This window comes from Streptomyces abyssalis (assembly GCF_001751365.1).
Taxonomy (GTDB): Bacteria; Actinomycetota; Actinomycetes; order Streptomycetales; family Streptomycetaceae; genus Streptomyces; species Streptomyces abyssalis.
Window position 1 is genome coordinate 57940 of record NZ_LJGT01000041.1, and the last position, 57111, is coordinate 115050.

General features: G+C 71.0%; 50 protein-coding genes and 2 pseudogenes (2 of these 52 cut by a window edge). 26 read left to right on the plus strand and 26 right to left on the minus strand.

What is annotated here, in order from left to right:
* The 9 genes and pseudogenes from AN215_RS21075 to AN215_RS21115 all read right to left on the minus strand — a co-directional run.
* On the minus strand, nucleotides 1–264 hold the 5' end (the start) of the coding sequence (locus AN215_RS21075) for a GNAT family N-acetyltransferase (protein WP_070008821.1). Its footprint begins 900 nt before the window's first position; only the first 264 of its 1164 coding nucleotides appear in the window; it begins with the start codon at nucleotides 262–264; its stop codon lies beyond the left edge, outside the window.
* Complete coding sequence (locus AN215_RS21080) at nucleotides 261–1559, minus strand: hypothetical protein (protein ID WP_070008822.1); 1299 nt, start codon at nucleotides 1557–1559, stop codon at nucleotides 261–263. Before AN215_RS21080 ends, AN215_RS21075 begins: the two co-directional genes overlap by 4 nt.
* Nucleotides 1560–1567: 8 nt before the next feature.
* On the minus strand, nucleotides 1568–2761 hold the full coding sequence (locus AN215_RS21085; RefSeq protein ID WP_070008823.1) for a glycosyltransferase: 1194 nt from the start codon (nucleotides 2759–2761) through the stop codon (nucleotides 1568–1570).
* Nucleotides 2762–2985: 224 nt separating this feature from the next.
* A pseudogene (locus tag AN215_RS21090) lies at nucleotides 2986–3693 on the minus strand (polysaccharide deacetylase family protein); the annotation flags it as partial.
* A 109-nt stretch (nucleotides 3694–3802) separates the two neighbouring features.
* Nucleotides 3803–5773 (minus strand): murein biosynthesis integral membrane protein MurJ, encoded by a 1971-nt coding sequence (murJ, locus tag AN215_RS28815; RefSeq protein ID WP_079123297.1) that lies wholly within the window; start codon nucleotides 5771–5773, stop codon nucleotides 3803–3805.
* Nucleotides 5770–7131: an O-antigen ligase family protein gene (locus tag AN215_RS21100; protein WP_070008960.1), complete on the minus strand. Its 1362-nt coding sequence runs from the start codon at nucleotides 7129–7131 to the stop codon at nucleotides 5770–5772. The genes murJ and AN215_RS21100 overlap by 4 nt, the downstream gene beginning before the upstream one ends.
* Nucleotides 7132–7307: 176 nt before the next feature.
* Entirely contained in the window at nucleotides 7308–8888 is a 1581-nt protein-coding gene (locus AN215_RS21105) for an exopolysaccharide biosynthesis polyprenyl glycosylphosphotransferase (RefSeq protein ID WP_070031222.1), read from the minus strand.
* Entirely contained in the window at nucleotides 8885–10066 is a 1182-nt protein-coding gene (locus AN215_RS21110) for a glycosyltransferase (protein ID WP_431306313.1), read from the minus strand. Before AN215_RS21110 ends, AN215_RS21105 begins: the two co-directional genes overlap by 4 nt.
* A 61-nt stretch (nucleotides 10067–10127) precedes the next feature.
* Nucleotides 10128–11222 (minus strand): DUF3344 domain-containing protein, encoded by a 1095-nt coding sequence (locus AN215_RS21115; protein ID WP_107374442.1) that lies wholly within the window; start codon nucleotides 11220–11222, stop codon nucleotides 10128–10130.
* A 179-nt stretch (nucleotides 11223–11401) separates the two neighbouring features.
* On the opposite strand from AN215_RS21115, the gene AN215_RS21120 reads away from it, so the two are divergent.
* From AN215_RS21120 to AN215_RS21135, 4 genes are all read left to right on the plus strand, one after another.
* Entirely contained in the window at nucleotides 11402–11926 is a 525-nt protein-coding gene (locus tag AN215_RS21120; protein ID WP_070008826.1) for a GNAT family N-acetyltransferase, read from the plus strand.
* A gap of 256 nt (nucleotides 11927–12182) precedes the next feature.
* On the plus strand, nucleotides 12183–12473 hold the full coding sequence (locus AN215_RS21125) for a DUF4229 domain-containing protein (protein WP_275521464.1): 291 nt from the start codon (nucleotides 12183–12185) through the stop codon (nucleotides 12471–12473).
* Between the two features lie 309 nt (nucleotides 12474–12782).
* Nucleotides 12783–14063 carry a dicarboxylate/amino acid:cation symporter gene (locus AN215_RS21130; RefSeq protein ID WP_070008963.1) on the plus strand — a complete coding sequence of 427 codons (1281 nt, stop codon included), beginning with the start codon at nucleotides 12783–12785 and terminating at the stop codon, nucleotides 14061–14063.
* Between the two features lie 145 nt (nucleotides 14064–14208).
* Nucleotides 14209–14403, plus strand: a complete 195-nt coding sequence (locus AN215_RS21135) for a hypothetical protein (protein WP_070008827.1) — start codon at nucleotides 14209–14211, stop codon at nucleotides 14401–14403.
* 133 nt (nucleotides 14404–14536) lie between these two features.
* Here the strand turns inward: AN215_RS21135 and AN215_RS21140 are convergent, their stop codons facing one another.
* The 4 genes from AN215_RS21140 to AN215_RS21155 all read right to left on the minus strand — a co-directional run bounded on the left by AN215_RS21140 (nucleotide 14537) and on the right by AN215_RS21155 (nucleotide 18352).
* Nucleotides 14537–14983, minus strand: a complete 447-nt coding sequence (locus tag AN215_RS21140) for an SRPBCC family protein (protein WP_070008828.1) — start codon at nucleotides 14981–14983, stop codon at nucleotides 14537–14539.
* 275 nt (nucleotides 14984–15258) lie between these two features.
* Nucleotides 15259–16077, minus strand: a complete 819-nt coding sequence (locus AN215_RS21145) for an SAM-dependent methyltransferase (protein ID WP_070008829.1) — start codon at nucleotides 16075–16077, stop codon at nucleotides 15259–15261.
* A 202-nt stretch (nucleotides 16078–16279) separates the two neighbouring features.
* The gene (locus AN215_RS21150) at nucleotides 16280–17809 is read right to left on the minus strand and encodes an alpha/beta hydrolase (protein ID WP_079123299.1); all 1530 of its coding nucleotides are present in this window, start codon (nucleotides 17807–17809) and stop codon (nucleotides 16280–16282) included.
* A 195-nt stretch (nucleotides 17810–18004) separates the two neighbouring features.
* Nucleotides 18005–18352, minus strand: coding sequence for a putative quinol monooxygenase (locus tag AN215_RS21155; RefSeq protein ID WP_070008831.1), 348 nt, complete (start codon nucleotides 18350–18352; stop codon nucleotides 18005–18007).
* A 618-nt stretch (nucleotides 18353–18970) separates the two neighbouring features.
* On the opposite strand from AN215_RS21155, the gene AN215_RS21160 reads away from it, so the two are divergent.
* Nucleotides 18971–20449, plus strand: coding sequence for an MFS transporter (locus tag AN215_RS21160; protein ID WP_070008832.1), 1479 nt, complete (start codon nucleotides 18971–18973; stop codon nucleotides 20447–20449).
* A 279-nt stretch (nucleotides 20450–20728) separates the two neighbouring features.
* On the opposite strand, the gene AN215_RS21165 is transcribed toward AN215_RS21160, so the two are convergent.
* Together AN215_RS21165 and AN215_RS21170 are read right to left on the minus strand one after the other, a co-directional pair.
* A complete protein-coding gene (locus AN215_RS21165; protein WP_070008833.1) occupies nucleotides 20729–21628 on the minus strand; it encodes an MIP/aquaporin family protein in 900 nt (299 codons plus the stop codon).
* A gap of 167 nt (nucleotides 21629–21795) precedes the next feature.
* Complete coding sequence (locus tag AN215_RS21170) at nucleotides 21796–22440, minus strand: TMEM175 family protein (RefSeq protein ID WP_245694624.1); 645 nt, start codon at nucleotides 22438–22440, stop codon at nucleotides 21796–21798.
* Between the two features lie 269 nt (nucleotides 22441–22709).
* On the opposite strand from AN215_RS21170, the gene AN215_RS30485 reads away from it, so the two are divergent.
* Entirely contained in the window at nucleotides 22710–23474 is a 765-nt protein-coding gene (locus tag AN215_RS30485) for a TetR/AcrR family transcriptional regulator (RefSeq protein ID WP_245694754.1), read from the plus strand.
* Here the strand turns inward: AN215_RS30485 and AN215_RS21185 are convergent.
* Entirely contained in the window at nucleotides 23443–24462 is a 1020-nt protein-coding gene (locus AN215_RS21185) for a MaoC/PaaZ C-terminal domain-containing protein (protein WP_070031223.1), read from the minus strand. The two genes, AN215_RS30485 and AN215_RS21185, sit on opposite strands and share 32 nt — an antisense overlap.
* Before the next feature lie 5 nt (nucleotides 24463–24467).
* Entirely contained in the window at nucleotides 24468–25919 is a 1452-nt protein-coding gene (locus AN215_RS21190; RefSeq protein ID WP_070008834.1) for a 3-oxoacyl-ACP reductase, read from the minus strand.
* Between the two features lie 72 nt (nucleotides 25920–25991).
* Between AN215_RS21190 and AN215_RS21195 the strand changes: the two genes are divergently transcribed.
* The 3 genes from AN215_RS21195 (at nucleotide 25992) to AN215_RS21205 (ending at nucleotide 29912) form a co-directional block, all read left to right on the plus strand.
* Entirely contained in the window at nucleotides 25992–27296 is a 1305-nt protein-coding gene (locus AN215_RS21195) for an acetyl-CoA C-acetyltransferase (protein WP_070008835.1), read from the plus strand.
* Nucleotides 27297–27417: 121 nt separating this feature from the next.
* On the plus strand, nucleotides 27418–29349 hold the full coding sequence (locus AN215_RS21200; protein ID WP_070008836.1) for an AMP-dependent synthetase/ligase: 1932 nt from the start codon (nucleotides 27418–27420) through the stop codon (nucleotides 29347–29349).
* An 83-nt stretch (nucleotides 29350–29432) separates the two neighbouring features.
* A complete protein-coding gene (locus AN215_RS21205; RefSeq protein WP_079123301.1) occupies nucleotides 29433–29912 on the plus strand; it encodes an ASCH domain-containing protein in 480 nt (159 codons plus the stop codon).
* A gap of 62 nt (nucleotides 29913–29974) precedes the next feature.
* Here AN215_RS21205 and AN215_RS21210 read toward each other — a convergent pair whose 3' ends face one another.
* Nucleotides 29975–31183, minus strand: a complete 1209-nt coding sequence (locus tag AN215_RS21210; protein WP_079123302.1) for a lipase family protein — start codon at nucleotides 31181–31183, stop codon at nucleotides 29975–29977.
* A 317-nt stretch (nucleotides 31184–31500) separates the two neighbouring features.
* Here AN215_RS21210 and AN215_RS21215 point away from each other — a divergent pair, with 317 nt between their 5' ends.
* Entirely contained in the window at nucleotides 31501–32343 is an 843-nt protein-coding gene (locus tag AN215_RS21215) for a MerR family transcriptional regulator (RefSeq protein ID WP_070008838.1), read from the plus strand.
* Nucleotides 32344–32430: 87 nt separating this feature from the next.
* Here AN215_RS21215 and AN215_RS21220 read toward each other — a convergent pair whose 3' ends face one another.
* From AN215_RS21220 to AN215_RS21240, 5 genes are all read right to left on the minus strand, one after another.
* Nucleotides 32431–33369 carry a TauD/TfdA dioxygenase family protein gene (locus AN215_RS21220; RefSeq protein ID WP_070008839.1) on the minus strand — a complete coding sequence of 313 codons (939 nt, stop codon included), beginning with the start codon at nucleotides 33367–33369 and terminating at the stop codon, nucleotides 32431–32433.
* 329 nt (nucleotides 33370–33698) lie between these two features.
* Nucleotides 33699–34214, minus strand: a complete 516-nt coding sequence (locus tag AN215_RS21225) for a thioesterase family protein (protein ID WP_070008967.1) — start codon at nucleotides 34212–34214, stop codon at nucleotides 33699–33701.
* Nucleotides 34215–34285: 71 nt separating this feature from the next.
* Nucleotides 34286–35362, minus strand: coding sequence for a 3-hydroxyacyl-CoA dehydrogenase NAD-binding domain-containing protein (locus AN215_RS21230; protein WP_079123303.1), 1077 nt, complete (start codon nucleotides 35360–35362; stop codon nucleotides 34286–34288).
* A gap of 60 nt (nucleotides 35363–35422) precedes the next feature.
* Nucleotides 35423–36316 (minus strand): beta-keto acid cleavage family enzyme, encoded by an 894-nt coding sequence (locus AN215_RS21235; protein ID WP_070008840.1) that lies wholly within the window; start codon nucleotides 36314–36316, stop codon nucleotides 35423–35425.
* Nucleotides 36317–36392: 76 nt separating this feature from the next.
* Nucleotides 36393–37319 (minus strand): TetR/AcrR family transcriptional regulator, encoded by a 927-nt coding sequence (locus AN215_RS21240; protein ID WP_070008841.1) that lies wholly within the window; start codon nucleotides 37317–37319, stop codon nucleotides 36393–36395.
* Nucleotides 37320–37609: 290 nt separating this feature from the next.
* Here AN215_RS21240 and AN215_RS21245 point away from each other — a divergent pair, with 290 nt between their 5' ends.
* Complete coding sequence (locus tag AN215_RS21245) at nucleotides 37610–38116, plus strand: spore-associated protein A (RefSeq protein ID WP_171904253.1); 507 nt, start codon at nucleotides 37610–37612, stop codon at nucleotides 38114–38116.
* Nucleotides 38117–38324: 208 nt separating this feature from the next.
* Here the strand turns inward: AN215_RS21245 and AN215_RS21250 are convergent, their stop codons facing one another.
* Nucleotides 38325–39200, minus strand: coding sequence for a hypothetical protein (locus tag AN215_RS21250; RefSeq protein ID WP_070008842.1), 876 nt, complete (start codon nucleotides 39198–39200; stop codon nucleotides 38325–38327).
* A gap of 301 nt (nucleotides 39201–39501) precedes the next feature.
* The gene (locus tag AN215_RS21255; protein ID WP_028432886.1) at nucleotides 39502–39705 is read right to left on the minus strand and encodes a cold-shock protein; all 204 of its coding nucleotides are present in this window, start codon (nucleotides 39703–39705) and stop codon (nucleotides 39502–39504) included.
* Between the two features lie 287 nt (nucleotides 39706–39992).
* On the opposite strand from AN215_RS21255, the gene AN215_RS21260 reads away from it, so the two are divergent.
* From AN215_RS21260 to AN215_RS21280, 5 genes are all read left to right on the plus strand, one after another.
* Entirely contained in the window at nucleotides 39993–40865 is an 873-nt protein-coding gene (locus AN215_RS21260) for a menaquinone biosynthetic enzyme MqnA/MqnD family protein (RefSeq protein ID WP_070008969.1), read from the plus strand.
* Between the two features lie 96 nt (nucleotides 40866–40961).
* On the plus strand, nucleotides 40962–42158 hold the full coding sequence (gene mqnC / locus AN215_RS21265) for a cyclic dehypoxanthinyl futalosine synthase (protein WP_070008843.1): 1197 nt from the start codon (nucleotides 40962–40964) through the stop codon (nucleotides 42156–42158).
* A 109-nt stretch (nucleotides 42159–42267) separates the two neighbouring features.
* Entirely contained in the window at nucleotides 42268–43236 is a 969-nt protein-coding gene (locus tag AN215_RS21270) for an alpha/beta hydrolase (protein ID WP_070008844.1), read from the plus strand.
* Entirely contained in the window at nucleotides 43233–43925 is a 693-nt protein-coding gene (locus AN215_RS21275; RefSeq protein ID WP_070008845.1) for a demethylmenaquinone methyltransferase, read from the plus strand. Before AN215_RS21270 ends, AN215_RS21275 begins: the two co-directional genes overlap by 4 nt.
* 136 nt (nucleotides 43926–44061) lie before the next feature.
* Complete coding sequence (locus tag AN215_RS21280; protein ID WP_070008846.1) at nucleotides 44062–45345, plus strand: geranylgeranyl reductase family protein; 1284 nt, start codon at nucleotides 44062–44064, stop codon at nucleotides 45343–45345.
* 158 nt (nucleotides 45346–45503) lie between these two features.
* Here the strand turns inward: AN215_RS21280 and AN215_RS21285 are convergent, their stop codons facing one another.
* Complete coding sequence (locus AN215_RS21285) at nucleotides 45504–46277, minus strand: C40 family peptidase (RefSeq protein ID WP_070008847.1); 774 nt, start codon at nucleotides 46275–46277, stop codon at nucleotides 45504–45506.
* Nucleotides 46278–47184: 907 nt separating this feature from the next.
* Between AN215_RS21285 and AN215_RS21290 the strand changes: the two genes are divergently transcribed.
* The 10 genes and pseudogenes from AN215_RS21290 to nuoI form a co-directional block, all read left to right on the plus strand.
* Entirely contained in the window at nucleotides 47185–47544 is a 360-nt protein-coding gene (locus AN215_RS21290) for an NADH-quinone oxidoreductase subunit A (protein WP_070008848.1), read from the plus strand.
* 13 nt (nucleotides 47545–47557) lie between these two features.
* A complete protein-coding gene (locus AN215_RS21295) occupies nucleotides 47558–48112 on the plus strand; it encodes a NuoB/complex I 20 kDa subunit family protein (protein ID WP_028437888.1) in 555 nt (184 codons plus the stop codon).
* Nucleotides 48109–48234 (plus strand): hypothetical protein, encoded by a 126-nt coding sequence (locus AN215_RS30685; RefSeq protein WP_275521468.1) that lies wholly within the window; start codon nucleotides 48109–48111, stop codon nucleotides 48232–48234. The genes AN215_RS21295 and AN215_RS30685 overlap by 4 nt, the downstream gene beginning before the upstream one ends.
* 62 nt (nucleotides 48235–48296) lie before the next feature.
* Complete coding sequence (locus AN215_RS21300; protein WP_070008970.1) at nucleotides 48297–49004, plus strand: NADH-quinone oxidoreductase subunit C; 708 nt, start codon at nucleotides 48297–48299, stop codon at nucleotides 49002–49004.
* Nucleotides 49004–50335, plus strand: a complete 1332-nt coding sequence (locus AN215_RS21305) for an NADH-quinone oxidoreductase subunit D (protein WP_070008849.1) — start codon at nucleotides 49004–49006, stop codon at nucleotides 50333–50335. The genes AN215_RS21300 and AN215_RS21305 overlap by 1 nt, the downstream gene beginning before the upstream one ends.
* Complete coding sequence (gene nuoE / locus AN215_RS21310; RefSeq protein WP_070008850.1) at nucleotides 50332–51228, plus strand: NADH-quinone oxidoreductase subunit NuoE; 897 nt, start codon at nucleotides 50332–50334, stop codon at nucleotides 51226–51228. Before AN215_RS21305 ends, nuoE begins: the two co-directional genes overlap by 4 nt.
* Nucleotides 51228–52577 (plus strand): NADH-quinone oxidoreductase subunit NuoF, encoded by a 1350-nt coding sequence (nuoF, locus tag AN215_RS21315; RefSeq protein ID WP_070008851.1) that lies wholly within the window; start codon nucleotides 51228–51230, stop codon nucleotides 52575–52577. Before nuoE ends, nuoF begins: the two co-directional genes overlap by 1 nt.
* Nucleotides 52574–55105, plus strand: a complete 2532-nt coding sequence (locus AN215_RS21320; protein WP_070031224.1) for an NADH-quinone oxidoreductase subunit G — start codon at nucleotides 52574–52576, stop codon at nucleotides 55103–55105. Before nuoF ends, AN215_RS21320 begins: the two co-directional genes overlap by 4 nt.
* A gap of 298 nt (nucleotides 55106–55403) precedes the next feature.
* Nucleotides 55404–56834 carry an NADH-quinone oxidoreductase subunit NuoH gene (gene nuoH, locus AN215_RS21325; protein ID WP_070008852.1) on the plus strand — a complete coding sequence of 477 codons (1431 nt, stop codon included), beginning with the start codon at nucleotides 55404–55406 and terminating at the stop codon, nucleotides 56832–56834.
* Between the two features lie 73 nt (nucleotides 56835–56907).
* A pseudogene (gene nuoI / locus AN215_RS21330) lies at nucleotides 56908–57111 on the plus strand (NADH-quinone oxidoreductase subunit NuoI) (its annotated part continues 348 nt past the right edge of the window); the annotation flags it as partial.

Below are 57111 nucleotides of genomic sequence, written 5' to 3' on the forward strand. Positions count from 1 at the left end.
ATCGGTGATGCCGCGGCCGAGGGCGACCAGCGTGGGGAGGGGCCGGTGGACGAGCATCATCGGCGCGGCGGCGACGAGGCGGCCCTCACGGCGTACGAGCACGACGCGGAGCCGGCCCGCCGTCCCGTACGACTGGGACCAGGAGTGCAGCCAGGCGTGGGACTGGAACGCGGTGGCCCCTGGGCTGCGGCTGCTCAGCTCGTCCCATTCGCGGGCCAGACCGCCGAACTGCGACGGGTCGCGGCAGACCGTGGCCGTGGTCATCGCTCGCGCTCCGTCCCGGAGGCGCCGCTCATGGCCTGTTCCGGACCGGTGCCGGTGCCGGTGCCGGTGGCCGTGGGGGTGGCGGTGGCGGCGCGGCGGCGGGACCGCGGGAGTACGAGCATCACCAGACCGCCGAGGAGCCCGCCGGCGCACGCCCCGACCGAGACGGCGACGGTCCGGGAGGGAGAGACCGGAGTCGGGGGCGCCACGGCCTCGGAGAGGACGGTCAGCCGCGCGCCCGTGCGTTTCACCGACGTCTTGGCCGTGTGGGTCAGAGCCTTCGCGACTGCGTCGGCGTTCTTCGCAGCCTGCGAGGCGCTGGACGAGGTCGCGGTGATCTGGACCATCGGGGCGTCGGGTGAGGTGCTCGCCTGGATGCCGTCGCGGATGGTGCCGCGCCGCAGGTTCGCCCGCTTCTCCGCGTCCGCGAGGATCATCGGGTCCGTGGCGATCTTGCCGTACGCCTGCGCGTAACCGAGGGCGCCTGCCGCCTCGGCCCGGCCGGAGGGGGAGACGACGACGTAACTGATGGCGGCGTACTGAGGGGGCGTCACCTCGGAGTAGGCCGCTCCTGCCCCGCCGCCCAGGAGCAGGCACAGGGGCAGCGGCCACCAGACAGGGACGCGGCGCAGCGACGCCTTGAGGTGCGCGGCGAACGAGGTCCTGGGCTCCGTTGTACGGGGCGGGCGCTCCGGGTCCGGGCGCGGGCGTGGGTCGGCACCCGTGCGGGGCGCGGCAGGGGTGCCGTTGCCCTTTCCGGGAACGGCGTTCGCCCGCAGGGGGGTCGTCCTCGTGAGGACGGTGGTCTTGCCGCCGCCCGGCCCGGAGGCGCCGGAGGTCTTCGGCGCTCCGGTGGTCGCCGGCTTCGCGGCGCCGCTGAGGGAGGTGCCGGGCTCGGCCGCCGGCTTCGCCGCCCTGACGTTGGCCGCTCCGTCCCCGGCGGTTCCAGCCGTGGCGGCCGCCCCGCTCCGGGCCTGCTGCGCCTCGGCGGTCGTCTCCGTCGTCTCCGCGGGCGCCGTACCGGTCTTGGGGTCTGTCCGGGCGTCTGCGTTGGCGTCTGTCTTGGTGCCGGCCGTGCCGGTCGCATCACGCGCCGCGCCGGTTGCCTCGGTCTTCACCGCTTCCGTCCTCGTCGTCGCGCCGGGCCCGGTGGTGCTCGCCGTCGCCCCGGGGGACGCCGAGCCGCGGCGGTCGCCGCCGGAGTTCGCCGAGCGGGCTTCGCGGCGGGACTGTTTCGTGCGCGCCGAGCCGCCCGCGTTGGGGGACTTGGCCGATCCCTTGGCGGTATTGCGCATGCCAGGACTCACCTCGATGTCAGGGGTAGGGACGTCGGCGCCGGTACGGGAGTCGCCGCGGACGGCGCCGTTGCGGGAAGTTGCGGTGCGCCCGTCGCGGCGTGGTAGACGGCCATCAGCCGCTCCGCGCTGCGGGCGATGTCGTAGCGGTCCACGACTGCCGGTACGGGCAGTCGTACGGGCCCGGCCTTCTGGTACTCGCAGAGAAGCGCGGTGAGTTCGGGCACGCCCGTGCCGATCCGCCGCGCGCCCGGGGCCTGTTCCGACGGCAGGTCGTCGATCGCGGGGCACGTCACGTGCAGTGCGGGCAGACCCGCCGCGAGGGCTTCGAGCACGGCGAGTCCGAACGCCTCGTCGGACGACGGCGAAACGAAGACGTCCATCGCCGACAGCAGATCCGGGACCTGCCACGAACCGCCCCCGGACGGGGCGACCGTCCCGTCGCACTCCCCGAGCATGTGGATGCGGTCGAGTGCGCCGAGCGCTGAGGCGATGCCGTGGAGCGTGTCGCGTTCGGGTCCGTCGCCTGCCAGCAGCAGCCGCGCGTCCGGCAGTACGGCGACGGCCCGTACGAGCGTCTCGAAGTGCTTGCCCGGCACCAGTCGCCCCACCCCGCCCACCACGAAGGTGTCCTCGGGGATGCCGAGCCGCCGGCGTGTGGCGGCGCGCGCCGCGGGGTCGAAGCGGAAGCGGCGGGCGTCGATGCCGTTGGGCACGGTGTGCAACCGCGCCGCGGGTACGCCCCAGCGCCGCAGGCGCTTCGCGACGGTGTCGGAGACGGCGACCGTGGCGGAACCGAGGCGTTCGGAGGCCAGATACAGCGCGCGGACTCCCAGGGTGAGCGGCCTGCCCTCGATCGAGTCGTCGCCGAGGGAGTGCTCCGTGGCGACGACGGCGCGTACGCCCGCGAGCCGTGCCGCGAGCCGGCCGTAGAGGCAGGCCCGGTAGAGGTGGGTGTGGACCAGGTCGTAACGGCCCTCGCGGAGCAGATGGACCAGCAGCGGCATGACCGTCGCGTCGAGGTTGCCGCTCATGCCCAGGTGCGTCACCCGGTGACCGTCGGCGAGGATGCCTTCGGCCACGGAGCCGGGTGCGGTGAGGGTGAACACGTCGCAACGGGCGGGCAGATGGCGGAGCATCAGTCTCAGCTGCTGTTCGGCGCCGCCCACTCCGAGTCCTGTGATGATGTGCGCGACCTTCATCGACTGCCGCCCGTTTCGCTCCCGACGGCGTCGCCCTCGTTCCTCCCCGCCGCCGGACGCGTGCCCGCGGGCGCCGCTTCCGTCGTGTCCACCGGCCCGACGGCGTCGCCCTCGTTCCTCCCCGCCGCCGGACGCGTGCCCGCGGGCGCCGCTTCCGTCGTGTCCACCGGCTCGCCCGTGTCCGCCGGCCCCGTCATGTCCACCGGCTCCGGCGGCGCCGCGGGGAGGGGCTTGCGGCGGACCGGGTTCAGCAGCCGCTTCAGGAAGAGCCGCGGCGAGGTGTCGGACGCGTCGATGTGCACCCTCGGCAGCGCGTGCATGCCGGTGAGCGCGCCCGGGTCGATGGCGCAGGCATAGCCGTAGCCGGCGCTGCGTACGGCCTCGATGGCGCGCGAGTCGACCGTTCCGTACGGGTAGCAGAAGCCGTCCGGTGCGGTGCCGGTGATGTCGGCCAGGAGGGTGCGGCTGTCCTTCGTCTCCCGTCGGAGGGTGGGGTCGTCGGCCGTCGTCAGGTCGGTGTGCATCAGGCCGTGCGAGCCGATCTCCATGCCTTCCGCCGCCGCGGCGCGGATGCCGTCGGCGGTCAGCAGCGGTTTGCGCGGGCCGAGTTCGTCCCAGGCGTTGTCGCCGCCGAGCCGGCCGGGCAGCACGAAGACGGTGGCCGTGCAGCCGTGCCGGTGCAGCAGCGGCAGCGCGCTGTCGGTGAAGTCGGCGTACCCGTCGTCGAAGGTCAGCCCGACCAGTCCGGCGCCCCTCCCGGCGGCCCGCGCCCGCATCAGCTCGCCGACGCTCACGCCGGACAGGCCCCGGTCCCGCAGCCAGCGCAGCTGCCGGTCGAGGCGGTACGGGGAGACCGTGATCCGGTACGGGTCGTCGGTGCAGCCGGAGACCGAGTGGTACATCAGCACCCAGGGAGGCCGTCGCCGCCGCATGCTCGCGCGAGCGGTGGCCGGGGCGGTCACCGCCTCGCGCGCGGACGCCGGTACGGGCACGCGTCGCTGGGGCGAGGGCAGCGGCAGAGCGGGGATGCGGGCACGGAACTCAGCGGACATGAGAGAACCTTCGTTTGACGGTGGCGAACAGCTGCGGCAGCTCCGGGGCCCGTACGAGAAGGGCCACGGACGCGAAGACGACCAGCACGGTCACGCCGCCGGCGGCGGCACCCGCCAGCGGATCGGCGAGGGCACGGGCCACGCCCCAGCCCGCCGCGGTGGCGGCCACGGCGGCCAGCAGCAGCCGGACCAGTCCGGCCGCGACGCGGCCGACGTCGATCGCGACCACCCGTGCACCGAGGCCGTACAGCAGGAGCAGTGCGGCGGTGAGGATCCCGGCGGCGTTGGCCGCTGCGATGCCGTGAACACCCCACGGGTGCACGGCGACCGCGCCCGCGGCCACGGTGATGAGCAGTCCCACGGCCATCGCCCCGGCCGGATACCAGGTGGGCCGTGCGTCGGCGAAGAACGGACGCGCCAGAGCGCCGACCAGGCTGTGTCCGATCAGCCCGCAGCTGTAGACCCGCATCACCGACGCCGTTGCGGCGGTGTCGCGGGCGTCGAACGCGCCGCGCTGGAAGAGGAGCTGGATGAGCTGAGGTGCGCATGCCGTGACGTACGCGGCACCCAGCAGCACGACGATGCCGACCAGCGCCAGGTCGCGTTCCACACGCAGGCGTGCGCGCTGCTTGTCGCCGTCGGCCAGGGCCCGCGCGACGACGGGGAAGGTGACGGTGCACACCATCAGCGAGAGCACCATCGGCATCTGCGCGACCTTCTGCGCGTAGTTGAGGTGCGAGATGGCACCCGCCGGCAGCGGTGCGGCCAGGTAGCGCTCGACGAGCACCTGGGACTGACGGCTGACCGCGTAGGTCACCACCGGCGCCAGCATCCCGAGGCCGAGCAGCGCGATGCGTCCGCTGTACGGGGTCCGTTCCTGGGCCCGGGTCTCGGCCGGGGCCGGGACGTCCGCCGTGGCCGTGGCATGCGGCGTCGCTCCCGTCCCGTCCGGACCCGCCGGAACCTTCGCGGGGCTCTGAACGGCGGCTCTCGTGGAGCGTTTCGCCGCAGCCTTCGCCGCCGCCTTCGCGGCGGACTCCGCCCTGCGCGCGGCCCTTGCCGACCTGTGCTGCTGACGCCACGCCAACTGCCGTACGAACGAGGGGAGCTGGACGAGCACCATCAGCCCGCCGCCCACCGCGACGCCCAGAGCGGCCGCCCGCACACCCCACACGGTGTGCCCCGCGTACATCACCGCGATGATCCCGGTGTTGTACGCGACGTAGATCGACGCCGGCGCGACGAAGCGCCGGTGTGCGCGCAACGCGGCGCTGAAGTAGCCGGCCAGCCCGAACGTCACCACGGTCAGCGACGTGAGGCGCATGCAGTCGACGGCCGTACGCGTGTCCCGCAGCCCCGGTGCCAGCATCTGCACCATGAGCGGCGCGGCGAACAGCATCAGCGCGGCGGTCGCGGTGAGCGCCAGCAGCAGCCGGGGCAGGGTCCGCTGCACCAGGCCCCACACCGGGTCGCGCGGGTGGAGCCCGCCGGGCTCCGCGTCCGCGTCCAGCAGCACTCCGCCGTCCCCGGTGTCCGGGCGGGCCGCCGCCCGGCGGGACAGGGCGAGGCTGAAGGCCGGGACGAGGATCAGCGCCATCGCGTCCTCGATGAGCAGCGTCGAGGCCAGTTCGGGGACGGTCCATGCGATGAGAAAGGCGTCGGTGCCGGCGTCGGCGCCGAAGAGGCCGGCGATCGCCTGGTCGCGCAGCAGGCCGAAGACCGAGCCGGCCGCCGTGAGCGCCGCCGTGATGACGGCGGCGCGGGCGAGGAACCTGCCGAGTACGGGAGGGGCGCCGGACCCGCCCGCACCGGGTCCCCCCGCATCCGGGCCCCCCGCACCCGGAATCCCCGCATCCGGGCCGCTTGTGCCGGTCCCGCTCGTGCCGGCGCTCCCGCCGCCGGTCGCCGTGGACGTCGGGGCGTCAGGGGTCGTGGTGCGGGAGGCGTGCGTGTCCGTCATCGGGCGGGTGCCTCTTCCGCCTGGCTTCCCCCGTCGGCTTGTCCTCCCCGCTCCGCTGGGAGTGACCCCCAGAGAGGTGCGGGAGCGAGAGCCCACCAGGTGACCACGCCCAGCACGACCCCGGTCAGCACCGTCGAGGGCCCCCCGATGTCGGCGTACAGGAAGTCGACGGCCAGCCAGATGAGCAGCCCGGCGGCGGCCAGGCCGCAGTCCGCGGCGCCGGGCGCGTCCGTCGCTCCGCCGGAGAGATGTGCGGTACGTGCCGAGTGCAGGCGCCGCAGTCCGAGGACGAGAAGGGCGCCCCCGCAGCCGAGGAGCGCGACGGCGCCGATCAGGCCCTGTTCGCTGAGTACGAGCAGATACATGTTGTGCGGCGAGAGCAGCGGTTCCTTCGAGAACTGCGTGCCCGCCCCCGCTGTGTCGCTGCCGGACGAGAGCCCCAGTGAGGCGTGTCCGTCGCGGTAGGCGGGGAAGTTCTTGGGGCCGACGCCCGTCATGGGCGCGTCCTGCCACATCGCGGTGGCCGCCGACCAGAGGCTGTACCGGTCGGTGACGGAGCGGTCCGGCGCCGAGCTGATGTCGGCGATGCTGGTCAGACGCTCCTCGACCATCGCCGAACCGATACCGAGGCCGCCGACCAGCACCATCGAGGCCGCGGCCAGCGCGAGCAGTACGAGAACGGCCCTCCGTACCCCCGCCAGCACCAGCACCGCTGTGCCGGCGGCGGCCGTGGCGATCCACGCGCCGCGGCTGTAGGAGACGACGAGCGGCGGCAGCAGCGCGGCCGCGCAGCAGATCGCCGCGATGCGCTGCCGCCGGGAGATGTCGCCGGGACCCGCCATGGAGAGCGCGAAGGCCGCCACCAGACCGAGCGAGACCACGGTGGACATCCCCATCACGTCCAGCGGCCCGAAGGTCCCCACCGCACGGACGTCCTGCCCCATGTACGAGGCACCGGTGCCGGTGAGGTTCTGCACGACGCCGACCGTTCCCTGCACCAGCGCCAGCAGGATCACGGACCAGCACAGCGCGCGGAAGTCCCGTGTGCCGCGCAGCAGTAGCAGCAGCGCCCCCGGGACCAGCACGAAGATCTGCAGATACCGGACGAACCCCGGAAGGCTCGCCCAGGGATCGGCGGACGCGGCGGTCGCCACCGCGAAGGCGACGGCCGGTGCCCCGAGCACCGCCGCCGCCGCGGGTTTCAGCCGACCGCCGCGTCCGCGCAGCAGCCTCACCAGGCACCACACCACCAGCACCAGGGAGGCCGCGTCTGCGGGAGTGATCTTTCCGGAAACGGTCACATCGCCGGTCTGCACCGGTGCGCACAGGACGAGCACGGTGGCCAGCGCCGGCACCATCGGCGCCCAGTGCCGCCAGAACGCCGGACTCGTCAGCGGCCCGCGGGGCCGTGCCCCGCTGCCGCCGTCCGTGCGTGCCCTGCCTCCGCCGGCGCCCCGGTCTCCACCGGGAGCGCTCCGGCCGCCGTCGCCGCGTGGCGGGCGGCGGCTCTCCGGCAGTGCGACCGTCACCCCGATCACCGTCCTTCGAGGCGGAAGAACGAGGTCACGGTGCGGAACATGATCCGTACGTCCTGCCAGAGCGACCACGTCTCGATGTAGTGGTTGTCGAAGCGCGCCCGGTCCTCGATGGAGGTGTTGCCGCGCAGCCCGTGCACCTGGGCGAGACCCGTGATGCCGACGGGGGAGCGGTGCCGCTCGGCGTAGCCCGGCAGTTCCTGGCTGAACTGCTGCACGAAGTACGGGCGTTCGGGGCGGGGTCCGACGAGGCTCATGTCGCCGCGCAGCACGTTCCACAGCTGCGGCAGCTCGTCCAGGGAGGTGCGGCGCAGCAGCCGGCCGACGGCGCTCATGCGGTCGTCGCCCGCGACGCTCCACAGCGTCGCCGACTCCTGCTCGTCCGCGGGCCGCAGCGTGCGGAACTTCAGCAGCGTGAACGGGCCGCCTCCGAGCCCCACGCGCTCCTGCCGGAAGATCACCCCGGGCCCGTCCGACATCCTCACGGCCAGCGCACAGGCCGCCAGCAGCGGCGCCGCGAGAACCAGTGCCGGTACGACCAGCACCAGGTCGAGCAGCCGCTTGCGCCAGCTCCAGCCGGAACCCGGGCACTCCAGGGAGAGCCGTCTGCACGAGAAGCCCCACACGTGCGACGGGCCCCCCTCGTGCGTCCCGTGCACGCCCACGGCACATCCGGGCCGTACCAGCCAGCCGGCCACGCCGCGTTCGCCCAGGTCCTGTGCCAGCAGGGCGTTCCGGGTCTCTTCCCAGGGAGAGTTCAGGAAGACCACGTCCCGGACGGTGTTCTGGATGACCGCCCGCGTCACGTCCGCGGGCACCGCGATCACGGGAAGCGGCGCGTCGTCCCCGCTGCCGCTCTCGCCGTCGTGGCCGGCCTCCTCGGGTTCGCTGACGAGGTCGACGAACCCCACCGGCCGCAGCCCGTAGCGCGGATGTTCGGCGAAGACCCCGGCGACCGTACGGGCCAGCCGGCCACTCCCGATGATGAGCGCGGGACGCGGCCGGCGCCGTGCCCGCACGCGCCGGAAGCCGTGCACCAGCGCGCGTGCCGTGCCGCCGAGCGTGGCGTGTGCGGCGACCGCGGTCAGCAGGATCATCCAGCTCAGGGCGGCGGGACGGTCGAACGCCGCGAGCAGCGCGGCCGCCACGCACCAGGTGACCGCGGCGCGGGCCGCCAGCGCGGGCAGCTCGTCGAGCGCGTACGTCCGCAGACCGGGCCGGTACAGGCCGGCCTGGGTGTTGAGCGCCAGAGTGCCGCAGACGACCGGCCCGAGCAGCAGGGCGTCCGTCTCCGCGCCGATGCCCGCTCCGACGGCCGCTCCGACGGCCGCGACGACGGAGGCCGAGACACCCACGTCGGCGCAGACGAGCGCCGCGGCGCCACGGTGCCGCAGGCGCAGCAGGTTCCGGCGTCTGCGGAAGCCGCCCACGGGCCGCGGGACGGGGCCCCGGTCGACGGCGCGCTGCGGGGTCCGTACGGCGACGCTCCCGTCCCCTGGCGGAGCCGCCGAGCCGTCGGCGGCCGGCCGGGTCGCCACACGTGCGCCGCGGGACCGCTCCTCGGTGCTGTCCGTCGTCATCGTGCCGCCCGCTCACTGCCCGCGGGGGCCTGAGCCGGGGCGTCGAGCAGTTCGCGGTACAGGGAGAGCACCGCTGCCGCGCTGCGCCTTACGTCGAAGTCCGCCCGTACGTGCTTGCGTGCGGCCTCGCCCATGAACTCCCGCAGCTCCGGCTCGCGCAGCAGATGCGTCACCGATTCCGCGAGGGCGTCCGGATCTCCGGGCGGTACCAGGCACGTCTCGTGCTGCTGCGGCGGCAGGCTCTCCCGGGCGCCGCCCACGTCCGTCACGACGACGGGACGCCCGCAGGCCATCGCCTCCAGAGGGGTCAGGGCCATGCCCTCCCACCGGGACGGCAGTACGACCAGATCGGCCGCCGCGTACCAGCGGTTCACCTCGTCACTCGCGCCGGCGAACAGCACCCGCCCGGGCGCGTGCCCGCTCAGCGCGCTCAGTGCGGGCCGGTCGGGCCCGTCGCCGACGAGCGCGAGCCAGGCGTCCGGCACCGCCGCGGCGATGCGGGACCATGCGCTCAGCAGGGTGCGCTGGCCCTTCTGCCGGCACAGCCGCCCGACGCACACCACGAGGGGCGCGTCTGCCGGTACCCCGCTCAGCTGCGGCAACAGGGCACGGGCGGCGGCCCGTCCGCCCGGCTCGGCCTCCGGCACTCCGTTGTGCACGACGGCCCAGCGGGCCACGACGCCCGCCTGCTCTCCCGTACGGCGCTCGGCCTCGCTGACGCACAGCACCCGGTCCGTCCAGCGCGCGGCGCGTCGCTCCCAGGCGCGGGCGAGCCGTGCCGTGCGGCCTTCGACGGCCTCGAACGACCATGCGTGCGGCTGGTACACGGTGGGGACCCGGCCGCGCAGCGCCAGCCGGGCGGCGAGCCCGGCCTTGGCGCTGTGCGCGTGCACGACGTCGGGGTCCACGTGCCGGATCAGCCGGAGCGCCTGCCGGGTCTCGGACGCGACGCGGGGCCCGAGTTCCCGTGCGGCCGCCCAGCGTTCCACCTCCGCACCCGCCGCCGCCGCCTGCCGGGAGAGGCTTCCGCCCTCCGGGCAGGCGACGACGGCGCGTACGCCTTCCTGCGTCTGGGCCCCGACCAGATCGGTCACGACCCTCGCCACCCCGCCTTCGACCGGTTGTGCCAGATGAAGGACCGTCAGCCGGTCTCTTCGCTCTCTGCGCTGGGAAAGCACCCGAACGTCTCCTCAAACGTCACTACCGGACAGGCTTCTTTGCGGAATGGAAATGCGGATCTCAGCGCCGGGCGTCGACCTGTGCGTAGAGCGCACCGAGCAGGTAGTCGTCGTCGCCGGGCGCGAAGCGGAAGAGGAGACGGTTGCCTCCGGCACGCAACGCCTGCTGTGCGTCGAAGACATCGGAGTCGTATCCGAGCGTGTTGCTGTGCGCGGGGACGCGTCCGGCCACTTCGCGTCCGCGGTCGGTGATCGTTGAATTGAACGTGTCGTTCTGCGGGTTCGCCGTATTCGAGAGCGGCGTTCCCGCGCGCTTGTTCGCGGCCACCGTGAAGGGCCCGTCGCCGTCACCGCGGTCGCCGTCGTAGCCGACGACCCCGACGGAACCCTTTGCACCCGCCGGGAAATTCATGGAGCGCGTCGCCACGGGCAGCCCGCCGGAATTGCGTTCCGACGCCGCGAATCCGTCCCACACGCTCAGATGACGCAGCGGGGAATTCTTGTTCTCGTACGCCACGACCAGCGTCCAGCCGCCCCAAGCACCGGCCCGGGACTTGCCCATCGCGACATTCAGCTGCGCCACCGTGTACGTGCCGGGGCCGCTGTCGCGCACCAAGGGCGTGACGTTCGCGGAGGCCTGGTAGGCGTCCGCCCCGTCCGCGCGGCGGTGCGTGCGCACCGTGTCGGCCTTCACCGCCCGGTACGAGCCGCGGGGTTCGGCCATCAGCACACGGCCGTTGTCCTTGGCGGGCTTGACCTCGCCGACGCGGAGGTTGCCGCCCCAGTACAGGCGCGCGTAGCTGACCTTGGCGTTCTTGGGCAGACGCAGGGCGGCCCGGGTCGAGTTGTACGTGTTGGGGTCGCGGTCGACATCGGAGTAGAACATCTCGTAGTCGCTGTTCCGGCCGTCCCCGCCCTTCTGCGCCGAGCTGCACGGAGCCGCATCGCCGACCGGCTTGCGGCATGTGATCGACGAGTTCGCGGCGCTGGCGATTCCGCCGTGACGCGTCGCGCTGTAGCGCTCTTTGAGGGCCTGGCCCTTGCGCGGTTCGGGGTTCGCCGCGGATGTCGCCGGCGGCGAGAGCGACACCGTCGCTGCCGCGCACACCACAGCGCAGCACAGGCCGCGCACCGCTGATTTCCTCTTGTCCACCATGGATGACTCCGTCTCCCGTCACGAAACAGAGCGACCTTTACAAAGGCGATCATTGAAATTCGGGCGGCGCGCCGGTCATCTTTACCTTTTCACTGACTAGCGGACACTTGATCGTGCCGATGGAGCCGAACAGGGCACCGGGGAAGGCCGGATGGTTGCCTTCGGCTAAGGTCGGCCGTATGCCGCTCACGTTCGAACTGGACCCGTCCGTCACTTCTCAACTGCGCGACGAACTGTGCGTGTTGTGGGCGGACGTGACCAACGCGGAAGGTGCCGTCGGATTCGTGCCGCCGGTGACGCCGGAAGCGGTACGTCCGGACCTCCTGGCCCACCTCGCCGCCGTCGACGACGGGCGTACGCGGATGCTCGTGGGACGCGACGCGGACGGCACGGTCGTCGCCACCGCGTTCCTGGTCCTCAACACACACCGGCTCAAGCGTCACTGGTGCTCGGTCTACACGGTGATGATCCATCCCTCGCTCCAGGGCAAGGGCCACGGACGGGACCTGATGTCGGCGATCGAGAAGGCGGCGCGGGGGATGGAGGGCATCACCGCGCTGCGGCTCACCTGCCGGGGCGGGCTGGGCCTGGAGCGGTTCTACGCCGGCTGCGGGTACCGCGAGGTCGGACGCCTCCCAGGCGCGATCAAGGTCGCGGACGGCGATCTGCGGGACGACGTCACGCTCTGGCTCGCCCTCAGCTAGTGCCGGGAGGGGCACCAGGTCCGGGAGGGGCCGCGCGCGGCCGGGCCGTTCGGGACCCCGGAGAGGCGCACGTCACAGGCGGAGCACAGGTCACGGACGGGGGCCGGAGTGATCGTCCGCGGCGCTGTGTTTGACTGGATGACGGGCCGGCCGCCGCCCGGTGCCGCCGGACACGGCCCGTGCCCCGCGCCCCACGTCACGGCGCCGCACGACGGGCGCGGCGCCCGTATCACCCGAGAAGTCCGGAGAAGGTCTCGTGAGCAGCAAGTCGCACGCAACGCTCCGCTACACCGCCATGCGGGCCGGCGTCTTCGCCGGCTGCCTCGTCCTCGTCGCGGTGCTCGCGTACACCGGGATCATCCCGGAGGGCATCGGCAGGTCCAACCCGCTGTGGGTCGTGCTGCTGGCGCTCGTCGTCTCGGCGCCGCTCAGCTTCGTACTGCTGCGCAGGCAGCGGGAGGCCATGTCGGAGCAGATCGTCGACGGAGTGGACCGCGCCAAGGAGCGGCTCTCCGCGAACCAGAGCCAGGAGGACGGCGTCGCGTAGAGGCGCTTCGCGCGCCCCGCCCGCTCGCCCGCTCGGCCCCTCCGACAGCCCCGCCGATCCGTTATCACGTTTGTCACACTCTCCTCATGTTCCGCCGGGAATGACCGGTGCCCGGCGGGGCGTTGTCGGTGCTCGTAACCCCCGGACGGAATTCCGTTTCCGGGGTGCCGCAGTCCACAGCCGAGCGGGAGTCCGACAGTGCCCTCGTCCCAAGAGTTCCCCGATTCCGCGGATTCCCCTGCCGGTGTCCCGGCCCGTGATTCCGGCCCGGTTCAGTCCCCGGCCCCGGCCGGGACGCCGCGAGGGCGGATACCCAGGATCCCGTTCTGGGCGCAGATCCTGCTCGGGCTCGTCCTCGGCGTACTGCTGGGGTGGGTGGCGCGCAACGGCGACATCTCCTGGCTCGGTACGGCGCTGACGAGGACCGGCGAGATATTCGTCCAGCTTCTGAAGCTCGCCGTCGCACCGCTAGTCTTCTTCGCGATCATGGTCTCGATCACGAACCTGCGCAACGTTCACAACGCGGCGCGGCTGGCGACCAGGACCCTCCTGTGGTTCATGGCCACATCGCTGATCGCCGTGGCGATCGGCCTGTTCATCGGCCTGATCACGAACCCCGGTTCGGGCACCGGGATTTCGGCCGGGGACGCGGCCGAGCCGGAGGAATCGGTCTCGTGGCTGGACTTCCTCACCGGGATCGTCCCGACCGACATCATCACGCCGTTCACCGAACTGCAGGTGCTGCAGATCGTGTTCATGGCCGCTGTCGTGGGCGTCGCCGCGCTCAAGCTGGGCGAGAAGGCCGCTCCGCTGCTCGCGGTGGGCGAGGCCGTGCTGGCCCTGCTGCAGAAGGCCCTGTGGTGGATCATCCGGCTGGCCCCGATCGGAACGATCGGCCTGATCGGCACCGCGATCAAGGACTACGGCTGGGATCTCATCGGCGAGTACGCGACGTTCACCGCCGACGTCTACATCGGCTGCGCCGTGGTGCTGTTCGGCGTCTACCCGCTGCTGCTGGCCACCGTCGCGAAGGTCAACCCGCTGCAGTTCTTCCGCGGTGCGTGGCCGGCGATCCAACTGGCCTTCGTCTCCCGCTCGTCCGTGGGCACCATGCCCCTGACCCAGAAGGTCACCGAACGGCTGGGCGTCCCGCGGGAGTACGCGGCCTTCGCGGTGCCGTTCGGTTCGACGACGAAGATGGACGGCTGCGCCTCGGTCTACCCGGCGATCGCGGCCGTCTTCATCGGCGAGTTCTACGGCGTGAGCCTGGGCCTGCGCGAGTATCTGCTGATCGTCTTCGTCTCGGTCATCGGCTCCGCCGCCACCGCGGGCCTCACGGGCGCCACGGTCATGCTGACCCTGACTCTGTCGACGCTGGGGCTGCCGCTGGCGGGCGTCGGCCTGCTGCTGGCGATCGACCCCGTCCTGGACATGGTCAGGACGGCGACGAACGTGGCCGGGCAGGCGGTCATCCCGGTGCTGGTCTCGGCGCGGGAGAGGATTCTCGACCGCGACAAGTACGACCGCGCCCGCAGCATCGACGTGGACACCTTCGACCCGGAGCCGCAGCCGACCGCCGCGGCTGTGTAGTCACCGCTTCGACTGCAGGGTGGAGGGGTAAGCCGTGACCACTCCGGACCGGGGAGTCAATGGCCTTGGCCTGCCCGGTGCGCGCGAGCCTCATCGCCGCGCGGCCGGCACCCCGCCCGGACCCACGAGCCACCTAGGAGGCCCAGTGACCGCCGATGGCGATGCCGACCGCCGTGAGCGATATGCGATGGCGCTGTACGCGACACTCGGGTTCTCCGCCGAGCGTCACCCCTGGGCGGGCCTGGCCGCTGCCCGGCGGGAGGTCTGGTACAAGCGGGCCGACGCTGCCATGGCCCTGGCGGACGAGGAGATCGCGGAAGCGGTTCGCGCTTCGGAGTGAGCCTCCGCAGCGTTCCCGGTCGCCGTTCCCCGGGCAGTCCGGAGGGCCGTCCGCCCAGGACTCCGGCCGCCGTCCGGGGTGGGCGTACCCGTGAACTTCCGTGCACGTGGCTACGGTTACGCCTCTCCGGTCCTCAACCGGCGGACTCGACCGCGGTCTTGATGCGCTTGCCGAAATCGTCCGCCTCCTTGCGGGCCGCCTTCAGCGCGGCGCCGACGATCAGCTTGCCGGGCCCGTGTCCCGTCAAGGTGTTGAACAACCGCACCCGCGTCCTGCCGTCGCCGGCGGGTTCGAGGTCGTAACCGCCCTGCCCCGTGACCAGGTTCTTCGACGTCTCCGTCCATCGGATGGTGCGGGGCGCGTCGAATTCGGTGATCCGGAACTCCCTGCGGGTCTTGATCCCGGCGTCCTTGACCGTGCTTCGATAAACGGTGCCGACGCCCGCCGGACCGCCGGTCGTTTTCGCGATCTCCAGGACCCGGGGACTGAACCTCGGGTCGTTCTCACCATCCGCGAGGAAGGCGAAGACCTCCTCGATCGGGCGGTCGACCTCCGTGATCACATCGAACTGTCCTGCCATGACATCTCCGCTCCATCGAGTCTCGGAAAGGGGCTGCGGGAGAGCCGGCTCTTCCGTCGCGCCAGGGTTCCTCGCCGCCGGCCGGCACCTGCCCGGAAAGGCTAGCCGCGGGGTGTGACACCGGCCCGAGGATCGTGGCGGCACCGGGTGTGACACCGGCCCGAGGGTCCTGGCGGCAGCCGGACCGGGAGGCGGCTCAACTGTCCGGCACGCCGACTCCCCTGGTCTTCCCGGAGGCCGGGGCGGGCGACCGCGCACCTGGTCGTCGGCCGGCCTCACGGCTTGCGTGCAAGGCCTCCCACGATGAGCCGCTCCCAGACGGTCAGTTCGTGCTCTGCCGAGCCGACGCCGGCCGGCGCCACCGCCGTGCCGGGCCGCCACAGGGGGCTGGGCACGATGCCCGGCTCAAGGATCTCCAAGCCGTCGAATAGGGCCTGGATCTCCTCGTCGGTCCGCCACCGTCCGCGGCCGAAGGTGGACTGGAGCACCGCCTCGGCCTCGCGGGTCTCCGGGTTGTCGCCGCTGCGGAAGTGGGAGACGAAGAAGTAGCTGCCCGGGGGGACTTGCTCCTGCCAGTAGCGGACGATCGAGCCGGGGCCCTCGTCGTCGTTGATGTGGTGCAGGACGGCGCTGTGGATCACGGCCACGGGGCGCTCGAAGTCGATCAGGCTCGTGGTTTCCGTATGTTCCCGGATGCTCCGCGGGTCGCGGACATCGGCCTGGATGACGCGGGTGCTCGGGTTGTCCGCGAGCAGGGCGCGGCCGTGTGCGAGGACGATGGGGTCGCTGTCGATGTAGACGACGCGGGCGTCGGGTACGTGGCGCTGAGCGACCTGGTGGACGTTGTCCGCGGTCGGCAGTCCGCTGCCGATGTCGATGAACTGGTCGATCCCCGCCAGGGCGATCTCCCGCACGGCGCGGATCAGGTTCTGCCGGTTGGCGTGCGCGATGGCCACCGACCCGGGCAGATCGTTCTTGAACTTGTCCCCGACGACGCGGTCCGCCTCGTAGTTGTCCTTGCCGCCGAGGAGGTAGTCATAGACCCGGGCGATACTCGGTTTCGACTGATCCACTTGGGAAGAGGCCTCGGTCACGACAACTGCCTTTCCGTCAGCGCGGGTTGCCAGGCGCCATCGTAGGAGAGGGCAGTGCCTCATGTGACCGGCGCAGGAGAGGGCAGTGCCTCATGTGACCGGCCCGGGACCGGTCTCAGCACTGGCACCCGCTCCGGGGGTGCGCCGGAGTCAGCGGCGGGGTGGGCCCGGTGCCATGACCGGGCCCACACCGGTCGTGTCCTCAGAAACGGTCAGGCAGTACGGGGACGGCCCGGGGTGCTGACGGCGGATGTTCGTTCGCGTCGCGGTTCTGGTCGTCCGCTGCCTTGCAGGTGATGTCCTCGGCCGGCAGCTCTCCGGTGCTCAGGTAGGCGTTGACCGCACGGTTCGCGCAGACCTTGGGGTCTTTCCCGTACACGCCGTGCCCTTCGCCGCCTTCGACATGGACCATGCGTGAACCCTTCAGCGCCCGGTGCATGCCGCGGCCGGAGGACAGCGGAGTCTGGGAGTCCCACTGGTTCTGGACGGTGAGCACGCCGACGCCGTTGTCGACGCCGGTGACCGGCTCGGCGGGCTTGTTCCAGAACGCGCAGGGCGTGATGTTGGAGCCGAAGTCGCCGTAGAGCGGGTACTTGGCCTTGTCCCGGATCGCGTCACGGCGGTACTGCCCGGGGTCCCGTGGCCAGGCCGAGGTGTCGCCGCAGACCACGGACCAGAAGGAGGCGGTCATGTTGTCCGCCGCCTTCTCATCCGGGGCCGCGGGGCCGCGCGCGTCGGCGGAGCCGCGTGCCTTCGGGCCGCCGTCTGCGGCCTTCTTCAGACCGGCCACCGTGGCGGCTGCTTCCTTGGGGCTGAAGAACTGGCCTCGCAGCATGGCGCGGATCTCGTCGCCGTTGAGCTTGTCGTCCTCGTACGGGATGGGTTTCCGGTCGGCCCGGGCGACCAACGCCCAGAAGGTCTTCCGGACCTCGGCAGCGGTGTTTCCGAGCTTGTAGGTGCCGTGACGCCCGGCCGTCCACTTCGCCCAACGGGTGAACGCCGGTTCGGCGCCGGACGCCCATACCTGGATCATGCCCCGCCAGACCCGGGCGGGATCGACCGAGCTGTCCAGGACGAAGCGGTCCGACCGTCCGGGGAACATCTGCGTGTAGACGGCGCCCAGATACGTGCCGTAGGAGACGCCCAGATAGGAGATCTTCTTCTCGCCCAGCACGGCGCGGATCACGTCCATGTCGCGGGCGGTGTTGCGGGTCGTGATGTGCGGGAGCTTGTCGCCGTTCTTGTCACGGCACTTCTGCGCGACGGTCCGTGCCCACTTCACGTCACGGCTGAACGTCTCACGCTTGTAGGGGCGTTCGAAGTTCTGCTCCGTGGCCGAGAGGTCACAGCTGACGGGACTGCTCTTGCCGACGCCGCGTGGGTCGAAGCCGACGAGGTCGTACTGGTCGCGGACCTTCTTCGGAAGCGTGTCCTTCATGAAGACAGGCATGTCGAGGCCCGGTCCACCCGGACCCCCGGGATTGAACAGCATCACGCCGTGCCGCTTGCCGGCAACGCTGGTCTTCATCCGGGAGACGGCAAGCTTGATCTTCTTGCCGGCGGGCCGCTCGTAGTCCAGCGGAACCTTGATGGTGGCGCACTGGTACTTGGCGGGCATTCCCGGGTCGCAGCGGTGCCAGGAGGGCTTCTGGTTCTTGTACTGACTCAGTGGGTCCGCCGCGGCCGCCTCCGTCGGGGCGAGTACGTGGACCAGCGCCGCGGTGACTCCCATGGCGAGCAAGGCTGGTGCTATGCGTCTTATCCGCACGACAGCCGTTCCTTCCTGTCGGCTTTCAGGTGGAACGACTGTGTCTCGTGGGGGAGTTCGGACGAATCCTTCTACGGGGCAGGCTTGGTACGACCTGTGGCGGACGGGGGTGGGACCTGCGGAGGAGACCCGCTCAGGAGGCAAGGGCGGCGCCGGTGTTCAGCTCCCGGCCCCGGGACGTGCCTGCTCGACGGACATCTCACCCAGCCTCGACCACTCGTCCTGGTCGATGTCCGCGTTGATGATGAGGGGAGTCTCCGCGAGATGCGGGGGCAGTTCGCGCTGTGCGGCCCTGAAGTGCTCGGAACCGACGTGTGCGGCGCCGGCTTCGCCGTCACGGAACGCCTCGACCAGCACGTACTCCGCCGGGTCGTCGATGCTGCGCGACCAGTCGAACCACATGCAGCCCGGCTCGGCGCGGGTCGCTTCGGTGAAGTCGCGGGCGATCTCGGGCCAGCGGTCCGCGTGCTCGGGCAGTACCCGGAACTTCGCCGTAATGAAGATCATGCTGCTCCCTCTCCCTTGCCTGCAGGCGGTCGGCCGCACGCCAACATACATACTCGGGGTGCGGCGACGAGCGTGCCCCGGCCCGGGTCCGACCCGGTCCACCACGTCGCCGGACGACGGTTCGACCGTGGCCCGGCGACGCCGGTGGGGGCTTGCTCCGGGAGGCCGGTGGGAATCCTCTGCCGGCTGTCAGGGGCCGGTGGGTTCGACTTCGTCGCGGAGGTCGGGTCCTTCGCCCCGCCGCCCTTCTCCTCGGTGGGGGACGCGCTGCTGCCGTCCGGGCCGGGGTCGGCGGCAATGGAATTCACCGTGGCCGGCCTTGAAGGTACGTAAATTCGCCGGGCATATGCCCTCGATTGCTCTCCGCGGGGCCGTTCTCTCCCATTCGAGAAGGGCTCAGTTCGATTGAGCGTCCGGGATGTTCCGTCGTGGGTGAAGTGTGGTCCGAGGCCCTTCACCGGCCCGGAATCCAGCGGTCCTGTATATCGATTCCGTACTTCCACGGGGAGTCATGCGTGTTAACTGTGCGGCCAGGCGTGTCAGTTGAGCTCGTGTCCTGAACGGCAGGCCGCCGAGCGGCATGCCTGAAATCAGTGAACAATTCAGACGGAGTACGCAATGGCAGTTGAAGGTGGAAGCAGCGGAACGCTTTCATCGGGAACAGTCAGAACGGCAGTACCGGCCCGCCTGGACAGGCTGCCCTGGTCGCGCTGGCACTGGATGATCGTGATCGGCCTCGGGACGGTCTGGATCCTCGACGGGATGGAGGTCACGCTCGTCGGCAACATCGCCGGCCGGCTGTCCGAGTCCGGGAGCGGACTCGCCATCACCTCGGCCCAGGTCACGGGGCTCGGCGCCGCGCTGTACGTGGCCGGAGCGTGTCTCGGCGCGCTCTACTTCGGGTGGCTGACCGACCGGTTCGGGCGGAAGAAGCTGTTCCTCGTCACTCTCGCCGTGTATCTGGCGGCGACGGCGCTGACAAGTCTGTCGTTCGACAGCTGGTGGTTCTTCGCCTGCCGCTTCCTCACGGGGTTCGGCATCGGCGGCGAATACGCGGCCATCAACTCGGCGATCGACGAGCTGATTCCCTCGTACTACCGGGGCCGCGTCGACCTCGCGATCAACGGCAGTTTCTGGCTCGGAGCCGCCGTCGGCGCCATGCTCTCGATCCCGATGCTCGACACCAGCATCTTCGCGGCGGACGTCGGCTGGCGGCTGACCTTCGCGCTCGGCGTGGTCCTCGGCCTGGTCATCCTGCTGGTACGGAGAAACGTGCCGGAGAGTCCGAGGTGGCTGTTCATCCACGGACGGGGCGACGAGGCCGAAGCCATCGTGCAGGACGCCGAGGCGCGCTGCATCGCGCAGCACGGCGAGGGCTCCCTGCCCGAGCCCGCCGGGGAGATGGTCATCAACCAGCGTCAGGCGGTCGGTTTCGGAATGATCGCCCGTACGGTCTTCTCGAAGTACCGCTCACGCGCATTCCTCGGTCTTTCGCTCTTCGTCGGCCAGGCGTTTCTGTACAACGCGGTGACATTCGGGTTCGGTGCCATTCTCGCGGCCTTCTACGATGTGCCGCCCGGCGCGACGGGCTACTACTTCGTCGCGATCGCGATCGGGAATCTGCTCGGCCCCATTCTCCTCGGCCCGCTTTTCGACACCGTGGGACGCCGGATAATGATCGCCGGAACCTATATCGGGTCCGGTGTGCTGCTGTTCGGTACGGCGGCGCTGTTCGCCGGCGGACACCTCTCGGCGACGACGCTGACGGCGTGCTGGAGCGTCGTGCTCTTCTTCGCCTCCGCCGGCGCGAGTTCGGCCTACCTCACGGTCAGCGAGATCTTCCCGATGGAGACACGGGCCATGGCCATCGCGTTCTTCTACGCGCTGGGCACTGCCGTGGGCGGCATCTCCGGTCCGCTGATCTTCGCCGAGCTCACGGAGCACGGCGTCCTCGGTGACACGACCCTCGCCTTCCAGATCGGGGCCGGGCTGATGTGCATCGCGGGTGTGGTCGCGGCGTTCCTGGCCGTCCCGGCCGAGCGGCGCTCCCTGGAGGACATCGCGACGCCGCTCTCCGCCCAGGAGCCGGCGCGCTGACACGACCCGGCCGAGCTCGCCGGTACGTGCCGGTCCGGGACGCCTCACGGGGCGGCCTGGCCGGGACGTACCGGCGGGCTCTCGTCGTGCCCGGTGCGCACCGCCACGTGCGCACCGCCCGGTGCGAAATGTGCCCCTGCGCACTGCCCCGTACGTCGTCCGGTCACGGCGAAGACCCCCGGTCCCGGAGCCGTGCGGGGCTCCCGGTCGCGGAGGTCTTCTGGTGTCACCGTTGGTCCTGCGGCGGCTCAGGGGCCGGACGGCGGCCGCCCTGTGTGGCTACTGCGCCTCGCCGGCCTCCCCTTCGGGGTGCACCTGACCGCGGGCCGAGATGACGCGGCTGATGAGGTGCTCGTAGACCAGCGCCCCGATGACGCCGCCGATGAGAGGGCCGACGATGGGGATCCACCAATAACCGCTGAACCAGTCGAAACTGCCTGGGAAGGCGATCGCCCCCCACCCCTCGAAGAAGGTGAAGAGCCGCGGTCCGAAGTCGCGGGCGGGGTTGATGGCGTACCCGGCGTTCGTGCCGTAGGTCAGGCCGATCGCGACGACGACGAGACCGATGAGGAACGGCCCCATGTTCGACATCGGCGCCGTGTTGCGCATGTCGATGAGCGCGCAGACGAGCAGCAGCAGGAAGGCGGTGCCGACGATCTGGTCCAGGAACGGCCCCCACCACGAATTCCCGAAGTACTCGGCCGGGAAGGTCGCGAAGATGGAGAAGGTCGGCAGCGATTCCTCCCGCCCCGTCCCTTCCTTGGCGTTGAACGCGTCGATCGCCCAGTGGTATGTGGCGTACACGAGCGCGGCGGCGATGAAGGCGCCGACCAGCTGCGCCGCCCAGTACGGAAGCACCTTCTTCCAGGGGAAATGGCCGCGGACCGCGAAACCGAGCGTCACGGCCGGGTTGATGTGGGCGCCGCTGATGCCTCCCGCGACGTACACGCCGAAGACGACCGCCAGGCCCCATCCCCAGGAGATGATCAGCCAGTTCGCGGGGCCGAAGTCCCCGGTCTGCCGGCCCGAACCGGAGAGGCCCACGACTGCGACGGCCACCGACCCGCAGCCGATCAGAATGAGGACGAAGGTGCCGAGGAACTCGGCGATCAGCTCGCCGCCCAGTCCGGATCTGTAACCGAGTCGGCGCGGACTGCTCCTCGGGTCTAGCTCAGCCATCGGCACTCCTTGTTCGTTCGGAACCGCCCTGCCTGCCCCTTTCCGAACGGTAAGCAGGGGGGCATCGCTCGAAGCGCGCCTGACGGCGAGTCATCCGGTATGTCAATCCGATGGCGTATGGCGTACCGGTGTCGCACCGCGGAGGGCCGGCGCGTGGGCGTTGAGGCTCAGGGGCCGCCGGCTTGGTCCGGCGCGAGCTTCGACTGCCGGTGTCCGATGACGATCTTGGCCGGGAGCAGAGCGAGCCAGACCCACTTGGCCGCGGTGGGTGAGACGAAGGCGAGCGGGACGGTGATGCCGAAGACGAGCACCGTGGAGATCAGGTCGGCGGCGTCGAGACGGCGCGCCCGCAGCGCGCCCGCGTCGCGCACCGGGCCCAGACGTCTGTGCGAGGTGAGCAGCAGGGTCATGTGTACGGCGTTGAGCGCGGCGACGCTGAGGCCGTACACGGCGACGGCCTGCGGCTCGTTGCTGTATTCGGCGAGCAGCGCCGTGGGGAAGGGCATCATCGCCGTGAGGCCCAGACCGAGCAGGGTCAGACCGGTGACCCGGCCGTCCACGACCGGGAACGCCGCGAGGATGCGCCGGTGGTCGAGCCAGAACTCCGCGATGACCGCGAAGCTCAGCGCGTACGCGGCGATGTGGGGGAGGGTCAGATGCAGGGCTTCGCGGAAGCCCTCGCTGCTGAGTCCGCGTCTGACGGTGATGTCGAGCACCAGCAGGGTCATGGCGAACGCGAAGACGTTGTCCGAGAGGCTCTCCAGACGTTCCAGCCCGCCGCCTCCCCTGGCGGAGGCCGATGTGTGATCCACGTCCCGGATGGTAGGGGTGCGGCCGTGACACCCGGCTGATCCCGCGCCTGTGCCGTCGGGAGTCGTACGGGAGTGCGGGATGCGCCCCGGGCGCCGGCGGCGGGAGTCCCTTCCGCTCCCCGCCGGGCCGGTGAGCGGCGCTCGCCAGGTGCGTTGACGCAGGGTCCGCGTACGCTTACATCCGAGCATTCCGTGGGGAGACGGGGGAGATGGCGCGGAGGGGCATGCAGGTGGGGACCAAGAGCAGGAACACCGGGGGACGCCGGCGGATGCCGCGGGAGGTGCGCGAGCGGCAGATGCTCGACGCTGCGGTCGCGGGTTTCGCACGGCACGGATATCAGGCGGCGTCGATGGACGACATCGCCGAGGAGGCGGGAGTCTCCAAGCCGCTGGTCTACTTGTATCTGAAATCGAAGGAAGACCTGTTCACGGCCTGTATACGAAGGGAGCGTGCCGCTCTCGTCGAGGCCGTACGGGGCGGCACGGGACGGGGCGCGCGGGGCGCGGAGTCCCCGGGCACACCGCGTGACCGCCCGGAGGACCCGGACCACTCGGGCCGGTCGGAGCGGACGGCCCGGGCGCCCCGGCCGGAGCGCCCGGGCGGTCCGCGGGAAGCGGCCCGTCCGGAAGCCCCGGGCGCCGGTGCCGAGCAGCAGCTGTGGAAGGGGCTCTGCGCGTTCTTCGCGCACACGGCGGCACGGCCAGACGGCTGGTCCGTGCTGCACAGGGCCGACACCCAGGGCGAGCCGTTCGCCCGTGAAGTCGCCGCGATGCGGGCGGAGATCACCGAGCTGGTGACGCTGCTGCTGAGCAGGGCGGCCGTGGACGCGGGCTGCGATCTGAAGTTCGCCGAGCGCGAGGTCTCCGGGCTCGCACACGCCATGGTCGGTGCGGCGGAGTCACTCGCGTGCTGGGCCAACGCCCGTACGGACGCGGTGCCTTCGGCGAAGGAGACGGCGGCCACGCTGATGAACTTCTGCTGGACGGGCCTGGAGCAGATGATCAGGGGCGCTCGCTGGTCACCTCACCACTGAGGTGCAGCCGCTGCCGTTCCCCGTTGCCGTCACCGCCGCTGCGCAGCTCGAACCGGTGCACGCGCACGGGGGCGCGGTAGCCTCCGGCCGACGCGGTCGGCTCGTCCAGGCAGTAGGCGACCCTGGACGGGAGCAGGACCGGGGCCTTGAACTCCGCGCGGGCGGTGAGCTGTTCACCGCCCGCGGCGGCGCCGGTCCCGGCGAGGGAACGGGCGAAGGTCCACATGCCGTGCGCGATGTGGCGGGGGAAGCCGAAGAGCTTCGCGGTCAGCGGGTGCAGATGGATGGGGTTGCGGTCGCCGGAGGCCCGGCCGTAGCGGCGTCCGAGGCCGGAGGGCAGATCCCAGTGCTCGCGCAGGGGCAGGGGTGCCGGGGGCTGTCCGGGGTCCTCGGCACGGGTGCCGGTCCGGACGCCGGGCCGGAGGCCGTCCTGGACGCCGGGCTCGCGGGCGGGTTCGCCCGGGGCGCCGGCGGTGCGGTGGCGGCAGAGGTAGGTGCTCCGTGAGTGCCACACGAGCCGGCCGTCCAGCCGGGCCTCCGTCACGACGTCGAAGCTGCTGCCGCGCCGGTGCGGTGCAAGTCCGTTCGCGTAAACGGAGATCTCGGGCCGGTCGCCGGGCCGCAGCGCGCGGTGCTGGGTGAGTTCGACGCCCGTGTGGACGAGGCCGAGCACCGGGAAGGGGAAGTCCGGCCGCGCCATCAGCTGCATCGCGAGGGGGAAGCCCAGGACATGCGGATAGCTGGCCGGCGCCGGCGCGGACTGCGGCCCCGCCGGCGGCTGCCCCGCCGTGTCGCCGCCTGTGCCGAAGCCGCACACGCGGCTGTACGCGCGCAGCCGCCCGGCGTCGATGACCGCGTCCGGAAGCATCAGCCGCACGGCGGGCAGCCGCGCCTGCTCGTACGGGCCCCGCTTGGACCGGGACGCCAGGGCGCCCCGGGCGAGGACCACGGCCAGCCGGGGCGGTGCCGAAAGACGGTGGACGGTCATGGTGCTCACGCTCCCAGCAGGCTCTGGCCGCAGACGCGGACGATCTGGCCGTTGACGGAGGAGGAGTGGGGGCCCGCCAGCCAGGCGGTGGTCTCGGCGACGTCGACCGGAAGCCCGCCCTGGGAGTGGGAGTTCATGCGCCGGCCCGCCTCGCGGATGAAGAAGGGGACGGCCGCCGTCATCTTCGTCTCGATGAAGCCGGGGGCGACTGCGTTGACCGTGACGCCGTGCTCCGCGGCGGCGCGCGGCGCGAGCGACCGTACGAGGCCGATGATTCCGGCCTTGCTGGCCGCGTAGTTGGTCTGGCCGACGTTGCCCGCGACACCGGCGATGGAGGCGGTCGCGACGATGCGGCCGGTGCCGCGCCGGAGCGCGCCCGCCGCGAGCAGATGATCCGTCGTGCGCAGCACCGAGGCCAGGTTGACCTCCATCACCTGGTCCCACAGCTCGGCCTTCATGTTGGCGAGCTTGCGGTCGCGGGTGATGCCGGCGTTGTGGACGAGGACGTCGAGACCGTCCGCCGGCAGGGCTTCGGCGATCCGGGCGCCCGCGTCGTCCCCGGTGACGTCGAGCGGCAGCGCGGTGCCTCCCAGCGACTCGGCGACGCGCGCCAGATCGGCCTCCGCCTGGGGGACATCGAGGCAGATGACGTGTGCGCCGTCCCGTGCGAGCGTCGCCGCGACGGACTCGCCGATGCCGCGTGCGGAGCCGGTGACCAGGGCCGTACGACCGTGGAGCGGGCCCTGCGGACCGGTGGCCTTCGTCGCTGCGGACTCGGCTGCCGTCGCCCCGGGCGCCGGCGCTCCCGGCACGGGTTCGCCGATCTCGATGACCTGGCCGCTGACGTACGCCGACTTGGGAGAGAGGAGAAAGCGGAGCGTGGACGCGGCGTCCGCGGGCGTCGCCCCGGGCGCGAGCCGCACGAGCTGCGCCGTGCGTCCGCCGCCCGTCTCCTTCGCGAGCGAGCGTACGAAGCCCTCCAACGCCTGCTGCGCCGCGGCCTGGTGGTGGTCGCCGCCGTCAGGGCGGGCACCGAGCACGACGATGCGGCCGCAGGCGGCGACCGAGCGGAGCACCGGGTGGAGGCATTCGTGCACCGCACGCAGTTCCGGGACGTCGCGAATGCCCGTAGCGTCGACGACCACGGCGGCGCAGCGCGCGCCGGGTTCCGCGGCGGAGGCGTCCGTACGGACCGGGAGGCCGGTGCCGTCGAGCGCGGCCGCGAGCTCCTTCGCGTGCGCGTCGCCGTCGCCGCTGTCGCCGTCCCCGCCTCCGTCGCCGCCACCAGGGCGGGCGCCGCGCGGCGGTACCGGCGTCAGGTGCAGAATCAGACGGCCCTCGAGCACCGGCCGCTCCGCCGACCAGCGGTGCAGCGGTACGGGACGGGGGAGGCCGAGCCGGCGGGAGAGGAGGCGGCCGGGACGTGTGTTGGTCCAATGCAGATAGCGGTCAGCCATTCCCTCGTTCCTCCGGCTCGCGTAAATTTACTTCCGAGTAAGGTTACTTACAGGTCAGGAGTTTGGTCGAGGATGAGTTCCAACGGCCTCATGAGTGCCGGCCCTCCGCGCCGCGTCGCCGTGATCGGCGGCAGCCGCATCCCCTTCGCGCGATCCGACGGGCCGTACGCGGACTGCTCGAATCAGGAGATGCTCTCGGCGGCGCTCGACGGGCTCGTCGAGCGGTACGGGCTCACGGGCGAACGCGGCGTCGGAGAGTTCGTGGCCGGCGCAGTGCTCAAGCACAGCCGTGACTTCAATCTCGCGCGGGAGACCGTCCTCGGCTCCCGGCTCGACCCGCGCACCCCCGCCTACGACATCCAGCAGGCGTGCGGCACGGGCCTTCAGGCCGTCATCTCCGTGGCCAACAAGATCGCACTCGGCCAGCTCGACGCGGGCGTCGCGGGCGGCGCCGACACCGCGAGCGACGCGCCCCTCGGCGTCAACGACGAACTGCGGCGCATCCTGCTGGCGGCGCGCAGGGCCAAGACCCCCATGGACCGGCTGAAGGAGATCGCGCGCGTGCGCCCGCGGCACCTCGTGCCCGAGATCCCGCGCAACGCCGAGCCGCGCACCGGCCTGTCCATGGGCGAGCACGCGGCACACACGGCACGCGAGTGGGGCATCAGCCGCCACGAGCAGGACGTGCTCGCCGCCACGAGTCACCGCAACCTCGCGACCGCCTACGACAGCGGCTTCCTGCACGACCTGGTCGTGCCCTTCCGCGGCCTGGCCCGGGACCAGAACCTCCGCCCCGGCACCTCCACGCACAAGCTCGCCGAACTGGAGCCGGTCTTCGGCACCGGTGAGCCGGACGCCACGATGACCCCCGGCAACTCCACGCCGCTCACCGACGGCGCCGCGACGGTGCTGCTGGCGAGCGAGGAGTGGGCCGAACGGCACGGGCTGCGGCCGCTGGCGTATCTGACCGCGTACGAGACGGGAGCCGTCAGCTTCTTCGACGAGGACGGCAGGCCCGGCGAGGACGGGCTGCTGATGGCGCCCGCGTACGCCGTGCCCCGGATGCTGGAGCGGGCCGGGCTCGGCATCGAGGACTTCGAACTCTTCGAGATCCACGAGGCGTTCGCCTCCCAGGTGCTGGCCACCCTCGCCGCCTGGGAGAAGCGGGGCCTCGCTCCCGTGGACCGCGACCGCCTCAACGTCGCCGGCTCGTCGCTGGCGACCGGACACCCCTTCGCCGCGACCGGCGCCCGCATCGTCGCCACCCTCGCCAAGCTCCTCGCCCAGCGGGACGGGGCGGAGCCGGGGTCGCGCGGTCTGGTCTCCGTCTGCGCGGCGGGAGGGCAGGGGGTGACCGCCGTACTGGAGAAGGCCTGACGGCCTGCTGCCGGCCGCCGGGCGGGACGAGCCCGGCGGCGGGCGGAACCCGGCGGCCGGCGGACCCGGCGGTCCGTGGAGCAGCCGCAACGACGAGGTATTTCACGAACAGGAGCCGCTCGTGACGACCCAGCCCGCAAGCCAAGCCCCGGCGCCCGCCACCACCGCGGGCCCCACGCTCGTCGAGCCGGAGAAGGAGGTGCTCGACGGCGTCGTACGTGAGGTCACCATGCCGCCCTTCGCGCCGGCGGTCACGAGCGGTTCCCTGGGGGACATCCCCTTCACCAACGCCGTCGAGGCGCCCTTCGAGGCGGTGCTCAGCCGCAAGCGGCCTGACGGCACATGGCGCGACGTGACCGCTTCTGAGTTCGCCCAGGAGGTCCTGAACGTCGCGAAGGGACTCATCGGCCTGGGCTTCGAGGCGGGCGACCGTATCGCAATCATGGCCCGCACCTCGTACGAGTGGACGCTGCTCGACTTCGCGGGCTGGGCGGCCGGGCTCGTCACCGTCCCCATCTATCCGACGTCCTCCGCGGCGCAGGCCCGCTACATCCTCCAGCACTCGGGGGCGCGCGGCTGCGCCGTGGAGAACGTCGAGCAGTCGCGGATGCTCGCCGACGAGCGCGGCGCCATGCCCGCGCTCGAACACCTCTGGCAGCTCGACGCCGGTGCGGTCTCCCAGATCGCGCACGCCGGAAGGGGGCTCGAGGACGAGGCGGTCGCCGCCCGGCGCGGCCTGATCGCCCCGGAGCACATCGCCACCCTCATCTACACCTCCGGCACCACCGGTCAGCCGAAGGGCTGCGTCCTCACCCACGGCAACTTCTTCGCCGAGGTGGACAACGACATCGAACTGCTGCACCCGGTCTTCAAGTCCGTGAGCAAGGACCCGGCCGCGACGCTGCTCTTCCTGCCGCTCTCGCACGTCTTCGGCAGGATGGTCGCCGTCGCGTGCATGAGGGCCCGCGTACGCCTCGGGCACGCGCCGAGCATCCAGACCGAGGAACTCCTCGCCGATCTCGCCGGCTTCCGCCCGACGTTTCTGCTGGGCATCCCGTACGTGCTGGAGAAGGTCTACAACACCGGCCGCGCCACCGCCGAGAAGATGGGCCGCGCCTCCTCCTTCGACCGTGCCGCACGCATCGCCCGCCGCTACGGCGAGGCCGTCGAGGAGCAGGAGCACGGGCGGGGCGGCGGGCCCGGCACCGGGCTGAAGGCGGCGCGCGGCCTGTACGACCTGCTGGTCTACCGCCGGATACGGGCCGCTCTCGGGGGCCGCTGCCGCTACGTCATCAGCGGCGGATCGCCGCTCGGGTCGCGTCTCGCCTCGTTCTACGAGGGCGCCGGCATCTCCGTCTTCGAAGGCTACGGGCTCACCGAGACCACGGGCGCCTCCACGTGCACCCCGCCGCTCAAGCCCCGTCTGGGCACCGTCGGCTGGCCCGTCCCGGGCACGGCTGTGCGCATAGCGGACGACGGCGAGGTGCTGCTGAGGGGCGCGCACGTCTTCGGCGGCTACTGGGACTCGCACCGGCGGGCCGCGGTCCCGGACGCCGGGGACGACGGATGGTTCGCGACGGGCGACATCGGCACCCTCGACGACGAGGGCTATCTGACCATCACCGGCCGCAAGAAGGACCTCATCATCACCTCCGGCGGCAAGAACATCGCCCCGGCGCCCCTGGAGGACTGGCTGCGTGCGCACCCGCTGGTCAGCCAGTGCCTGGTCGTCGGCGACAACCGCCCGTACATCACCGCGCTGATCACCCTCGAACCGGACGGTCTCGCGCACTGGCAGCAGATGCACAAGAAGCAGGACCTGAGCCCCGAACAGCTCGCCGTGGACGGCGACTTGCTGGCCAACCTGCAGCAGGCCGTCGACGAGGCGAACCGGATGGTCTCCCGGGCCGAATCCATCCGCCGCTTCGTGGTCCTCCCGCGCGACTTCACGGAGGAGGGCGGCCATCTGACGCCGTCGCTGAAGCTGAAGCGGGCGGCGATCGTACGGGACTACGACGCGGAGATCGCGGAGCTGTACGAGACGGAGAGGTAGGACGAGGCAGGAAGGGGCGGGCAGGCGCCTGGCGGACACGGACCGGCGCCACCGGGTGCTGACCCGCGCCATAGGGTGGGGCGGTGACTCCTGCGGGCGGACCTGATGGGCCTGAACTCCCAGCCGCGTACGCGTCGTTGCCACGCGCGGAGTTCGCGTTCCCCGGGCCGCTGCGGGACCGGCTGGTCGGCGCGATCCTGGACGGCTCGAAGACGGCCACGACCTCGCTTCTGCGCGAGTACGGGGACGAGGGCGAGCCCGTGCCGGAGCCCGGCGCGCGCTCCGTTCTGATCGACTCAGCCGGCGAGCCGGTCGCCGTCATCGAGACGGCGGCCGTGCGCGTCGTTCCGCTCGCCGGCGTCGACGCCGCGCACGCGGTGGACGAGGGCGAAGGGCACGGGAGCGTCGCCGAATGGCGGGCCGCGCACGAGGAGTTCTGGAACAGCGACGCGATGCGCGCCGAGCTCGGCGACGGCGGCTTCGAGGTGGACGACGCGACTCCCGTCGTGCTGGAGCGCTTCCGCGTCGTCGAGGATCTGCGCCGCCGCCTCCGGCCCCGCTGACCCCGTTTCAAGGTCGGCGAAGCCGGAGGCCCGGCAGCACCCGTGGCCGGCGTGACGGCGGGTCAGCCGCCGCAGTCGCCCTGCGTCGGCTCGTCCTTGAAGCGGTCGGACAGCCAGTTCATCGCGGGGATCGAGGCGAGGATCGCCGTACCCGCGTGCGGGGAGAGCGGGAAGCTCGTCCACTCGACGGTGTTGCCCTGTGCGCACCAGTCGGCACGCAGCTGCTTCCCGACGTCGTACGGAATGATCTCGTCGGCCTCACCGTGGTACAGGTACACGGGCGCACCCGGCGCCTTGCTGCCCAGCTTGTCCTCGGCCAGGCGCTGCTGCCAGTCGGGCTCGTCCATGGGGTTGGTGGTGGTGACGTCCTCGACCTTCTTGTTCGCGCCCGCCTCGGAGGCCTCCGCCAGACAGCCGTCCTTCATGATCTGGGCGATGCTCCTGCCCTCGTCGTTGAGGTAGCCGTTCAGGTCGAGTTCGGGGTGCGCGGCGTCGTGGCCGACGGCCGACATCAGCACCAGGCCCGCCTCGGCGTCGCCGTCGTTGTATTCGGCGACCTTCGGCAGATCGGCCGGAACACCGCCGCTCGCGGTCCCCTTGACCTTCAGCTCCGGGGCGTACGAGCCGGCGATCTCCGCCGCCCAGCCGCTGGCCTGGCCGCCTTGCGAGTAGCCCATGATGCCGACGGGCGACTCCGCCGTCACGCCCTGCTCCTGCGCACCCGGCAGCCGCTGTGCGGCACGCGCCGCGTCCAGCACCGCCGTGCCGGCGGCCCGGCCGACGGTGTAGGTGTGCGTGCCGGGCGTGCCCAGCCCCTCGTAGTCGGTCACGGCGACGGCCCACCCGCGCAGCAACGCGCCCTCGATCAGCGGGGCTTCCTTCGTCGTGCCGGCGGGGAAGCCCGCGGACGGGGCGCACTGATCGCCTATGCCGACGGTGCCCACCGCGTAGGTCAGCAGGGGCCGTGGTCCCTCGCGGCCGTCCTTGGGCACGAGGACGGTGCCGGAGACGGTGTTGGACTTCCCTTTCGCGTCGGTCGAGTTGTAGTGGATCTTCCAGGCGTGTGTGGGGACGGGTACGCCAGGAAAGACCTGGAACTCGGTCGGTTCGGCGCTGACGACGTCGCCGGGCCGCGCGGCCCCGGGGGTGCCCGCGCCCGTCTCCTCGGCCGCGGTGGGGGTTGCGGCTGTGGCCTCGGCGGTCCCGCCGCCCGCGGCAACGGCGGCCGGGGCCGCCGCGCCGCCCGAAACGCACAGAGCGGCCACCGCCATTGTTGCGGTGACCGCTCTGGTACGGGCGCCTCCGGTACGTGGGCCGCTTCTTCGACTTCGGCTGCTTCGGATGGTGATACGCATGGGGGGTCTCCCAACGATTCAGAAATGCTGGGCTCGTCGGGATGGAACGTACTGACCCGTCAGTACCTCCGGAAGGGGGCGCGCAGGCGTTGCGCACACACGGCACAACAACGGCCGGAACCGGCCCGTCGCCGTGCGCCCCCCGGGGGGTTGTGCGTGCGGGGTGGGCGGACAAGGGCGGCCGGAAAACCACTGCTTGACCTTGCAGTTACTGGAAGGACGAACATGGCGCCATGTTGTCCATAAGCGAATTCAGTGAATTGTGCAATCTGCCGCCGCAGACGCTGCGGTTCTACCACTCCGAGGGTTTGCTCGTCCCGGCCGATGTCAACGAGCAGACCGGCTACCGCTCTTATGGGTTCGACCAGATCGAACAGGCCATGCTGGTCACGGTTCTGCGCGACACGGGGATGAGCGTCAAGCTCGTCCGGCGTGCGCTCGACGAGCGGGAAACGGCACCCGCCCTCCTCGAGGAGCACACTGCGGAGGTCCGGCGCCGGCGGCTGGCTCAGGACGAGGCGATCAGCGACGCGCGGGAGTTCCTCGGGTCGTGGCCGGAGGCTCGCCTGCGGCATCTGCCCGAGATGACCGTGGTGTCGAAGATCGTGCCCGCACAGTCGGCAGGGGAGGACCAGTACGACTGGGTGGGGGCCGATGCCCGCGTCGCCTCCACCGTGAAGGACGTGATCAGGACCGTGGAGTCGTGCGGAGCGGTCGTTTCGGGAACTCCCTGGCGAACCTGGGCCATCGAGACCCCGGAACAGAAGGCGCAGACCCTCACCATGGAGGGGCCGCACTGGCTGGTGAAGGTTCCCGTCACCGCGGACGAGAAGGCGATCGCGGCGCTGTCCGGCGATGTCGAGGTGCAGACCTTCGAGGCCCGGGACGAACTGTCGGTGTTCATACCGGGCAAGAGCTCGGGCGCCAAGTTCGGCACCGCGCTGTCGCGCCTGATCACACATCCCCTGGACGACGCCGTCCCCGACATCAGCCGCATACGCCAGCTGCTGCACGACGACGGCGTCGAAACCACCCTGGCGATCCTGGAGTTCGACGAGACCGACATCACCGGGTGATCTGACGAGCCGCGGGCCCCGCTCGTCCCGGGGGGACGACAGCCGGTACCGAACGCCGCTCCGTGCTGAGCGGCCGGGGCCGACCCGTCAGAAGGGCCGGTCGCCGGCGATCGCGACGCGTTCGGCGACCCGGCGGTGCGGGGCGTAGTCGTCGATCGCGTAGTGCTGCGTGGCGCGGTTGTCCCAGAAGGCGATGTCACCGGGCTGCCAGCGGAAGCGCACCTGGTACTCCGGCACGTGCGCCTGCCGGACCAGGTAGCTCAGCAGGCGGTCGCTCTCGTCGCGGTCCATGCCCACGATGTGCGTGGTGAAGGACGTGTTGACGAAGAGCATCCGGCGGCCCGTCTCGGGATGCCTGCGCACCACGGGGTGTTCGACGGGCGGGAACTCCTCCTGCAGCGGGATCAGCTTCTCCGGGCCGTAGAAGCGTGCGAAGCCGGGGATGAAGTCGTGCACGGCCGTCGCACCGTCGACGCGTGCCTTCACCGTGTCGGGGAGGTTGTCGTACGCGGCGGCCATGTCCGCCCACATGGTGTCGCCGCCGACGGGCGGGACCTCGTGGAGCTGGAGCACGGCGCCGAGCGCGGGCCGCTCGCGGAAGGTGACGTCCGCGTGCCAGACGTTCTCGAACGTCGGTATTGCGCTGCCGCCCTTCTCGAAGCGCACGACCTCGGCCGAGGAGCCGCGCTCCAGCAGCGGGTTGGTCTCCAGCTTCCCCCAGTTGGCGGCGAAGTCGCGCTGCTGCTGGGAGTTGAGGCCCTGGCCGCGGAAGAAGAGCACCTTCCACTCCAGCAGCGCCCTGTTCAGCTCGTCGCGCAGTACGGGGGAGAGCGGCTGCGACAGGTCGAGACCGCGGATCTCGGCGCCGATGACGCGGCCCTGCGGCACGATCTCGAAACGCTCGTACGGGAGTCGGGGGGTGCCCTCCGGCAGACGCCGCAGGGTGCGACGGCCCTCGTACATGCCGTCGGCGGGTACGCGGGCGTCGCGCAGGGCAGGGGTGGCGGAGGCGGGGGTGACGGTCATGATGATCCTTCGAAGTCGGCGGTCGGAAGGGGACGATGCGTGCGCTCGCGAGCTTGTGCGCTCGTGCGTGCGCTTGCGTGCTCGTGCGCTTGCGAGTTCGTGCGTACGTGCGCGAAGTGGCGCGCTATCGACCGGACCGCTCACACCCACGCCGCCACGGCACGCAGAAGCGTCCACGGGCGGCGGTGCGGGTGTGCTGGATCATGACCGCATTCTGTGCGGGCGGCTTCGGAAACGTCAACGTGTGACCGTGATGCGGACGGCCACATGAGACGGGGCGAGGCGAGCCGGCTGCGGGAGCGTGACAGCTCTTGGGCGTCCGGCCGTGCTCAGGACTCCGCTCCGGACGAGGACTTGGGTCGATCCTTGGACCGGGCCTGGCCCTGGCCCTGCGGCTTGGGCACCGGGCCGATCGAGCCGCCCGCCCACTCCGGTGCGTTCTCCGTCAGGGAGGCGAATCGCTCACGCACCGGATCGGGGAAGGGCGCGGCACGTCCCTGCCCCTGGTCGACGTGGATCATGAGCAGCTCGGAGGTGGCCACGGGGTCCTTCTTGCCCGCCGCCCGCATCTCCAGCACGAGCCGTACCTTCTTGGCGTCGACGCCCAGGATCCGGGTACGGACGGTGAGTTCGGCGCCCTCCGAGACCTCGCGGAGATAGCGGACATGCGCTTCGGCCGTGTAGAGGGAGCACCCGCTCTGCTCGCGGTACTGCTGTCCCATGCCGGTCTCGATCATCATGGCGTCCGTGGCGTGCCCGAAGACGAGCACGTAGAACGCCTCGTTCATATGGCCGTTGTAGTCGATCCACTCGGGGCGCACGGTCGCCGTGTGGTCCGGGATCAGGCCGTTCTGCCCGCCCTGCCCGTCGGGTCCGCCCTGTTGGGGGTGCCCGCCCTGCGCGTCCTGCTCGGTGCTCACGTTCTCTCTCCCTCGACGGTGACGCTTCCGTCTCCATGGTCCTTGTGCCCCCTGACGCCTTGCGGCAGGCGGCCCGTCGCCCGGAGCACGTCGATGACGCCCTGGTCCCGTTCGGCCACGAGCTGCGCGATGGAGCGGCCCCCGGCTGCCTCGTCGCAGCCCTCGACCATGGCATCACGCAGCGACGTGTCCAGCTCCGGCGCCTCCAGCCTCGTCCAGGGCGACTTCAGCGAGGGCCCGAAGTGGTCCAGCATGTGCGCCATGCCGCCTTCGCCGCCCGCGAGCGCGAAGGTGAGGCAGGGCCCCATGAACGCCCAGCGCAGCCCGGGACCTTCGGTGATCGAGTCGTCGATGTCGCGCACGGTCGCCTCGCCGTTGGCGACCATGTGCAGCGCCTCGCGCCACAGCGCTTCCTGGAGGCGGTTGGCGATGAAGCCGGGCAGCTCGCGGTCCATGGTGATGACGGACTTCCCCGCCGCCTCGTAGAAGCGCGAGGCCCACTCGACCGCGCCCGGGTCGGTCGCCTGGCCGCCGACGACCTCGACGAGCGGAATGAGATACGGCGGATTGAAGGGGTGGCCGACGAGCAGCCGCCCGGGGTCCGAGGCGTCCCCCTGCATGTCCGACATCGGGTAGCCGGAGGTGGAGGAGGCGATCACGACGCCGGGTGGCGTGGCCGCGTCCAGCTCCGCCAGCAGCGAGCGCTTGAGTTCAAGCTTCTCGGGCGCGCTCTCCTGTACGAACTGCGCGTCCGCGACGGCCTCCTGGAGGCGCGGGACCACGGAGAGCCGGGCCGTGGAGGCGCCCTCGGCGAGGCCGAGCTGCTCCAGCGCCGGCCAGGCCGCCGAGACGAGCCGGCGCAGCTTCTCCCCGGCGTCGGGCGCGGGGTCCCAGGCGGTGACGTCGTAGCCGCGGGCGAGGAAGTGGGCCACCCAGCCGCCGCCGATCACCCCGGCTCCGACGCAGGCGACGCGGCGTACGTCCCCGGGCGGGCAGGGCGGTGCGGGGGAGGGGCCGGGGGATTCCCCGGGAGAGGCTCCGGCAGAGGCTCCGGGGGAGGGCGTGGCGGTCATGCTTTCGGTGTCCTCACGGTTGCTGGTCGTACGGGCGTGAGCCGGGTGTCCGTCCGCCGCTCAGGCGCGGGGCTTCAGCCCGAGACGCGTCCGGGCCTGGTCGGGCGTGGCGACCTGTGCGCCGAGCAGCTCGGTGATCTGCACCGCGCGCTCGACGAGCTGGGCGTTGGTCGCCTTGACTCCCTTGCTGAGGTAGAGGTTGTCCTCCAGGCCGACCCGCACGTTGCCGCCCAGCAGGATCGACTGGGCGACCCAAGGCATCTGCATCCGCCCGAGCGCGAAGCTCGCCCACTGGGCGCCGTCGGGCAGGAAGTCCACCATCGCCTTCAGCACGCCCGGCTCGGCCGGGGCGCCCCACGGGATGCCCATGCACAGCTGGAAGACGGTCGGGTCGTCCAGGAGGCCCTCGTCCAGCAGCTGCTTGGCGAACCACAGCTGCCCGGTGTCGAAGATCTCCAACTCCGGCCGTACGCCCAGCTCCTGGATCCGCTTGGCGCCGGAACGCAGCATGTCCGGCGTGGAGACGTAGAGGTTGCTGCCCTCGCCGAAGTTGAGTGAGCCGCAGTCGAGGGTGCAGATGTCGGGGAGCAGGTCCTCGACATGCGGCAGCCGTTCGACACCCCCGACCAGGTCGGTGCCGGGCAGGTGGGTCAGCGGGTTCTCCGGATCGATGACGAGATCGCCGCCCATGCCCGCCGTCAGGTTGATCACGACGTCGGTGCCGGTCTCCTTGATCCGCTCGACGACCTCCCGGTAGAGCCGTGGGTCGCGGGCCGGCGCACCGGTCTCCGGGTCGCGTACGTGGATGTGCACCACGGCGGCCCCCGCGGCGGCGGCCTCGACTGCGGAACGGGCGATCTGCTCGGGCGTGACCGGGACGTGGGGGCTGCGGCCGACGGTGTCACCGGCGCCGGTGAGGGCGCACGTGATGATGACGGAGCTGTTCATGGGCATGGGTCTTCCTCCGCTCGTACGGACGTGACGTGACGTGACGGGACAGGGGTTGGGGGAAGGGTTCAGGGAACGGGGATCAGGGCGCGCGCTCCGTGGAGAGCTCCGTAGCCACATGGGAGACAAGCGCGTCCCGCATGGTCTCGGCGCTCTTGCCGTCAGGTGCCGTGGCGAGCACCTGTGCGGCGAGGCCGTCGATGAGGGCGGTGAGATGCAGGGCGGCGAACTCCGGGTCCACCTTGCGGAAGACGCCCTGCTCGACTCCGCGCCGGATCACGTCGGCCACGGTCGTGCGCCACTGCCGGTAGTAGTCGACGTGAAGTTGTCCGACGGCGGTGGAGCGCGCCGCCTCCGCCCACAGGTCGAGCCAGACCCGCCACTGCCGGCGCTGCTGGGCGCTGAGCGGGATCTGGAGTTCGATCAGCTGACCCAGTTCGTCCGCGGCGTCGTCCGCCTCGGCGATACGTGCCGCCCGCCGCGCCGTGTCCTCGTCCATGCACCAGCGGACCGCGGCTTCGAGCAGTTCGGCACGGCCCGGGAAGTGGTAGTGGATGGCGGCCGTGCTGGTCTCGCAGGCTTCGGCGATGTCGGAGACCCGTACGGCGTGGAAGCCGTGTTCGGCGATGAGACGCACTGTCTCGCGGACGATCTGAAGCGGCCGGCCGCCCTCGGACGCCACCGGCACGGCGTGCGCAGAAGGCCCGTCGTGCGCCGGGAACCCCTCGTGCCCACCCGCACCGGCTCTTGCGCCCGCGCTCCTTCCGTGGCCCGAGCCCGAGCCGAGCAGCCACGCGGCGTCGACTCTGCCAGCGTCGGCGATGCGCGCCAGCTCGGCCACGGTGAAGCGGCGGCTGCCGCCCAGCGAACGGGAGAGCTTCGAGGGGTCCATGACGATCCGCCGCGCGAACTCCCGCTGGCTGCAACCGGCTTCGCCGATCACCTGCCGCACACGTACGGAGACGTCGCCTGCCGAGTCGGCGACGCGGCTCCCGGGCTCCTGCTGCATGCCGGTCACCGTACGAGCGCGTTGAGGAAAACGCAACACAGGCGACCGTTATCTGAGAGAAAAGGCAGATGTTGATCGTGTTGCGATACTGACTGGCGCATCAGTCGGTGCCACAACGCGCCACCGGTGATGAGGCGTTTCACTGACGTCCCGTCAGCCCGCGGGGAAATCGGTGTACAACCCCCGCAAGGGTTCGCAGGTCTCCTCTGGTGGATCGGCGGACGCCGCTGATCCTCGTTCGACCGACCATCGACCGAGCAAGACCCATGACCATGACTGGGGGAACAGTTATGCGTTCCAAGAGTGCCGCTCTGGCTGCCGCCGCCGTGTTCGTCACCGGCGCGGGCCTCGTCGCGACCGCCGGCACCGCCTCGGCGGCGACGACGGCCAACGGCTCCACGAGTGCCACCACGGCCGCTGCCACCACCGCCACCGGTGCCGCGGGCGCCGCGCCGAAGGCCGCCTACAACGGTGCCTGCGGCGCGGGATATTCGGTGGTGAACTCCGCCGGCATCGCCGACCTGGGCACCGTCTTTCTGACCTACAACGCCCGCACCGGCAAGAACTGCGTCGTCACCGTCCGCAACGAGACGGGCGACCCGGTCCACATGTCCGCCTCCGTCCGCGTGCTGCTCGACGACGAGGAGACCGAACCGGTCGTCGAGGAGGGCGAGTTCACCTCGTACGCGGGTCCTGTCCACGTGGACGAGGGCGCGGGCCACTGCATCGAGTGGAGCGGCGTCATCGGCGAAGAGGAGTACTTCAACAGCGGCTCGAACTGCGGCGTGCTGAAGTAGCCTCCCGGCCGCCGTGCGACCCCGGCCGGGCGCCCGCGCACGGGTGAGGGACGCCCGCACGGTGAGTTCTGGACGTCGGGGGTGGTTGACCAGGGGGAACGGTCAACCACCCCCGACCGTGAGGGACTTGCACCTGCTCCCTTCGGCCGGCTGTCGTGCCCTCACCCGTCCCGGAGCTGTTCCTCCTGCGACTTCTCCTGCGACTCTTCTACGGCTGCTTCCAGGTGTTGAGCGCCGTGCTGAAGATGTGGTCCTTCTGGGAGTCCCAGAGCCGGTCCCGTGCCTCGAAGTAGATGGCGTACTCGGTGCCGTCGTCATTGATGTAGGCCTGTTCCACGACGCGCATCTGCTCGCCCGACTCCGGCGTGTACGTGAACTCCCATCGCGCCCCGGCGTGCCCCTGGAAGGTGTTGTGCTCCAGGCGGATCCGCGAGTAGCCGTTCCCGGACTCCTGCATCCCCTGCTCCAGCTCCAGGAAGTTGATGAAGGAGGACTGGGGCGCGTCCGGCACCTCGCTGACGTGCAGATACTCGTCACCGGTCGGCGGAATGAAGCGGATCTGGTTCGGGGTGAGCTCCGTGCGCTGCCAGCCCTTCATCACGGCGAGCGAGAAGCCCCTGTCGTCCACCACCGTGCGGAAGCCGGCGGGCAGTGCGGGGGACGGCTTCCCGGTCGGCTCGGGCTCGGCCGGCTCGCTCGTCGACGGCTCGCTCGGGGAAGGACTCGGAGACTTGGACGCCGGCTTCTTCTTCTTCTTCGCCTTCGGCGAGGCCGACGCCGTGGTCGGCGACGGATCGGGCGAAGCCCCCGTGTCGACCATCTTGTACTGGGAGACCTTGTTGTCGGCCCGGTCCTCCCGGGAGTCGTCCTGGTTCATCAGGATGCCCGAGGACGTCCCCGCGCCGACCAGAAGGCCGACGACACCCAGGGTGATTCCCAGGCGGAGGTAGTTGGTCCTGGTCCGGAGTTTGAAAGGCGGCGGCGGCGGAGGCGCCGTGAGTGGATACAGGGCGCGGCCGCAGCCCGCGCAGGCTTCGGACGTTGCCGGCGATCTGGTGCCGCAGTGCGGGCATGTGGTCAGCATGAGCAGCTCCCGTGCTCCGAGCGATCCCGATGGTCCCCTCAGGTCCTGTCCGGTGCACTGACAGACGGTACTGCCGCGGCCACTGTTTGCGCCCTCAACGGATTCACTTTTAGCACACACGTATAGACCCTGAGCTGGGCAACTTCCCGATATGCCGGACGATTTACGGTCAATCGCCGCGCTCCGGCCGGGGTGCGGCACAGGCCTTCACCGGCCGCTCGGGCGGCGACCCCCTCGTACGCCAACGGCAGGAGCCCCCGCCGGTATCCCGGCAGGGGCTCCTTGGGTGGTGCGACTCAGGTCACTGAGGGGTGACGTTCTCCGCCTGCGGCCCCTTCGGACCCTGGGTCACGTCGAAGCTCACGAGCTGGTTCTCCTCCAGGGAGCGGAAGCCAGTCGCGTTGATCGCGGAGTAGTGGACGAAGACATCGGGACCGCCGCCGTCCTGGGCGATGAAGCCAAAGCCCTTTTCAGCGTTGAACCACTTGACGGTTCCGGTAGCCATAAGCCCTCCTTGGGCCTATAAGGGTCGCCCTGCTCCCAGAACCCCGCTAAGAAGTCTCTGAAAACGACGAGAGCCCGCGGTCACATGCTCCGCAGGCTCTGTACTGCAAGGAAACCAAACTGCAACTTGCGGCGAGCCTAGCACGGTGCCGCGTGCCGCGGAAGGGCCGACGATCTCGGCCGTGCGCTGCTCGGTTTCCCCCACCGCGGGCCCGCCGGGAACCGGGCCGCACCCGGCGTGCCGGGGCTGTGCCAGGTCGCCGCGGCGTGCGGCGTACGCTCCCGGGTGTGACTGAGTTTCCGAGGGTTGCCAGATCCCGCCCGCGTGTGGGGCACATCCAGTTCCTCAACTGTCTGCCGCTCTACTGGGGCCTTGTTCACACCGGCTCGCTGCTGGATCTGGAGCTCACGAGGGACACGCCGGAAAAGCTGAGCGACCAGCTGGTGAACGGGGATCTGGATATCGGCCCCGTCACCCTCGTCGAATTCCTCAGGAATGCCGATCAGCTCGTCGCGCTTCCGGATATCGCGGTCGGCTGTGACGGCCCGGTCATGTCCTGCGAGATCGTCTCCCGCGTCCCGCTGGACCGGCTGGACGGCGCGAAGGTCGCGCTCGGATCCACCTCACGTACGTCGGTACGGCTGGCCCGGCTGCTGCTTTCCGAGCGGTTCGGCGTACGGCCCGACTACTTCACGTGCGAGCCCGACCTGGAACGGATGATGAGCGAGGCCGACGCCGCCGTCGTCATCGGCGACCTCGGGCTGCGCGCTTATCTGCGCAACCTGCCCGAGCCCGGTCTGGAGGTCCACGACCTGGGAGAGCTCTGGAAGGAGTGGACGGGCCTGCCGTTCGTCATGGCGGTCTGGGCCGTACGCCGCGACTACCTGGCACGTCATCCGGAGACGGTCCGGGAGGTGCACCGCGGCTTCCTCTCCTCCCGCGACCTCGCGCTGGAGGAGGTCGCCAAGGTGGCCGAGCACGCGGCGCGCTGGGAGGTCTTCGAACCGCCCGTGCTGGAGCGGTACTTCACCACACTCGACTTCCGGCTCGGCGGCCGGCAGCTGCAGGGCGTCGCCGAGTTCGTACGCCGCACCGCCGCCGCCGGCGACTATCCCGCGGACGTACGGGTCGACCTGCTGCACGGGCCCGGGCGGGGCTGAGCCCGGCCGGGGCGCGGGCCGAAGGTGCCCGGGAAGGCTGGCGTACGCTGGCCGGGCAAGGGAAATGCCGCCAGCCACCTCCGGAGGGACGCCCCGGTGCCCGAAACCGCCGACCGTCAGGCCGTTCTCGACCGTGCTGCCGAGGGCGGCCGTATCACCCCCGAGGAAGCGCTCGACCTCTACCGCTCCGCGCCGCTGCACGCGCTCGGCGCGGCCGCCGACGCCGCCAGGCGCAAGCGCTACGCGGGCACGGAGCACATCGCGACGTACATCATCGAGCGGAACATCAACTACACCAACTCGTGCGTCACCGCGTGCAAGTTCTGCGCCTTCTACGCCTCGCCGAAGAGCGAGGACGTATGGACGCGTGACCTCGACGACATTCTCCGCCGCTGTGCCGAGACGGTCGAACTCGGCGGCACCCAGGTCATGTTCCAGGGCGGCCACCACCCGGACTACGGCGTGGAGTACTACGAGGAGCACTTCGCGGCGATCAAGGAGCGCTTCCCGGAGCTGGTGATCCACTCCCTCGGCGCGTCCGAGGTTGAGCACATGGCGAAGATCTCCGGGGTGACACCCGAGGAGGCGATCCGCCGCATCCACGCCGCGGGCCTCGACTCGTTCGCCGGCGCGGGTGCGGAGCTGCTGCCCGCGCGGGCGCGCAAGGCCATCGCCCCGCTCAAGGAGTCCGGTGAGCGCTGGCTGGAGATCATGGAGACGGCGCACAACCTCGGCGTCGAGTCCACCTCGACGATGCTGATGGGTACGGGTGAGACGAACGCCGAGCGGATCGAGCACCTGCGGATGATCCGCGACGTGCAGGACCGTACGGGAGGCTTCCGCGCCTTCATCCCGTACACGTACCAGCCGGAGAACAACCATCTGAAGGGGCAGACGCAGGCCACGCTCTTCGAGTACCTGCGCATGATCGCCGTCGCGCGGCTCTTCTTCGACAACGTGGCGCACATCCAGGGCTCCTGGCTCACGACCGGCAAGGAGGTCGGCCAGCTCTCGCTGCACTACGGCGCCGACGACCTCGGCTCGGTGATGCTGGAGGAGAACGTGGTCTCCATGGCCGGCGCGAAGCACCGTTCGAACCGGATGGAGCTGCTCGGCCTGATCCGCTCCGCGGACCGGGTCCCGGCGCAGCGAAGCACGACGTACGAGCACCTGGCCGTCCACGAGGACCCGGCGGACGACCCCGCCGACGACCGCGTGGTCTCGCACTTCTCGTCGACGGCGATCGCCGGCGGCAGCGCACACCCGGAACTCAACCTGATCGAGGCGAAGTAGCCCCTGGCGGGGGTAGCACCGGAATCGCCCCGCACATCCGTTTCCGGGCCGGGCCACGCCCCTGCGACGGCGGCGACGGAAGTCGAGGCCCGAGAGACCGGGAGAGCGCGTGCGACTGGCGCTGGACGCACTGTTCGCCTACGTGCCCGCGGAGCACGTCGGCGAAGCCCGTGACTTCCGCAGGTCGAGGGCGGCAGGCCGTGGCCCCGGCACCCTGGAGGAGCTGAGGGAGGCACGAGCGAGGAGGTCCGCTCCGGCTGCCGCCGATCCGCCTGCCGTCGAAGAGACGGTCGAAGCCGCGGGAACGCGCGTCCCTGTACGGATCTTCAAGCCTGCGGACGGTCCGCCGCGGGGCGTCTTCCTGGACATCCACGGCGGCGGCTTCTACATGGACTCCGCGGCGCGAGGCGACAGACGCAACCGCGAACTCGCAGACTCCCTGCAACTCGCCGTCGTCAGCGTCGACTACCGGCTGGCCCCTGAACACCCCTGGCCGGCGGCACCCGACGACTGTGAGGCCGCGGCGCTCTGGCTCGTCGAAGAAGCCGACGCCCGCTTCGGAACGTCCCGCCTCGCGATCGGCGGGAACTCCGCCGGAGCCACCCTCGCCCTGGCGACCCTGCTGCGGCTGAGAGACAGAGGCGCCGTCGCCCCGTTCGCCGGCGCCGCACTCCAGTTCGGCGCCTACGACTTGAGCGGACGCACCCCGGCCGGCCGGCTCATCGCGGACGAATACTTCATCCAGGCGTACGCCGGCCATGTGGAAGACCGCACCCTTCCCGACATCTCTCCCGTCTACGGAGTCCTCGGCGGGCTTCCCCCGACGCTGCTGATCGTCGGAAGCGAGGACGTGCTGCTGGAGGACAACCTCGCGATGGCGGGCCGGTTGTCGGCGGCCGGCAACGACGTCGAGGTCCGGGTCTATCCCGAGTCACTTCACGGCTTCACCGGCCACCCCACGGCCATCGCCAGGACGGCGGCCGGCGACGTCGGCTCCTGGCTGCGCGGCCGGATCACCCGACGCCTTCCCACCCCGCCGCCGCGCCCGCCGCGGTGTGGCGGGACAATGGGCCGGTGACCCGAGCATCTCTGGACAAGCAGCCGCACGAAGTCGCCGCGATGTTCGACGACGTCGCCGCGCGGTACGACCTCACCAACGACGTGCTCTCCCTGGGGCAGGCGCGGCTGTGGCGGTGTGCCGTCGCAAGGGCCGTCGACGCGCGGCCCGGTGAGCGCGTCCTCGATCTGGCCGCCGGCACAGGCACCTCTTCGCAGCCGTTCGCCGCGGCGGGCGCGTACACGGTGCCGTGCGACTTCAGCCTCGGGATGCTGGCGGAGGGCAAGAAGCGCCACCCGTGGATGCCCTTCACCGCCGGCGACGCGACGCGGCTGCCCTTCGGCGACGGCGTGTTCGACGCCGTGACGATCTCGTTCGGGCTGCGCAACGTGCATGACACGGACGGCGCCCTGCGGGAGCTGCACCGCGTCACCGCGCCCGGCGGCCGCGTCGTCATCTGCGAGTTCAGCCACCCCACCTGGGCGCCGTTCCGCACGGTCTACACGGAGTACCTGATGCGGGCGCTGCCGCCGGTCGCCAGGGCCGTCTCCTCCAGCCCGGACGCGTACGTCTATCTCGCCGAGTCCATCCGCGCCTGGCCGGACCAGCCCGCGCTCGCCCGTCACCTGCAGCAGGCAGGCTGGGCGAAGGTGGCCTGGCGGGACCTGACGGGCGGCGTGGTGGCCCTGCACCGCGGCGTACGGCCCTAGCGGTCCCGGCCGTTCCCGGCCGTCGCGGGCGGCGTGAGCCGCCGCATCCTCCTGGCCCCGGCCGCCCCCGGACCGCCGGGCTCAGCCGTCCTCTTAGACTGCAACTGCCCAGTACCCAGCCTTTGCGGGAGTCCTAGTGACTGACACCGTCACCTCCGAGCGGACCGCCGATGTGATCGTCGTAGGTGCCGGCCCCGCCGGGGCCACGACCGCCTACCACCTGGCCCGCAGCGGCCTCGATGTCCTGCTGCTGGAGAAGACCGCCTTCCCGCGCGAGAAGGTGTGCGGCGACGGCCTCACGCCACGCGCCGCCAAGCAGCTGGTCGCCATGGGCATCGACATCTCCGAGGAGGCGGGCTGGCTGCGCAACAAGGGCCTGCGCATCATCGGCGGCGGGCAGCGCCTCGAACTCGACTGGCCGGAGCTGGCCAGCTACCCGGACTACGGACTCGTCCGCAAGCGCGACGACTTCGACGAGCAGCTCGCCCGGCAGGCCGAGAAGGCCGGCGCCCGCATGCACGAGCGGTGCAACGTCGGAGAGCCGATCCTGGACTCCGCGGGCCGCATCACCGGCGTCCACGCGAAGCTCGGCGAGGAGAAGACCCCGGTCACCTTCCACGCTCCGCTCGTCGTCGCCGCCGACGGCAACTCCACGCGCCTCTCCCTCAAGATGGGCCTGCACAGGCGCGAGGACCGCCCGATGGGCGTCGCCGTCCGTACGTACTTCACCTCCCCGCGCCACGACGACGACTACCTGGAGTCCTGGCTGGAGCTGTGGGACCGGCGGGGCGCGCAGGACCGCCTGCTGCCCGGCTACGGCTGGGTGTTCGGCATGGGCGACGGCACCAGCAACGTCGGCCTGGGCGTCCTCAACACCTCGGAGGACTTCAAGGACCTGGACTGGCGGGAGATCCTCAAGGCGTGGACCGCCTCCATGCCCGAGGAGTGGGGATACACCCCCGAGAACATGACGGGCCCCATCCGCGGCGCCGCGCTCCCCATGGCCTTCAACCGGCAGCCGCACTACACGCGCGGGCTGCTGCTCGTCGGCGACGCGGGCGGCCTGGTGAACCCGTTCAACGGCGAAGGCATCGCGTACGCCATGGAGTCGGGCGTCGTCGCCGCGGAGACCGTCGTACAGGCGCACGCGCGCACCACCCCCGCACAGCGCGAACTGGCCCTGCGGCGCTACCCGAAGATCCTCAAGGAGACCTACGGGGGCTACTACACGCTGGGCCGGGCGTTCGTGAAGCTCATCGGCAACCCGAAGGTGATGAAGGTCGCGACCGAACGCGGACTCTCACACCCGCTGCTGATGCGCTTCGCGCTGAAGATGCTGGCCAACTTGACCGACCCGTCGGGCGGCGACGCCATGGACCGGGTCATCAACGGCCTCAGCAAGGTCGCTCCGCGCGCATAGGCGCATAGGCGCGTACGCGCGCAGCGCGCCCAGCCGCGCGAGGAGCTCCGCCACGAACAGCTGAAGCCCGAGAACGGGCGAAGGCCCCACCGGCAGCCGGTGGGGCCTTCGTTGTCCGTGCTGGGGTCTGTGGGACTACGGAGCTGCGACCGTGCTCCTCACTGGAGGCGGACCGCGCCCGACGGCGGGTCGTAGTCCAGGGACTTCTCCACGACGCCCGTGGAGCTGTTCTGCGCGCCGATGAACTTGCCGCCGCCGACGTACACGCCCACGTGGTAAGCGCTGCCCGCGCCGCCCCAGTAGAGCATGTCGCCCGGCTGCAGCGAGTCCATGGAGACCGGGGTCCCCTCGGTGGACTGCGCCTGGGAGGTACGCGGCAGGCTCACGCCGAGCTGCTTGAAGGCGGCCTGGGTCAGGCCGGAGCAGTCGTAGGAGGAAGGCCCGCTGGCGCCCATCACATAGGACTTGCCGACCTGGGCCTTGAGGAAGCTGATCATCCCGGCGACGTTGCCGCTGCCCGACGGGAGAGCGGTGCGCTCGGTGGTGCGCGAGGCGCGGGACTCGGCGGCCTGCTTACGGGCGGCCTCTGCCTTGCGTTCGGCGGCCTCGGCCTTCTTCTTGGCCTTGTCCGCCGAGTTCTGTGCGTTCTCGGTGGCCTTGGCCTCGGCCTGGGTCACCTGACGCTGGAGTGCGTTGGTCTTGAGCGAGTCGGCTGCCTGGGTCGTGGACTCCTCGACGGAGTTGCTGACCGTGGCCATTTCGACTGTCTCGGCGGCTTCGTCCTGCTTCTCGGCTGCCGAGGACGCCGGGGAGATCGCTGTGGTGAGGGCGACAGCTCCCAAGACGCCACCCGTCGCCCCTGCGCGCAGCGCTTTGTTCACGTTGCTGCTGCGGGGTTTCCGGTGTCTGGGTACATGAGCGTTCCGGGACATGCGGCATGGATAGCAGGGCGAGGATGATCCGTTCAAAGAAGGTGCGATGCGCCACAGTGGGCCCGTATTCGTCCAGTTGAGCCCGAGTTGATCTTCCAAGGTCTCGGTAAGGTCACGGGCGGCGCCCAACTACGCCCCCGTGACCACGCAGTTGTCCGTATTAGGTGCATTACGTCGAGGCCATATCACCTGTGAAGCGGCCTCCGCAAAGATGGCAGGGGCTGCCAGCAGGCCGTGTGGTGCAGGTCACATCTCTGCTGTCAACTCTGTTGAGGAATGGGCGATTGAAGCCCTGTCATCCCTTTTGGGTCGTGCGGAGTCGTTGCGCGAAGCGTGAAGGAAGTGGGCAGGAGGGGTGGTTTGTGCCGCCGTTCACGAACGGTGTGCCCTCCGGTGGCCCCTCGCCCGGCCACCGGCCCCTCCGGGGGCTCCCCCGTCCGTCTGCCCGAACCGTTCTGCGGAACCCCGCCCAGGCGGTCTCGTTCCTGATGCGCGCGGGTCTCGTTCGGGTATCGGTTGACGCCGGCGGGCGGTCGCGGAGGTGAATTCGCCGGTGCCCGCTCCCGCCCCGCCGCGAGGCCTCTGTGCTCCGCGTACGGCCACTTCGGCGCCGCGGTCACGAAAGGCCTTACCGGGTCTCCCAGTTGAAGATCATCATCCTTCTGACGTGCGGCTTCGATACCGCGTGTTGGAGATCACAAACCCCTACCGGGACCCCGTGTCGCAGATCACAGGGCCCGGGCATAAGATGCCTCCCGCAAGGGCTTGTGAACTGCCTCACATAGAAGCGATCTTCGTGGGGAGCGGGACATTCGCCCGGCGGACAGCCGGCAGTCAGCGTCGACGGTCCCTCAGGGCCCACCGGTCCGGGAGGGTCCCCAGGGTCGACTGGAAGGAGCGGGGAGCGGTGAACGCCTACACGCCAATCCTTGTACTGGGAGCCATCGCGGCGGGTTTCGCGATCTTCTCGGTGGTCGCGGCATCGGTCATCGGCCCCAAGCGCTACAACCGGGCCAAGCTGGAGGCGTACGAGTGCGGCATCGAGCCCACTCCGCAGCCGGCGGGCGGCGGGCGTTTCCCGGTCAAGTACTACCTGACGGCGATGCTCTTCATCGTCTTCGACATCGAAATCGTCTTTCTCTACCCGTGGGCGGTCCACTTCGACTCCCTCGGGATCTTCGGCCTGGTCGAAATGCTGGTCTTCGTCGCCCTCATCGGCGTCGCGTACGCCTACGACTGGCGGCGCGGCGGCCTGGAATGGGATTAGGGGCAGGTACTCAATGGGACTCGAAGAGAAGCTGCCGAGCGGCTTCCTGCTGACCACCGTCGAGCAGGCCGCGGGCTGGGTGCGCAAGTCGTCCATGTTCCCGGCGACCTTCGGACTCGCCTGCTGCGCCATCGAGATGATGACGACGGGCGCGGGACGGTACGACCTCGCCCGCTTCGGCATGGAGGTCTTCCGCGGATCGCCGCGCCAGGCCGACCTCATGATCGTGGCGGGCCGCGTCAGCCAGAAGATGGCTCCGGTGCTGCGGCAGGTCTACGACCAGATGCCGAACCCGAAGTGGGTCATCTCCATGGGCGTGTGCGCCTCGTCCGGCGGGATGTTCAACAACTACGCGATCGTGCAGGGCGTCGACCACATCGTGCCGGTCGACATCTACCTGCCGGGATGCCCGCCGCGGCCCGAGATGCTGCTCGACTCGATCCTCAAGCTGCACAAGCACGTTCAGGGCGAGAAGCTCGGCGTCAACCGCGAAGAGGCCGCTCGCGAGGCGGAGGAGGCGGCGCGCAAGGCGCTCCCGACGATCGAGATGAAGGGTCTCCTCCGGTGAGCGACGCGCGCGCGGCCGCCGGGCCGCAGACGATGACGATGGCCGCGCCTCTGCGCCGCGCGGGCGGAGATGGGGGCACCACCCGGGCGGCAGCCCCGGGGGAGAACGAGGGGGCGCAGTGAGCGAGCAGAACACGCCCGGAAACGGCGAGGAGAACGGAAACGGGGAGACCGCGAACGGCTCGGTGCCCGCGCCCCGTCAGGACCCCGGCGAGGTCATCGGCGTCCGCCGCGGAATGTTCGGCGCCAGCAACGGCGGCGACACCTCCGGTTACGGCGGCCTGGTCCGTACGGTCCGGCTGCCCCGCGCGAGCAGCCGTCCCTACGGCGGGCCGGGCGGCGAGGACGCGTACGGCTCCTTCGACGAGGTCGCGGACGAACTGGAAGGCGCACTCGAGGAGCAGGGGCTGGCGCCCGGGGAAGCCATCGAGAAGACCGTGATCGACCGCGGCGAGATGACGATCCACGTCGCGCGTGAGCACCTGCTCCAGGTCGTACGGACGCTGCGGGACGACCCGGCGCTCCGCTTCGAGCTGTGCACCGGCGTGAGCGGCGTGCACTTCCCCGACGACAGGGGCCGCGAGCTGCACGCCGTCAACCACCTGCGCTCGATCACTCATAACCGGCTGATCCGGGTGGAGGTCAGTGCGCCCGACAGCGACCCGCACATCCCCTCGATCGTCGAGGTCTATCCGACCAACGACTGGCACGAGCGCGAGACGTACGACTTCTTCGGCATCGTCTTCGACGGTCACCCCGCGCTGACGCGGATCATGATGCCCGACGACTGGCAGGGCCATCCGCAGCGCAAGGACTACCCGCTCGGCGGCATCCCCGTCGAGTACAAGGGCGCCCAGATCCCGGCTCCCGACCAGCGGAGGTCGTACAGCTGATGAGCACGCCAACACACGCACCCGCGGGCATCCGCGAGACCACCGAGGGCACCGTCTACGACGTCACCGGAGGCGACTGGGACGAGGTCGCCGCCGCTGCCGCCCGGAGCGACGACGAGCGGATCATCGTCAACATGGGCCCGCAGCACCCGTCCACGCACGGCGTGCTCCGGCTCATCCTCGAGATCGACGGCGAGACGGTCACCGAGGCCCGCTGCGGCATCGGCTACCTGCACACCGGCATCGAGAAGAACCTCGAGTACCGGACGTGGACGCAGGGCACGACCTTCGTGACGCGCATGGACTACCTCACGCCGTTCTTCAACGAGACGGCGTACTGCATGGCGGTCGAGAAGCTGCTCGGGATCGAGGACGACATCCCGGACCGCGCCAACGTCATCCGCGTGCTGCTGATGGAGCTGAACCGGCTCTCCTCGCACCTGGTGGCCATCGCCACCGGCGGCATGGAGCTCGGCGCCACCACCGTCATGATCTTCGGCTTCCGCGACCGCGAACTGGTCCTGGACCTGTTCGAGTTGATCACCGGCCTGCGGATGAACCACGCCTACGTCCGTCCCGGCGGCCTCGCCCAGGACCTTCCGCCCGGCACGGTCGACGCGCTGCGCGAATTCCTGAAGAAGATGAAGAAGAACCTGCCCGAGTACGACGCACTGTGCTCCGGCAACCCCGTCTTCAAGGCCCGCCTGCAGGACATCGGCCACCTCGACCTGGCCGGCTGCATGGCGCTCGGCGCCACCGGCCCGATCCTGCGCTCCGCCGGCCTCCCGCACGACCTGCGCAAGTCCGATCCGTACTGCGGCTACGAGACGTACGACTTCGAGGTGCCGACCGTCGACACCTGCGACTCCTACGGGCGCTTCCTGCTCCGCCTGGAGGAGATGCGCCAGTCGCTGCGCATCATCGAGCAGTGCATCGACCGCCTGGAGCCCGGCCCGGTCATGGTCGGCGACAAGAAGATCGCCTGGCCCGCCCAGCTCGCTCTCGGCCCTGACGGGCTCGGCAACTCGCTGGACCACATCAAGAACATCATGGGCACCTCCATGGAGGCCCTGATCCACCACTTCAAGCTGGTCACCGAGGGATTCCGTGTCCCGCCGGGACAGGCCTACGCGGCGGTGGAGTCCCCGAAGGGCGAGCTCGGCGTGCACGCCGTGAGCGACGGCGGCACCCGCCCGTACCGCGTGCACTTCCGCGACCCCTCCTTCACCAACCTCGAAGCCATGGCGGCGATGTGCGAAGGCGGACAGGTCGCCGACGTGATCGTGGCCGTGGCGTCCATCGACCCCGTGATGGGAGGCGTCGACCGATGACCACCGCGCCCGACCGGGGCAGCGCCCCGGAAGCACCGATGCTCGGCATCCCCGCCATGCCGGCGCCGGACTATCCGGCCGAGGTACGTGAGCGGCTGGAGCCGGACGCACGCGAGATCATCGCCCGCTACCCCGACAGCCGCTCCGCGCTGCTGCCGCTGCTGCACCTCGTGCAGTCCGAGGAGGGCCATGTCACGCCCACCGGGCAGCGGTTCTGCGCCGAGATGCTGGAGCTGACGACGGCGGAGGTGAACGCCGTCGCGACGTTCTACTCCATGTACCGGCGCAAGCCCTCCGGCGACTACCAGGTCGGCGTCTGCACCAACACGCTCTGCGCCGTGATGGGCGGCGACGCCATCTTCGACGACCTGAAGCAGCACCTGGGCGTCGGCAACAGCGAGACCACCGAGGACGGCAAGGTCACCCTCGAGCACATCGAGTGCAACGCCGCCTGCGACTACGCCCCTGTCGTGATGGTCAACTGGGAGTTCTTCGACAACCAGACGCCCGAGTCGGCCCGCCGGCTCGTCGACGATCTGCGCGCCGGACGCGAGGTCCTGCCGACGCGGGGCGCTCCGATGTGCACCTTCAAGGAGACCGCGCGCATCCTCGCCGGCTTCCCCGACGAGCGCCCCGGCGCCGTCGAGGCCACCGGGGGCGGCGGCGAACCGTCCCTCATCGGGCTGCGGCTCGCCAGGGGAGAGGCGCCCGCGGGCAGGCTCGCACACCCGCGCGGCCCGGCCGGTCCCGCCGACCAGCCCGTGCCGCTCCCCGGTGAGGAGGCCCCGGCGAGCCACCCCAGTTCGCACGACATGCCCCAGTCGACGTCCGCGTCGGATCCGGCCAGCGACTCCGGCCCCGTCAGGCCCGGGTCGGAGGAGGAGAGCGAGTGATGGCGACGGAATCCCCCGAGAAGCTGCTGACGCCGGTCCTCTCCGCGTACTGGGACGAGCCCGAAGCCTGGTCGCTGGAGACGTACAAGCGGCGCCACGACGGATACGAGGGCCTGAAGAAGGCCCTGGCCATGCCGCCTGACGACGTCATCGCGTACGTGAAGGAAGCCGGTCTGCGCGGCCGCGGCGGCGCGGGCTTCCCCACGGGCATGAAGTGGCAGTTCATCCCGCAGGGCGACGACAAGCCGCACTACCTCGTCGTCAACGCCGACGAGTCGGAGCCGGGCACCTGCAAGGACATCCCGCTGATGTTCGCCAACCCGCACTCCCTCATCGAGGGCATCGTCATCGCCTGCCACGCGATCCGCTCCTCCCACGCGTTCATCTACCTGCGCGGCGAGGTCGTGCCCGTGCTGCGGCGTCTGCACCTCGCCGTGCGCGAGGCGTACGAGGCGGGGCTCCTCGGCAGGAACGCCCTGGGCGAGGGCAAGCACCTGGAGCTGACCGTGCACGCGGGCGCGGGCGCGTACATCTGCGGTGAGGAGACGGCGCTGCTGGACTCCCTGGAGGGGCGGCGCGGACAGCCCCGGCTGCGGCCGCCGTTCCCCGCCGTCGCCGGCCTCTACGCGTGCCCCACGGTCGTGAACAACGTCGAGTCCATCGCCTCGGTGCCCGCCCTGATGAACAGGGGCAAGGAGTGGTTCCGCTCCATGGGCAGCGAGAAGTCCCCGGGCTTCACGCTCTACTCGCTCAGCGGGCACGTGGCGGGCCCCGGCCAGTACGAGGCACCGCTCGGCATCACCCTGCGCGAACTCCTGGAGGTGAGCGGCGGCATGCGCCCGGGCCACCGGCTGAAGTTCTGGACGCCGGGCGGCTCCTCGACTCCGCTGCTCACCGACGAGCACCTCGACGTGCCGCTGGACTACGAGGGCGTGGGCGCCGCCGGCTCCATGCTCGGCACCAAGGCGCTGCAGTGCTTCGACGAGACGACCTGCGTCGTACGGGCCGTCACGCGCTGGACCGAGTTCTACGCCCACGAGTCCTGCGGCAAGTGCACACCCTGCCGCGAAGGCACGTACTGGCTCGTGCAGTTGCTGCGCGACTTCGAGGCGGGCAAGGCCACGAAGGCCGACATCGACAAGATCGACGACATCCAGGACAACATCAACGGCAAGTCCTTCTGCGCGCTCGGCGACGGCGCGGCCTCCCCGATCTACTCGTCGCTGCAGTACTTCCGCGAGGAGTACGAGCAGCACATCGAGGAGGGCGGCTGCCCGTTCGACCCCGCGAAGTCGACCGTCTGGGCCGACGACCGCAGCCGGAGCGCTCACCCGGAGGTGCAGGCGTGACAGTCACCACAGACGCGAAGACCTCCTCGGGGGGCGAGGGACCACCACCGGAGGACCTGGTCTCGCTCACCATCGACGGGGCCGAGATCTCCGTGCCGAAGGGCACGCTGGTCATCCGCGCCGCCGAGGAACTGGGCATCGAGATCCCGCGCTTCTGCGACCACCCGCTGCTGGACCCGGTCGGTGCCTGCCGTCAGTGCATCGTCGAGGTCGAGGGCCAGCGCAAGCCGATGGCGTCCTGCACCATCACCTGCACCGACGGCATGGTGGTCAAGACGCAGCTCTCCTCGGCCGTAGCGGAGAAGGCCCAGCGCGGTGTGATGGAGCTGCTGCTCATCAACCACCCGCTGGACTGCCCCGTCTGCGACAAGGGCGGTGAGTGCCCCCTGCAGAACCAGGCGATGTCCGCGGGCTCGGCCGACTCCCGCTTCGAGGGCGCCAAGCGCACCTTCGCCAAGCCGGTGCCGATCTCCGACCAGGTGCTGCTCGACCGCGAGCGGTGCGTGCTGTGCGCGCGCTGCACCCGTTTCTCCAACCAGATCGCGGGCGACCCGATGATCGAGATGCTGGAGCGCGGCGCGCTGCAGCAGATCGGTACGGGCGAGGGCGAGCCCTTCCAGTCGTACTTCTCCGGCAACACGATCCAGATCTGCCCGGTGGGCGCGCTCACTTCGGCGGCGTACCGCTTCCGTTCGCGCCCCTTCGACCTGGTCTCCTCGCCGTCGGTCTGCGAGCACTGCTCGGGCGGCTGCGCGACGCGTACGGACCACAGGCGCGGCAAGGTCATGCGCCGCATGGCCGGCAACGACCCCGAGGTCAACGAGGAGTGGATCTGCGACAAGGGCCGTTTCGGGTTCCGCTACGCACAGCGCCCGGACCGCCTCACCACGCCGCTGGTCCGCGGCGACGACGGTGAACTCGCCCCGGCGAGCTGGCCGGAGGCGCTGGAGGCCGCGGCCCGCGGGCTGGCCGGAGCACGCGGACGGGCCGGCGTGTTGACCGGCGGCCGGGTCACCGTCGAGGACGCCTACGCGTACGCGAAGTTCGCGCGAGTTGCGCTGGACACCAACGACATCGACTTCCGGGCACGCGTCCACTCCCGGGAGGAGACGGCCTTCCTGACCGAAAGGGTCGCCGGGCAGGGCCTCGACCTCGGGGGCGGTGGCATCACCAACGCCGCCCTGGAGGCGGCCCCTGCCGTCCTGCTCGTCGGCTTCGAGGCCGAGGAGGAGGCGCCCGGCGTCTTCCTGCGGCTGCGCAAGGGCATGCGCAAGCACGGCCAGCGCACGTTCTCCCTCGCCTCGCACGCCACCCGCGGTCTGGAGAAGGCGGGCGGCACGCTGCTCCCGGCCGCGCCCGGCACGGAGTCCGAGTGGCTGGACGCGCTGTCCGGCCGGGTCGGGCTCGACGAGACCGGCGGTACCGCGGCCGACGCGCTGCGCGCCGAGGGTTCGCTGATCATCGTCGGCGAACGGCTGGCGGCGGTGCCCGGCGCGCTGACCGCGGCCGTGCGTACGAGCGCCGCCACCGGCGCCCGCCTGGTGTGGATTCCCCGCCGTGCCGGTGAGCGCGGCGCCATCGAGGCCGGCGCGCTGCCGACGCTGCTGCCGGGTGCCCGTCCGGTGTCCGACGCCCGTGCCCGCGAGGAGGTCGCGCGCGCCTGGGGCCTGGCCGGACTGCCCGCCGGGCCCGGCCGCGACACGGCCGCGATCATCGACGCCGCGGTCGACGGCGAGCTGGCGGCGCTGGTCGTCGGCGGCGTCGAGCTCGCAGATCTGCCGGACCCGGCGCGTGCGGCGCAGGCGCTCGACGAGGTGGGCTTCCTCGTCAGCCTGGAGCTGCGGCCGAGCGAGGTCACAGACCGGGCGGACGTCGTCCTCCCCGTCTCCGCCGTCGCCGAGAAGGCCGGCACGTTCCTCAACTGGGAGGGCCGGGTAAGGCCGTTCGAGGCCTCGCTGAAGGCGGACCAGATGACGCGCCGGCACGTACAGCCGGACGCGCGGGTGCTGCACATGCTCGCCGACGCCCTCGACGTGCACCTGGGCCTGCCGGACGTACGGACCATCCGCGGCGAGATCGACAGGCTCGGCCAGTGGGACACCGGGGCCTCCGCGGACTCCTTCACCGGCGGCACCGGAGCCAAGGGCGCCGCGTCCTCCACGCCACAGGCGGGCAAGGGCGAGGCGGTGCTCGCCGGGCACCGGCTGCTGCTCGACCAGGGGCGGCTCCAGGACGGCGACGAGGCGCTCGCCGGCACCCGGCACGCCGCACGCGCCCGGCTCTCCAGGGCCACGGCCGCCGAGGCGGGCGTCACCGACGGCGACATGCTCTCGGTCTCGGGGCCGCTGGGCAGCGTCCAGCTCCCGCTGGAGATCACGCAGATGCCGGACCGTGTCGTGTGGCTTCCGCTGAACTCCACGGGCGGCGGCGTCCAGGCGGACACCGGCGCCCTTCCGGGCGAACTGGTCCGGATCGCGGCGGCACCCGGTCCGCGTGACCGCGCCGTACAAGAGGAGGTGGGCGCGTGAGCGCGCGTTACGCGCTGTGCGCTCGCTGCGACAGCGTTTCTGCCGCTCCGGCCGCGAGCTGCGCAACGGCGTGTATTCCGCGGGGAGTTGCCGGGCCCGTGGCCCGGGCGTCCGCGGGGTGCGCCGGCGCCGCAGGCCTGCCGGCCGGGCGGGCGCCGCGGCGCCCGCGGACAAGTCCTTGGGCGGCAGCGCCCACTGCGCGTCGTACAGGAGGAGGTGAGCGCGTGAGCGCGCTCGTCACGGACCGGCACAGCGCGCGCAGCGCTCGCGCCCGCGCCCGCACCGGGGAGGTGGCCGCATGACCGGCACCGGCACCGGCACCGTCGTCCTCGCCGAGGAGGATCTCTCCTTCTTCGGCCACGACCCGATCTGGCTGATCGCGCTCAAGGCCGTCTTCTGCTTCGCGTTCCTGATGGTGACCGTGCTGATCTCCATCGTCATGGAGCGCAAGGTCGTCGCGTGGATGCAGCTGCGCGTCGGCCCGAACCGGCACGGGCCGTGGGGCATGCTCCAGTCGCTCGCCGACGGCATCAAGCTGATGCTGAAGGAAGACGTCGTCGTCAAGGGCGCCGACAAGGTCGTCTACCTGCTCGCGCCGGTCCTCGCGGCCATTCCCGCCTTCCTGGCGATCGCGGTCATCCCCTTCGGGCCGCCGGGCAACGAGGTCTCCATCTTCGGCACCCGTACCGCGATGCAGCTCACCGACCTTCCGGTGGCCGCCCTCTACATCCTGGCCACCGCGTCCATCGGTGCGTACGGCGTGGTGCTCGCGGGCTGGTCGTCGAACTCGACGTACCCGCTGCTCGGAGCCGTCCGTGCCACCGCGCAGGTCATCAGCTACGAGATCGCGATGGGGCTCAGCTTCGCCGCGGTCTTCCTCTACTCCGGCTCGATGTCGACGTCGGCGATCGTGGACGCGCAGCAGGACACGTGGTTCGTGGCGCTGCTGCCGGTGTCGTTCCTGATCTACATGGTCTCGATGGTCGGCGAGGCGCACCGCGCGCCGTTCGACATGCCGGAGTCCGAGGGCGACCTGGTCGCGGGCTACCAGACCGAGTACAGCTCCATCAAGTTCGCGCTGTTCATGATGGCCGAGTACGTGCACATCGTGACGCTCTCCGCCCTCGCGGCCACCCTGTTCCTGGGCGGCTGGCGGGCGCCGGCGCCGATCTCCACGTACTGGGAAGGCGCCAACCACGGCTGGTGGCCGCTGCTCTGGTTCTTCCTCAAGGTGTGCGCCTTGATCTTCTTCTTCGTCTGGATCCGCGGCACGCTCCCGCGTGTGCGCTACGACCAGTTCATGAAGCTGGGCTGGAAGGTCCTCATCCCCGTCTCCCTGGTGTGGCTGATGCTCGTCGCCACCGTGCGGGCGATGCGCAACGAGGGTTACGACTTCGCGGGGATCGTCTACTGGGTCGCGGGCGCGGCCCTCGCGGTCCTGCTGGTCTCCTTCGTCATCGACGTCTTCCGCGGACGCAAGGAGGAGGCGGAGGAGGAAGCCGCCGGGAAGAAGGCGGAGTCCGAGGTCTTCGATCCGATGGCGGGCGGCTTCCCCGTACCGCCGCTGCCCGGGCAGACCCTGCCGCCGGTGCCACGGCGCCGCTCCCGCCTCGACCGTGAGCTGGTCGGGCCGTCCGGTGCGCCGGAATCACCGGGCGAGGCGGGCGAGCAGGGCAAGGGCGCCCGTGCCGCCCAGAAAACTGACGGAAAGGAGGCCGACGGTGCCTGACAACGAAGCAGAGGGCCTGCACCCCAAGACCCCCCGCAGCTCCGTGGCCGGCTTCGGCTTGACCTTCAAGGACATGTTCAAGAAGCGGCTGACCGAGCAGTACCCGGAGTACAAGAAGCCGACGGCACCGCGCTTCCACGGCCGCCACCAGCTCAACCGGCACCCCGACGGGCTCGAGAAGTGCATCGGCTGCGAGCTGTGCGCATGGGCCTGTCCCGCTGACGCCATCTACGTCGAGGGCGCGGACAACACCGACGAGGAGCGCTACTCGCCGGGT

What these genes read in the sequence shown, in the direction of transcription:
- AN215_RS21115 (WP_107374442.1), bottom strand. Translation starts at nt 11,222, where the DNA reads ATGGTGGACAAGAGGAAATCAGCGGTGCGCGGCCTGTGCTGCGCTGTG.
- AN215_RS21120 (WP_070008826.1), top strand. Translation starts at nt 11,402, where the DNA reads ATGCCGCTCACGTTCGAACTGGACCCGTCCGTCACTTCTCAACTGCGC.
- AN215_RS21165 (WP_070008833.1), bottom strand. Translation starts at nt 21,628, where the DNA reads ATGGCTGAGCTAGACCCGAGGAGCAGTCCGCGCCGACTCGGTTACAGA.
- AN215_RS30485 (WP_245694754.1), top strand. Translation starts at nt 22,710, where the DNA reads ATGCCGCGGGAGGTGCGCGAGCGGCAGATGCTCGACGCTGCGGTCGCG.
- AN215_RS21185 (WP_070031223.1), bottom strand. Translation starts at nt 24,462, where the DNA reads ATGACCGTCCACCGTCTTTCGGCACCGCCCCGGCTGGCCGTGGTCCTC.
- AN215_RS21295 (WP_028437888.1), top strand. Translation starts at nt 47,558, where the DNA reads ATGGGACTCGAAGAGAAGCTGCCGAGCGGCTTCCTGCTGACCACCGTC.
- AN215_RS21235 (WP_070008840.1), bottom strand. Translation starts at nt 36,316, where the DNA reads ATGCCCATGAACAGCTCCGTCATCATCACGTGCGCCCTCACCGGCGCC.
- AN215_RS21210 (WP_079123302.1), bottom strand. Translation starts at nt 31,183, where the DNA reads ATGGCGGTGGCCGCTCTGTGCGTTTCGGGCGGCGCGGCGGCCCCGGCC.
- AN215_RS21190 (WP_070008834.1), bottom strand. Translation starts at nt 25,919, where the DNA reads ATGGCTGACCGCTATCTGCATTGGACCAACACACGTCCCGGCCGCCTC.
- murJ (WP_079123297.1), bottom strand. Translation starts at nt 5,773, where the DNA reads ATGACGGACACGCACGCCTCCCGCACCACGACCCCTGACGCCCCGACG.
- AN215_RS21195 (WP_070008835.1), top strand. Translation starts at nt 25,992, where the DNA reads ATGAGTTCCAACGGCCTCATGAGTGCCGGCCCTCCGCGCCGCGTCGCC.
- AN215_RS21220 (WP_070008839.1), bottom strand. Translation starts at nt 33,369, where the DNA reads ATGACCGTCACCCCCGCCTCCGCCACCCCTGCCCTGCGCGACGCCCGC.
- AN215_RS21305 (WP_070008849.1), top strand. Translation starts at nt 49,004, where the DNA reads ATGAGCACGCCAACACACGCACCCGCGGGCATCCGCGAGACCACCGAG.
- AN215_RS21240 (WP_070008841.1), bottom strand. Translation starts at nt 37,319, where the DNA reads ATGCAGCAGGAGCCCGGGAGCCGCGTCGCCGACTCGGCAGGCGACGTC.
- AN215_RS21245 (WP_171904253.1), top strand. Translation starts at nt 37,610, where the DNA reads ATGCGTTCCAAGAGTGCCGCTCTGGCTGCCGCCGCCGTGTTCGTCACC.
- AN215_RS21140 (WP_070008828.1), bottom strand. Translation starts at nt 14,983, where the DNA reads ATGGCAGGACAGTTCGATGTGATCACGGAGGTCGACCGCCCGATCGAG.
- AN215_RS21085 (WP_070008823.1), bottom strand. Translation starts at nt 2,761, where the DNA reads ATGAAGGTCGCGCACATCATCACAGGACTCGGAGTGGGCGGCGCCGAA.
- AN215_RS21230 (WP_079123303.1), bottom strand. Translation starts at nt 35,362, where the DNA reads ATGACCGCCACGCCCTCCCCCGGAGCCTCTGCCGGAGCCTCTCCCGGG.
- AN215_RS21215 (WP_070008838.1), top strand. Translation starts at nt 31,501, where the DNA reads ATGTTGTCCATAAGCGAATTCAGTGAATTGTGCAATCTGCCGCCGCAG.
- AN215_RS21255 (WP_028432886.1), bottom strand. Translation starts at nt 39,705, where the DNA reads ATGGCTACCGGAACCGTCAAGTGGTTCAACGCTGAAAAGGGCTTTGGC.
- nuoE (WP_070008850.1), top strand. Translation starts at nt 50,332, where the DNA reads ATGACCACCGCGCCCGACCGGGGCAGCGCCCCGGAAGCACCGATGCTC.
- AN215_RS21080 (WP_070008822.1), bottom strand. Translation starts at nt 1,559, where the DNA reads ATGCGCAATACCGCCAAGGGATCGGCCAAGTCCCCCAACGCGGGCGGC.
- AN215_RS21160 (WP_070008832.1), top strand. Translation starts at nt 18,971, where the DNA reads ATGGCAGTTGAAGGTGGAAGCAGCGGAACGCTTTCATCGGGAACAGTC.
- AN215_RS21150 (WP_079123299.1), bottom strand. Translation starts at nt 17,809, where the DNA reads ATGGGAGTCACCGCGGCGCTGGTCCACGTACTCGCCCCGACGGAGGCG.
- AN215_RS21285 (WP_070008847.1), bottom strand. Translation starts at nt 46,277, where the DNA reads ATGTCCCGGAACGCTCATGTACCCAGACACCGGAAACCCCGCAGCAGC.
- AN215_RS21100 (WP_070008960.1), bottom strand. Translation starts at nt 7,131, where the DNA reads ATGGTGCCGGCGCTGGCCACCGTGCTCGTCCTGTGCGCACCGGTGCAG.
- nuoF (WP_070008851.1), top strand. Translation starts at nt 51,228, where the DNA reads ATGGCGACGGAATCCCCCGAGAAGCTGCTGACGCCGGTCCTCTCCGCG.
- AN215_RS21105 (WP_070031222.1), bottom strand. Translation starts at nt 8,888, where the DNA reads ATGACGACGGACAGCACCGAGGAGCGGTCCCGCGGCGCACGTGTGGCG.
- nuoH (WP_070008852.1), top strand. Translation starts at nt 55,404, where the DNA reads ATGACCGGCACCGGCACCGGCACCGTCGTCCTCGCCGAGGAGGATCTC.
- AN215_RS21155 (WP_070008831.1), bottom strand. Translation starts at nt 18,352, where the DNA reads ATGATCTTCATTACGGCGAAGTTCCGGGTACTGCCCGAGCACGCGGAC.
- AN215_RS21250 (WP_070008842.1), bottom strand. Translation starts at nt 39,200, where the DNA reads ATGCTGACCACATGCCCGCACTGCGGCACCAGATCGCCGGCAACGTCC.